The following is a 57,671-nucleotide window of genomic DNA, read 5'->3' as shown; positions in this document are numbered from 1 at the left end:
ATTCCAGCTTCTACAATTCGATTACGAATTTCCTCACCCTTTAATCCTGGTGCAGATCCATATGGTGGACGGACTAGTTTAGGAGTTGTACCCGTAATATTATGGATAAGATCTAACGTTTCTTTCATCTCTGGTACAAATTGTCCTTTTTTGTATAACTTATCACTATTATGTGTCATACTATGTGCACCAATATAATGCCCTTCTTTTACTGCTCGTTTTACATTTTCCTGAAAACCTGTATTTTGTAAATTGCTACCTTGCATAAAAAATGTCGAAGCAACATTTTGCTCTTTTAGTACATCTAAAAATTTCCCAGTTAATTCGCTAGGACCGTCATCAAATGTTAAATAAACAACTTTTCCTACTGGCTTTCCATCAGGTCTTTTTTGTTTTGCCGGTGATGTTTCCTTTTTCTTTTCTTGTTGTTGCGTATTAACATATTTCATACTTTCCTTAGCCACTCCCTTCGCTGGGGTAGAGTTCCATTCCCCAATTAAAAAGAATGTGAAAAAGGTCGTTGCTAATACAACTCCTAGAGATATTATTGCCTTAGTTAATACACTTGTTTTTTTCTTTTTTTGTGATTCTTTCATTATTTTTCAATCCTTTCCCTATTAATTTTCATATTCATTATTTATAAGGCTGAGCCTTTACTCGACTGAATCATTAGTTTCAACCGGTATTTACAATAAATAGATTAATAGAGACGGATAAAGATAAGATGCAGATAATGTCGATTTTGTTTAAAAATGATAAAAACGTGTAGAATTTTCGTTCTACACGTCTTTATTTAAATAGAAGAAAAATAACACTCCATCTTTTGTATTCAATACACCATATTCCACGCCATGCAGGTCTAGTATATTCTTTGAAATCGCAAGGCCTAATCCTGTTCCACCTTTAGAACGTTGACGAGACGTATCTCCTCGATAAAAACGATCCCATATTTTTTCTAAGTGTTCTGGCGCGATATGAGCCCCTTTATTTTCTATACATACTTTTACACGTTCGTTCTCTTCTATTGTAGAAATAATAATATTCTCATGTTCTGGTGTGTAACGAATCGCATTCGTAATAAAGTTAGTTATAACCTGTTCTATTCGATGAGGATTTGCAACTACCCCAATTTTAGAAAGTTGTTTATGGACATGTAATTGCTTAGCTGTTATATCCGAGGTGTTACTTTAGGAGGTAATTTACGCTTATTTTAAGCGCTATTTTGCACTATAAGTAAACATAAAAAAGCCCCCTTTAATGGAATAACTAAGATATTTATCAAATCCTATACTCATTAGTCATACTCTAATGAAAGTTCCTTGTTCTTTTCTTCAATACTCGTTTACAAAAGGCGTTAAATGCACAGCGAACTTGCCATTCGATACGATCGTTCTAACATGCATTTCCTCTCCCTTCGCAACTGCAAATGTGGGTGATGATTTCCCCTTTCATAACCTCCAACAAGATTTTTTATAAAATGCTAAATATCGGAGATTATTAAAAAAATAAAAACCCAACTGAATAGCAAGGCAGTTGAGTTTAGAAATTACTTTTTAATTCATTAAAGTCAATGGTGCTTCATAACTTTTTTATTTAGGTAGAAAGAATATCTGATAAAAATAAGTGCAAGTATAACGAATAATCCACCAATCCAGCTTAAATTTTCTATATTAGTATATTGAATAATGATTCCTCCTAATGCAGAGCCAAGCATCATTCCCACATTCATTAAGGCGGTATTAAAACTGAGTACTGTTTCAGAGGATTGTGGTTTTAGAGAAATCAGATAAAACTGCTTTGCTGGTGTCGTTGTCCAAGTTGCTACTCCCCAAAAAGCTAGTGTGACAAATACACCAACTGCCCTATACTGTGTAAATGCTAGTACAAATAAAGAGATGATATGAACACATAAACTTAATGATATTGTTCTATTAGGTCCCCATCTGTCTACCGCATATCCTCCAAAGTGTGAACCAATAAAAGCAAAAGTGCCTAAAACAAATAAAGCGATACTTGTCATTTCAATAGAAAAGCCAGCAGTATGACTTAATAATGGAGCAATGTAGGCAAATACCATCGTATAACCTAAAATCCAAAAAATCGTTGTCATTAAACCCGTAAGGATTCGTTTATCTTTTATAATTTGTAGCTGTTGTGTAAATGGCATCGGTTGATTTCCTTTTGTATCTGGTAATAATTTGTAAAGTCCTATCATTAAAAAAACTGTGCCAAGCGCAATGATTAAGAAAATATAGTGCCAATCAAAATATCCAGCTAAAAATGTTCCGATAGGCACTCCAAGTACTAATGAAACAGTGAAACCTGTAATGACTGTTGCCATAGCACTACCTCTTTTTTCTGGAACTGCAATTTGCGCAGCATAATTGGTGGCAACAACAATGTATAGCCCTCCACTCATCGCCATAATGACTCTGGATAACATAAGAAGGACAAAACTATAGCTGAAAAATGCAACTAGATTTCCTAAAATAAATATAGAGATAGCATATAAAAGCACTTTTTTACGGTTCAATTTAGACGTTAGCATGACAAAGATCAAAGCTCCAATGGCATAAGATAAAGAATAAATCGTAATCAACTGACCAGCTATTGAAATTGAAACATCTAATTCAAAAGAAATCAGTTCTAAAATTCCAGAAACAACAAACTCTGCTGTTCCTGTTACAAAAGCTCCTAAAGCTAAAAGTATGATGATTAGTTGATTTTTATTATTTTTCAATTTGTACATCTCCTTATATTTGAACTACTGTTTTTATTTTAATTCCTATGTTAACATAAGTGAAATTGATATTTTTAATAAAGGAGATGAGTAATTACTCATGACTATTGTACGCTACGAAATCATTGCAAAAGTAGTCGAGCTAGGAAGTTTTACAGAAACTGCTGAAATATTAAATATGACTCAATCAGCCGTGAGTCATGCAGTTGCGAGTTTAGAATCTGAATGGGGGGTTTCTTTATTAATTCGTGATCGAAAAAAAGGAATAACACTTACAGAAATAGGGCAAAAAATTCTGCCGCATATTAGAGAAATATTGAAAAGACTGGAAGTCATTAATCAAGAAATTGCGCTTATGACAAGCTTGGAAACAGGTATTATTCGTATAGGCACTTTTGCAAGTGCTTCTTCTTGCTTATTGCCTAAGTTACTTACAAAATTCCGAAAAAAACATCCTAAAATAGAATTTAAATTTTACGAAGGAACCTATGAAGAGATTACGGAATGGTTGGGTTCAAGCATTATTGACATTGGATTTGTAGTAAAAGGAAAATCAAACCCAAATTTCGATTTAGTTCCTTTGATTAAAGACAAGATGGTAGTCGCTTATCACACTGATCATCAATTCCATTTTAAAGAAACAGTAGAAATGAATGATTTAATGGATGAATCCTTTATTATGCCAACAGGGATATACCAATCACATGTTGAGGAATTATTTGCAGAAGCGCAAATTAAACCATCTATTCTTTTTGAAGTACACGACTGTACAACCATCGCTAATATGGTACAGGAAGGACTTGGCGTTACGATAGGTCCAGAATTATATTTAAAGACACAGCAAAACATAAAAATCAGCAAACTAAATATTGAAAACAGCCGTGAAGTAGCACTTGCCTGTCATTCTATTGCAAATGCTTCTCCTGCAGTTAAGGAATTTCTTCATGTGGCAAAAAATGTTTTTAAGTGAACATTTGCAGCGATTGCGTTTCAAAATAGGACTTTCCTTTATTCATGTAGCTCATGATAAAAGAGAAGAAAAAAAGAATTTTTTTATGTATAGCCTTTTAGATTTATTAAAAACACCTAACAAGTGTAGTGGAACGTTGCCAAGCGTCGTTTTGGAGCCTTTCGTTAAAAATATTTTTCAATAATATGGCCTGATTGTTGAAGAAAGTTAAAAAAGCACACATATTATTATTTGTTCCAAAACTCGTATAGTTCTGTACACGATAATATTGAACAAAAGGAGATAAAAAAAGGATAATAATAAATAGAGTTACATCATTTAACGCAAAAAGAACCTGGTTCAATGGTCAAAATATTAGCTAATAAAAATGAGGAATTTACTAAAGCACTGCATTGTTATGTGGAATCAGGGGAAAGTTTTAGAAATAACAAAGATATATATAAACAGTATAATAATTTTAGAAATAACTATTGTAAAATGAGGGCGCAAGAACCTTTAGAAAGAAAATAAAAAGATGAAAAAAGTGAAGCAAGTAAGTTGCATCACTTTTTTAGATAACTACGGGAAGTAGCTCTTAAGATTCAATGAGTCTTTTTTCCCGCCTTTGAACAGTTCGTTTAGGCTTCAATGCCTTTATTCAATGATATTTCAGCAGTACCTTTATTTTTCACATTTAATATTTTTGTTCCTTAGCCATGAATATACTTAGAAAACCTCTAAAAACTATTTGATAATCTTTTAGAATCTAACTTTCTTATAATACTCTTTGCTATTTCTTCAATATTTTCATTTAAAAAGAAATGATTACCTTCAAAAGAATGGAGAGTACACGTTTTACTTGTATATTGCTCCCATTTTATTACTTGATCATATGTAGTAAATTCATCATTTTCCCCATTAAATATAAGAAAATCAATATCACATGGTTGTATATTATTGTCATGAATATATGTCTCGACAATTTTAAAATCTGCTCTTAGAATTGGGAGAAAAATCTCCATTAATTCTTCTGATTGAAGTACCCCGGATGGTGTACCTCCCATTGCAATAACTTCTCTTTTAAATTGCTCATTAGAAAGATTATGTCGGATATTTTTTATTTTACTATTTGGATGGTTTCTACCGGACAAAACAAGAAATTCAGGCGATACGTTTTTAGAGTCCTTTATTTTTCTGGCTACTTCATAGGCGATCAAACTTCCCATGCTATGCCCGAATAGAATGTAGGGCGAATCATCTATCTGCATAACTATATTATTGTAGACATCATTTACGGCCTCTTCCATACTTTGGTACAAGTTTTCTTCAATTCTATATCCTCTACCAGCTAACTCTATCGGGACTACCTCAATATATGGATTAAAGTGATTTTTCCATTTTGCGTAACTAAACGCAGATCCCCCAGCATGTGGAAAGCAAAAAAGCTTAGTCTTCTGCATTGATTTTCTCCTTACTTTCAAATTTGTATATATTTTGGCAAATTGAATAAATGTCTTTAATTATTATCTCTTGCGGAAATTCATCCCTTGTTGCACAAGCAGATATCTTATAATTTGGCTCAATGTTATATTGTCTAAAGTAAAAGTTTTGAGGTATATACTTATATGAAATTAAAGTTCGTGACTCTTTTTTTATAGAGAATGAATTTAACGGGATATAAAGCCCTTTTCCAATCGTTTTTATATAACTTTCTTTTAATGTCCATAAATCATAAAAATAATTAATTTGTTCATCAGAATTCATATTAGATATATCATAAAATTCTTCCTCTGAAAAAAATTCATTTGCTAATTTAAGAGCCTCTATTTCTGAAACCTTTTCTATATCAATACCCACATTAAAATTAGCAGTAGTACAAACCACCCATTCTCCTGAATGTGACAGATTAAAATGAAAGTCAGAAAAATTTTCAACAAAAGGTTTTCCATACTCATTATATATAAATCTAATTTCTTCATTATTAATTTTATACTTTTGGCAGATTAGAGATCGGATTAGTAAATCCCCTATCAGGGTCCTATTAATGTCGCATGAGTTTAATAAACGCTTCATTCGTTCTTTCTTCTCATTTGAAACCAAGTTACTAAGTTGCTTAAACAAATGACTTTCAATATTCTTTGGTATTTTCACAGCTTGAATGTGTATGATAAATCACTTCCTTTTTTAAAGGATGGCTTCGTATATGTGCGTTACATAAATTCAAATTAACTTTATTAAATTGCAAATACAATAGAAAAGGTGCATATTTACATATCAATGAAAATATACACCTTTCCTCAGTAATATCATCAAAGCATTAGCTTCTATTACAAAAAATGGAGAGCATTTACATCATTCTATGAGCAACTCATATAGGTTTCTATGTCTCTATCAAGTAATTTTTGCATTATCCTCTTAAAAAGTAATACTCTTGATATATTCATTATTGCCTACACTTTATTTGCAGTTATTGGGTTGCCCTTTTCGTTCATAGCGTTGCATCTTTTGCACTCTCTACTTTTCAGTTAATGAAAGGGATGTTTCTTTTATTCCTTCGAATTCATTTAATAGATACTTAGCTATCTTTTCAACTGCGGGGAAGTCTACTATTTCCTCATGTGATCCAGGGACAGAATACTTATTTACTCTTCCTTTTAATAAAGGTCCCCAATCTGTAAACAACTCTTTTCCTTCCTCAGCACTAAAGTAGATAACTTCTCCAAAGTATGGTATCAAATCATTATCTGCCATTAAGTTCAGGCATTTCCTATGAGCATTGATAACTTGCTTCAAATTCATAAGATTTGCATCAGGCGGGAGTACTCCTTCCATAATTAATCGCTCCACAAGCATATCTTGCTTATGGACGAGGCCTTCTTCCTGCTCAGTAAGATCTCTAGGAATGAAATGTTCAGATATATATGAGAGCATATCCTCCCTTGTTTTATGATCCTGCTCTGAAGGTACTTTAGTATCCATAAGTACCAACAATTCAACTTCCTCTCCTTGATTTCTTAGTACAGTTGCGATTTTATAAGCAATTGCACCGCCTAAAGACCATCCTCCAAGACGATATGGGCCTTCTGGCTGAACACTTTTTATTTCTTTAATGTAAAGTTGAATTAGTTCCGGCAAGGTCGAGTCGTCAATCTCTCTCTTTTCTATGAGAGGATTCTGTAAACCATAAAATGAACAGTGATTCTTAAGCAATCTTGCTAGTTGAATGTAACAAAATACATTCCCCATAAACGGATGAACGCAGAAGAAAGGTCTTTTCTCTGATTCTTGTAGTGGTACCAGCGCTGATACAGATTTTGTCATATCATGCTTATCACGAATAAGGCATGCGATTCCTTCCAATGTTGGATTCTTAATCAATGTAGACACCTTAATCTCTTTTCCAAACTTCTCCCTAATTTTTGAAACTAATTTGATTACAAGGAGAGAGTGTCCCCCTCTATTAAAGAAATCATCATTTACATAGACATCTTCTATCTGTAACACATCCTGCCAGATTTTAACCAACTGATATTCAATTTCATCCCTTGGAATGATTGGTGTAGAGAAGTTATTTTCTCTTTGAATAGTTAAACTGTTCAATGCCTTTCGATCAACTTTTCCATTCATTGTAAGAGGAATCTCGTCTACCTCAATAAAGTGTGCGGGAACCATATAATTCGGTACTTGTGTCTTGAGATATTCACGCCATTCATGCATACTTCCAGCTCCAACTACATAAGCAACCAATCTCTGCTCTCCTAATTTATCCTCTGTTACCAAAACTACTGCTTCTTTTACCAATGGATGACTCTCTAGATTCGCTTCAATCTCTTCAAGTTCAATACGGAAGCCCCGAATTTTCACTTGATTATCAATTCTTCTCAAGTAATCTAAATTACCATCAGGTAAATAACGAACCAAATCTCCTGTACGATATAAACGCTCTTCTTCATTAAATGGATGACGAATGAATCGCTCTGCTGTTAATTCTGGACGATTCAAGTATCCTCTCGCTATACCTGCACCACCAATATATAGCTCACCTGTTACACCAACTGGAACAGGCAACAGATTTTTATCCAATACATAAGTTTGAACGTTCGGCAATGGACGTCCAATTGTAACTCGCTTACTATCTGTTTGGATATGATAACACGTTGTATCAACCGTACATTCTGTAGGACCGTATACGTTATAAAAATCAATTTTTTCAGTCTCTACTAGCCGTTCCCATAATGACGGCATGATTGCTTCACCACCGACCAATATCTTACTTGGTACATGAACATCAGCACTTGTTTCTAGCAATCCTCCATCTATAAGTAATTGAAGTAATGAAGGTGTCATATCAAACATTTCCAATTTATTCTCCCTAATATAGGACACAAATTGTTCCGGATTAGTGCGAACTTCACTTGGGATAATATATATACTTGAACCATGAAGCAGCATTTGTAATTGCTGAATAGATACATCAAAGGCAATTGACGCATTTAAACCGACGCGCATATTACTAGGTATCTCATGTGAGAAAACTTCTTTTTGTAAACCATATGATAGGCTTATTACAGAATGGTGCTGTACTAAAGCACCCTTTGGTTTCCCTGTCGAACCAGAAGTGTAGATAACATACGCTAAGTTTTCCCCTGTTACCTCACATATCGGCGAAAGTTTGCTTTCTCGAGAAATTATTGCTTGGTCCCTATCTAAGCAAACTGTCTTGATTTCTTTAGGTATCCAGCCTACTAATACCTCATTTGTAACCAATGCTTGAATTCCTGTGTCTTCTAAAATATATCGCAGGCGGCTTTCCGGATTCGATGGATCCAATGGAACATAGGCTGCTCCAGCCTTCCAAATTCCCATGAGACCAACAACCATCTCAACTGAACGATCAAAGCAGAGGCCAACCAATGACTCTGTCCCAATTCCACATTTCTGTAGATGATGGGCCAATTGATTAGCTCTTTCATTCAGCTCACGATATGTTAGTTGCTGTTTTTCATCTACCACTGCCACCGCGTCAGGCGTACGATTTACTTGCTCTTCGAATAGTTGATGAATCACATTCTCACGTGGATAAGATATAGCATTATCATTCCATTCTTCTAATAGTTGTCTTTGTTCAGCTTCCGTAATATATACCAGCTCCGATAGAGTTTGATCAATGTTTTTGAGCATTTGCATCAACACTTGTTGTAAATGACCCAACACTCGTTCAATAGTTATTCTATTAAACTTACTACAGTCATACATTAACTTTAACGATAACTGGGTTCCTGGAACTACAGCCAGCCCTAATGGGTAGTGGGTTTGCTCTACTCCTTCCAATTCACCAATTTCTAGATTTTCTGAAGACTCCTCTTTCACTGGATAATTTTCAAACACATATAAACTATTAAACAGCGGTGTTCCTCTAGGAACTTCACTCCATCCCTGAATTTCTGTTAAAGAAGCATACTCATATTGTCTTCTTTCTATCTCTTCCTCTTGTATCTTCTGCAACCAATCCATTACTTTTATATCATCAATCAATTGAATTCGCGTCGGTGACGTTGTAATGAAAGGACCTACGATGTTTTCAACATCAATAATCTCCGTAGAACGCCCTGAGCTTGTTACACCAAAGACAATGTCATTTTCTCCACTATACCGGCTCATGAGATATGCCCATGCACCTTGAATTACTGTACTCAAAGTAAGTTTATTGTGTTTCGCCCATCCTTGTAACGCTTGAGTCTGCTCTTCTGATAAATAGGTAACCTTTTCTGTATAACCTTTTTCTTCCTCTTTACTTTCTAAGCCCAGCAAAGTTGGTGCAGTAAAACCTTTAAGCTTTTCTCTCCAAAATTGTTCCGCCTGCTCCTTATCTTGTTCTCTGAGCCATTGGATATATTTCTTATATGGTGAGGGTTTAGGTAACTTTACAGCTTCTCCATTCATTCTCTTCTGATAGACTGTAAGTAATTCATTAAAGACCAATGGTAAACTCCATCCATCCAGTAAAATATGGTGATGTGTCCAAACAATTCGATATTCTTCCTCACCTTCTTGAATGACCGTTACTCGCATCAATGGCGCTTCATCAAATTGGAAGGCTTGTTTTCGATCTAATGCCAAAAAGACTTTTCTTTTTTCCTCTATCTCTTTAGTTGTCATTGTACGCCAGTCTTCTTTGTTCACTTTAAATGGGATATTTTCATACACCACTTGTAATGGTTCTTCAATTTCGTCCCAAACAAATGCTGTACGAAAAATTTCATGCCGCTGAATTACAGATTTCCACGCCTGCTCAAAAGTAGGAATATCCATTTTCCCTTTAATCATAAAACTTAATTGCACTATATACGGTGCAACATGTTCATTCCCTTGGTCATGCAATGTGTGGAAAATCATACCTTCTTGCAAAGGTGATAGTGGATATAAATCAGTAATCTGATTGTTCTTTCCACGATTCATTTTGTTTAGTACATTTGTCAAACCTACTTGGCTAAGATTAGCCATTGCAAAATCCGAAATGGTCAGTGCAGATTCTCTATCTGAAGGTTGAATCAATCTGCTCAGTTGATATAGCATATTCTGTGCAATATTTTGAATCGTTGATTTGGCGAATTGTCCAACATTGTATACCCAAGTGAACTGAAGTTTTCCATTCGTTACAACCCCAATTACATCAATTACATGCGATCGCTTGGAACCGGCAGCATGATCTAAACGCTTAAATTCGTTCTCCGGCATAAACATTGCATCTCTAGAAAACATTTGATCAAATTGTCCAAGATAGTTAAAACTAATAGACGGTGTATGTTGAGAGCTCAATTGCTCACACATTGTTGCGTTCATGTAACGCAACACTCCATAATCAACACCCTTATTAGGAATTTTGCGAACTTGTTCTTTAACTGCTTTTAATGCTGCAATTGGCGTATTAGCACTAGTAATATTTAAGTGAACAGGGTAAATACTTGTAAACCATCCCACGGTTCTCGATAAGTCAACATCTTCAATAATTTCTTCTCTACCATGCCCCTCTAAATCCACGCTCAATATCTTCTGCCCTGTACATGCTGCTGTAGCTTGTACCAATGCTGCTAATAATACTTCATTGATTTGGACACGGTGAGTGCTTAAAGTCTTTTGCAATAACATACGGGTCTCATTCTCATTTAACACCACAGTAATTTCCTCAGTTACTGCGCTTACTGAATTACTTATAGTACCATCTATCGGCAGTTTAACTACGTCTTGTTCAGACTGCTGCTCCCAGTAATGCAGCACTTCTTGTGATATTCCAGTTTCAGCGTAATGATGTAATTTTTCCGACCACTCTTTAAAGGATGTACTCTTCATAGGTAATTGAATTTTCTGCCCTTGAATCGCTTGAGTATACGCTGTTTGCAAATCTTCCAATAAAATTCGCCAAGAAACACCATCCACGGCTAAGTGATGAATTGTCCAAAATAATCGGCCAGTCTTCTCACCTTCATCAAAATAAACCATTCTCATTAACGGACCATCATGTAAATTCAAACTTTCTTGTGCAATATTAATCTCTTTTTGAATAACTTCATGCCAATCGGCTTCCGGCACTTCGGCTAATGAAATGACAGTAAGTATCAATTGTTCTTCTATTCCTTCATTCCACTGTTTCCAAGCCCCATCAGGTAAACGTTCATATCTTAAACGTAGGGCATCATGATGAAGTAGAAGATTACACACTGACTTCTCCAGTGATACTATATCCAGTTTCTCTTTCGTTCTAAAGAACATGGATTGATTCCAATGATGTGGGTTAGGATGATTTTGTGCAAAAAAACCTTGCTGAATAGGTGTAAGTATCGTATCTCCAGTTATAATTCCTTGTTCGGCTTGTACACCTTGTTCTTCTTTGACTACCTGTGCCAACTCAGCAATCGTTTGGTGTTCAAATATTTGTTTTGGTGTCAATTGTAAACCAGTTTGCTTCGCACGAGAGACAATCTGAATGCTAAGAATTGAATCTCCACCAATTTCAAAAAAGTTATCATAAATACCAATACGTTTTGAACCCAGCACACGTTCCCAAATGATAGAAAGCTTGTGTTCACGTTCATTTCTTGGGGCTACGTAGCCTTCTTGTGTTCCTTGATAATCTGGTATAGGCAATGATTTCCGATCAATCTTTCCATTTATGGTTAGCGGTAACTCTTCCATTTCGACAAAGTAGGAAGGTATCATATGGATTGGCAGTTTTATTTTAAGATACTCGCGCCATTCTTCTAAACTGCCTTCGCCCACTATATAAGCTACCAACCTCTTATCTCCCGACTGATTTTCCCTAACTATTACAACTGCCTCTTTTATCAAGTCATGCTCCTGTAAAGTCGATTCAATCTCCCCAAGTTCGATTCGGAATCCTCTAATCTTCACTTGATTATCCATTCTTCCTAAATAGTCTATATTACCATCAGGAAGATATCTCACGAGATCGCCTGTTCTATATAATCTCTCGCCTTCTTTGAATGGATGAGAAATAAATCGTTCGGATGTTAACTCTGGACGATTTAAGTATCCCCTCGCTAGACCCGCTCCTCCGATATAAAGTTCACCCATCACACCAACTGGAACTGGCAACCCATTTCTATCCAATACATAAGTTTGAACGTTAGGCAAAGGACGCCCAATCGTTACTCTCACACTATCTTTTTTGATATGATAGCATGTTGCATCAACCGTACATTCTGTAGGACCATATACATTATAAAACTCAATTTTATCAGTCTCTACTAGCTGTTCCCATAATGACGGCATAATCGCTTCGCCGCCAACCAATACCTTACTTGGAACATGAACGCCATCGTACGTTTCTAACAATCCGGCATCTATAAGTAATTGAAGCAATGAAGGTGTTATATCAAAGATTGCTAACTTGTTCTCCCTAATATAAGCTACAAACTGTTCCGGATCACTTCGTACTTCATTCGGAATAATATACAAACTTGAACCATACAACAGCATTTGTAATTGTTGAATAGATGCATCAAAGGCAATTGACGCATTTAAACCGACATGCATGTTAGATGGTATCTCATGTTCGAAAACCTCTTTTTGTAAACCATGCGACAAGTTTATTACAGAATGATGCTGTATCAAGACACCCTTTGGATTCCCCGTCGATCCCGAAGTATAGATAACATACGCTAGGTTTTCTCCTGTTACTTCACATTTTGGTGAAAGAATGCTTTCTTTTGAAATCATTGCTTGATCCCTATCTAGACAAACTGCCTTGACTTCTTTGGGTATCCAATCTTCTAATGACTCATTCGTAACTAATACTTGAATTCCAGTGTCCTCCAAAATATATCGTAGACGACTTTCTGGATAGGATGGGTCCAATGGAACATATGCTGCTCCAGCCTTCCAGATCCCCATAATACCAACAATCATCTCAACTGAACGCTCAAAGCAAAGTCCAACTAATGATTCAGTCCCAATCCCACATTGCTGAAGATAGTGGGCCAATTGATTAGCTTTTTCATTAAGCTCTCGATATGTTAACTGCTGTTTTTCATCTACCACTGCCACCGCGTCAGGTGTACGATTTACCTGCTCTTCAAACAGCTGATGAATCGCACTTTCCCGTGGATATACTACAGCATTATTATTCCACTCTTCCAACTCTTTTTGCTGTAATCCTGATAATATAGGCAACTTAGCTAATGATTTATCAGGATTCTCCACGATTACATTCAACCAGTTTCCAAAATGTTCAGCCATGGATTCAATAGTTAAGCTGTCAAATAAATCCGTCCTATAAACAAAAGTAAGCAATAAACCCTCTTCCACTTCTGCAGCAGTTAAACTTAAATCAAACTTAGCGATTGGAGCATTACTTTCCATTACTTCTATATTTCTTCCATGTAGTTCTGGTAGCTCCTGTCCCGTATTTTGCAAAGTAAACATGGTTTGGAAAATCGGGGAATGGCTTGTATTTCGTTCAGGTTGGATAACCTCTACAATTTTCTCAAACGGAACATCTTGATACTCATACGCCTTCAATGCTTTTATCCGCACTTGAGACAACAACTCTTGAAATACCGGTGCATTACTTAAATCAGCCCGATAAACCAATGTGTTGACAAAGAAACCAATCAGCCCCTCAATTTCTCGATAATTTCGATTTGCAATTGGGCTGCCAACAATAATATCCGATTGTCCCGTATAACGGGCAAGGAAACTTTGATACGATGCCAATAAGGTCATGAAAAGCGTGGCCCCTTCTTGACGACTTATTACGTTTAATTTATCCAGTAATGAACGTGACAACAGCACATTATGAGTTAATCCATGGTGGGTTTGCACTGGCGGACGCGGACGATCCATTGGCAACATTAAGACTGGTAACTCACCAGATAAGTCTTCCTTCCAATATGCAAGTTGTTGATTTAGTACCTCATCTTTCAACCATCCTCTTTGCCACTGAGCAAAATCGGCATATTGAACTGGTAGTGGTTCCAGCTCTGCTTGTTTTTCACCAATCGCATTCTCATAAAATGTCATCCATTCTTGAAGCAAGATTTCCATCGACCATCCATCTGAGATAATGTGATGCATATTACACAGAAGAACCCATTCTTCTTCTGAAATTCTTATGATTTGTCCACGGAACAATGGTCCTTGTTCTAAATCAAATGGAGATTCAACTTCAGTTTGAATCCATTGCTGCAACTTTCTTTCTCTCTCCTCTAATGAAAGCTTAGTTAGGTCCATTTGCGGAAGAGGACGGAAAATATAAGGTTGAATCTGTTGCACAGGATGACCTTCCTCTTCATGAAATACCGTCCGCAAAGATTCATGACGCTCTATTAACTGATTCCATCCCAACTCCAATGCTTCTGGTAACCAATTCCCTGTAAGGCGGCATACCATTGGCATATTATAAAGTGCACTATTAGGTTCAAACTGATCAATAAACCATAAGCGCTGTTGGGCATATGACAGCGGAATATTATTTCCTCGTTCCATCGGCATCAATGGTGGAATTTCTCGTTTTTCACTCCCCTTACGCAACTGATCTATTCGTTTCGATAGTGCCTCGACCGTTGGATATTCGAACAGTTCACGTACCGGCAATTTGATTTGAAAGACTTCTTGTAAGCGCGAGACCACTTGTGTAGCAAGTAGAGAGTGACCACCAAGCTCAAAGAAAGAATCCTGAACACCAATTTCTTTTATTCCTAGCACTTGACTCCACACTGAAGCGATAAGTTCTTCCAGCGGAGTTCGTGGGTATACAGTATTTTCGGCGGATTGTTCACTAAGTATAGGCAATGCCTTCAAATCAAGTTTTCCATTCGGTGTAAGTGGTAAAAATTCCATCTCAATAAAGTTTGTTGGAACCATGTAATTTGGTAAATGTGTTTGTAGATGTTCTCGCCATTCATGTACACTTCCTTCACCAACTACATAAGCTACTAATCTCTTGTCATCTTGATTATCCTCTCGTACCAATACAACTGCTTCTTTCACAGAAGAATGCGCCTGCAAAACAGCTTCTATTTCTCCCAATTCAATCCGGAAACCACGAATTTTTACTTGGTCATCTATACGACCATGGAACTGGAGATTACCATCCGAAAGATAACTTGCTTTGTCTCCTGTGTAATAGAGACGTTCTCCTGACTTGAAAGGATGTGGAATAAATTTTTCCTTTGTGAGATCCGGGCGATTAGCATATCCACGTGCAAGACTCTTCCCTCCAATATAGAGATCTCCAATTATACCAATTGGTACTAGCTGAAGATGAGAATCTAATACATAAACTTCTGTATTCGCAATCGGCCGACCAATCGATGGCGTACCGGTTGTCACTCCTACAGGCACATAACAATCTGTGGTAACAACGGTATTTTCCGATGGACCATACTGATTAATTACCGCAAAAGGAATATCTTTAGATGGATACTGCGTTAATTGATCCCCACCTGTAAGGATAAAGCGAAGATCCGTTTTATCTGGCCAAGATAATTTCAAGAGTCTTTCCAGAATAGGTGTAGGTGCAAAACTAGCTGTTATTCGTGAATCAATGAGCCAGTCCCTTAGTGCTTCTGGATTAATTCTCAGTTCCTCTGTCGACAAGTAGAGTGCTGCACCAGCAGTTAGATACGGCCAAATTTCCTGGACAGCCGAATCAAAAGCAATCCCTGCAATCTGGGTCGCACGATCCTCTGCTGTAATACGATAAACTTCTTGATGCCAAGAAACCATATTCATTAATGAGCGATATTCAACCATGACACCCTTTGGCTTTCCTGTAGAACCAGAGGTATAGACAATATAAGCTAAGTTCTCTGGATTTAACTGACGTGTAGGTGCGATTACGCTTTCCACTGTTAATTCTGCTAACCTCACCGTTTCGACGTGTGCGAAATGGCCTTCTTGTCCTTCCGCCGTCACTACAAATTGAATTCCTGCATCTTCAATCATGTATTCTAACCTTGATTTTGGATACAACGGATCTAAAACAACATAAGCTCCACCAGCTTTTAAAATGCCTAGTAAACTTGCCATGAGCTCAGCTGACCTCGGAAGATAAACTCCCACCACTGACTCTGGGGCGACTCCTTTTCGCTGTAAAACATTTGCCAACTGATTTGCTTGTGCATCCAGTTCACCATAAGTCCACTTTTTTGTTTGATCAACAACGGCAATCGCATCAGGGCGCCTTGCTACTTGTTCCTCAAATCTGTCACAAATAAGAGCCTGATGGGACATTTCCATTACAGTGTCATTCCATGTTTCTAATAACAAAGTACGCTCGGGTTCCGATAGCATGCTCAGGTCATGCAATGGATTTTGTGGGTGATGAGAAACTTCGTGTAGCCATTTCTCAAAGTGTCCTGCCATCCGTTCAATAGTAGATGCATTGAATAAATCCTTATTGTATTCAAAAGTAAAAAGCAATCCCTCTTCTGTCTCAGCTACCATTACACTTAAATCAAACTTTGCAATTGGACTATGGCTTTCTATCATTTCAATACTTCTACCAGATAACACCGGGAACTCTTGTTTCATATTTTGCAAGATGAACATGGTCTGGAAGATTGGCGAATGACTTGTACTCCGCTCTGGTTGCACAACTTCTACAATTTTTTCAAAAGGGATATCCTGATATTCATACGCCTTCAATGCCTTTTGACGAACCTGAGACAGAACATCTTGAAATGTCGGTCTACCACTCAGATTAGCTCGATAAACCAGCGTGTTGACGAAGAAACCAATTAGTCCTTCTATTTCTCTATAATTTCGATTCGCAATTGGACTTCCGACCAGAATATCTTCTTGTCCCGTATAACGGGATAGAAAACTTTGATATGCAGCCAACAGCGTCATGAAGAGTGTAGCCCCTTCTTTGCGACTAAGTTTGTTCAAGTTATCATGTAGCGTGCTTGGCAGAACCAGAGTGTATGTCGACCCGTGATGAGTTTGTATTGCAGGACGCGGACGATCCATAGGAAGTTGGAGTACAGGAAGCTCTCCAGACAATTCTTCCCTCCAATATTGGAGTTGTTGATCAAGCACCTCCTCCTTCAGCCAACCTTTTTGCCACTGAGCGAAGTCGGCATATTGAACCGGTAATGGTTGAAGTTCTGCTATCTTTCCATCCGTTTCTTTCTCATAGAATGCCATCCATTCTTCAAGTAGGACTCCCATTGACCATCCATCTGAAATGATATGATGTAAAGTACAAAGGAGAATCCATTCTTCCTCTCCCACTTGCAAAATACTTGTCCTGATTAGTGGGCCCTCTGCTAAATCAAATGGCACTTCTGTTTCTTGTTGAATCAAACGTTTAACTTCTTCTTCTCGGTCTTCTGGATAAAGCATAGTTAAATCCGTTTTCGGAATTGATTGAAAAGCATACGGTTCAATTTGCTGTACGGGTTGACCGTTCACTTCATGAAAGACCGTCCGCAATGATTCATGACGTTCTATTAGTTGGTTCCATCCTGTTTCCAGTGCCTCAAGTAGCCAACTCCCTGTAAGGCGGCATACCATTGGCATATTATAAAGGGCACTATTAGGTGTAAATTGATCAATAAACCATAAGCGCTGTTGCGCATAAGATAGTGGAATAGTTTCTCCTCGTTCCATCGGCATTAGTGGTGGAATCTCTCGTTTTCTATCTCCTTTACGTAACTGATCTAATCGCTTTGCCAGTGACTCCACCGTTGCATACTCAAATAGTTCACGTACTGGTAATTCGATTTGAAAGATTTCCTGTAAACGTGACACTACTTGAGTAGCTAGTAGTGAGTGACCACCGATTTCAAAAAAGGAATCCTGAACACTAATATTTTTTACACCTAACACTTGGCTCCATACGGAAACGATGAGCTCCTCCACTGGTGTTCGTGATGAAGTAATATCTTCACTTATGAACTGTGCTTCCAATTCCAGTAAGGCTTTCCGATTCACCTTACCATTTGGAGTGAGTGGCATCCCTTCAATTTGGAAAAAGTATGCCGGAACCATATAATGTGGCAGTTGCTTCTTGAGATATTCACGCCACTCTCCAGTATCCCCTTCACCCACTACATAAGCTACTAACTGCTTATCTCCTGGCCGATCTTCCTTCACCAACACAACAGCCTCTTTTACAGATGAGTGATCATGTAAAGCTGCTTCAATTTCTCCCAATTCAATTCTGAATCCTCTAATTTTGACTTGGTTATCTATCCTTCCAATATATTCTAAATTACGATTATTCATATATCTCACCAGGTCACCTGTTCGATATAATCGTTCCCCTTCCTTAAAGGGATGCGGAATAAAACGTTCAGTAGTTAAATCTGGTCGATTGAAGTAGCCACGTGCCAATCCTACTCCTCCAAGGTAAAGTTCCCCCGACACACCAATTGGGACCACCTGTTGATATTGATCTAACACATACAACTCTGTATTATCAATTGGACGACCAATTGGAATAAGCATTGATTCTTTTTCTAAATCACAATCATAATAAGTCACATCCACAGTCGCTTCAGTAGGACCATACAAATTAATTAACTGTGTTTGCTGAACATTGTAAAAGATCCACTTAAACCGGCGAACCTGCTCAGAGTTTAATGCTTCTCCACTAGTAAAAACATGAATTAAAGACGATACATCCCTTTTCGAATTATATTGTTCCATATAATCCAAGAAAGTAGATAACATCGACGGAACAAAGTGCATGGTGGTCACACGATATCGTTCAACATACTCCTCAATCACTGCAGGATCTTTCTCTCCTCCTGGTGGAAGCAAACAAACACGTGCTCCTACAAATGACCACCAAAATAATTCCCAAACGGAAACATCAAACGAAAACGGTGTCTTTTGTAGGATTGTATCTTCCTCGGACAATGGATATTTTTTCTGCATCCACTGTAGGCGGTTGATAACCGAATGATGTTCAATCATTACCCCCTTTGGATTTCCCGTTGAACCCGAAGTGTATATGATATAGGCTAAGTTATTTGCTGTTACTCCACTCACCGGAGCTAAATTACTCTCTTTAGAAATCATTACTTGATCCCTGTCTAAACAAATTGCTTGAATATCTTTAGGTAACCAGTCCTGTAGTGCCTCTTTTGTTAACAGCACTTGAATTTGTGAATTCTCTAAAATGTATCTCAGACGGTTTTCGGGATAACTTGGGTCCAGTGGGACATAAGCCCCACCTGCTTTCAAAATCCCAAAGAGACCAATAATCATATCAGGAGAACGTTCAATACATATACCAACCAATGATTCAGGTCCAATACCTCGTTTTTGTAGAAAATGTGCCAATTGATTCGATTTTTCATTGAGTTCTTGATACGTTAGCTTTCCACCCTCATAAACTACCGCCACTGCATCAGGTGTACGTGCAACTTGCTGCTCAAATAGCTCATGAATCATACAATCATGACCATAAACTACTTCTGTATCATTCCATTCTTCTAGGAGTTGTTTCTGCTCAGTGTCCGATAACATTGACAGCTTTGTATATGATTCATCTGGATGATGCACGATTTCATTTAGCCAGTTCTCAAAATGGCCTGCCATACGTGCAATGGTACTACTATCAAATAAATCCGTGTTGTATTCAAATGAGACAAATAGACCTTCTTCCACTTCATAGGCAGTTAAGCTCAAATCAAATTTTGCAATAGACATATTACTTTCTACCATTTCAATACTCCTACCAGGCAAATCTAGTCGTTCTTGTTTTATATTCTGTAGCGTAAACATGGTCTGAAAGATAGGAGAATGGCTCATGCTTCGTTCAGGTTGCACAGCTTCTACCACTTTTTCAAATGGTATATCTTGATATTCGTAAGCTTTTAACGCCTTTTTCTTTGTTTGGTTCAAAATCTCCCGAAAAGTAGGGGTGCCACTCAAATCTGATCGGTAAACCAACGTATTAACAAAGAAACCAATTAATCCTTCTACTCCCTTATGATTCCGATTTGCAATCGGACTTCCGACTAGAATATCTTTTTGTCCTGTATAACGTGCAAGAAAGCTCTGATATGCAGCCATTAAAGTCATAAATAAGGTAGATCCTTCTTGTCGACTTAAATCTTTTAATTGACTGAGTAATCTAGAAGGAAAAATCACGTGATGCGTATCCCCAGAATAAGTTTGCGTAACCGGTCGAGGTCGGTCCACTGGCAGTTGTAATATAGGGAGCTCACCAGACAATTCTTCCTGCCAATACGTAAGCTGACGATTTAGCACATCACCTTGCAACCACTCCTTTTGCCACTTCGCAAAGTCTGCATACTGAATGGATAATGAACTTAATTTAGCAGGATTTCCGCCCGTTTCCTCTTCATAGAAAGCAAGTAATTCATTCATGAATATACCAATGGACCAAGCATCAGAAATAATATGATGCATCGTACACAGTAATAACCATTCATCCTTTTCTAATTGAACAAGCTGATTACGAATTAAAGGACCATTCATTAAATCAAATGGTTCTTGCGCTTCTCTCGCAATTAAACTATCTACCTCTTTTTCTTTTACTTCTAGAGGAAGTTGAGAGTAATCTCTTACAGGTAATGCTCTAGGAAGGAATTCGACAATTTGTTGTACAGGTTGTTCTTCTACTTCTTTAAAAACAGTTCGTAATGATTCATGACGTTCAATAAGTCGATTGAATCCCTTTTCTAATGCTTCAGGTATCCAATTTCCTTTTAGATTCCATACCGTTGGAATATTATATAAAGAACTGTTTGGATTAAATCTGTCCATAAACCACAAACGTTGTTGTGCATAAGACAACGGAAGCGCTTCTTTATTCTCCTTTTTTTGCATTTGCTTCTGAAGCCAAGCTCTCTTCTCAGGAGAAAGTGAACTCAGCTTTGCAAGTAAATCACTTCTCATTTTTTTACCCCTTCCTCAACTAAATTACTCTCAAATATTCCTTGTGCTTCTTCCTCTGATAGCTCTTCTAATTGCTTAAGCAGTTCAAGTAATTCTTCATCATTACTCACTTCTGCTTCTTTTTGAATATAGTCTTGAAGACTTACATTCTCCTTACTATCATTCTGCATTTCTTGATTTTTGTTATGGAGCAATTGATCAATCTGTTCTGCCAATTGCTGCACTGTATGAAACATAAATAAATCATGCAATGGTATCTCAATTCCAAAAGCCTCTTTAAGACTGGAAACAGCTTGCGTAGCAAGTAATGAGTGACCACCTATTTCAAAAAACGAATCCTGAATTCCGATGTTTTCCATACCTAAAACTTCATTCCATATTGAAACGATTGTTTTTTCCGTAGGCGTACGAGGAGCAATATAACCACTTGCTATCTCCTGTTTCTCTGGTGCTGGTAAGGCCTTCCTATCAATTTTTCCATTTGGAGTGAGTGGAAATGCATTCAATCCGACAAAATAGGCTGGAATCATATAATTTGGTAGCTGGTCCTTGAGATAATCACGCCACTTTTGAGCATCCCCATCTCCTACAACATAAGCAATCAAACGTAGATCTCCAGGATAATCTTCCCTCACTGTCACAATAGCTTCGTTAACTAATGTATGCTTTTGTAATGTCGCTTCAATTTCTCCTAGTTCAATCCGGAACCCACGAATTTTTACCTGATGATCGATTCGGCCAAGATACTCCAAATTTCCATCCGGCAGATACCTTACTAGATCTCCAGTCCGGTATACTCGCTCCCCTTCTTTAAATGGATGCGGTATAAAACGATCTTCCGTTAAGTCAGGACGGTTTAAGTATCCACGTGCTAATCCTGATCCACCAATGTACAGCTCACCAACTACACCAATTGGAACCATTTTTTGTTCAATACTTAGTACATATACTTCTGTATTGAATATTGGTTTACCAATTGGTGGTACCCTATGGACGACACCCTTTTCTAATTCCATATAAGTGGAATACGTAGTATCTTCGGACGGTCCATATAGGTTGTACACCTTCTCAACCGTACTTCTCTCATATAAATCTTGAACAAGTGAATATGGCAATGGTTCTCCAGCCAAATTCACCACCTTTACCGAAGAAGGGAGTGTTTTTGCTCGAACCAGTTCCTTCGCTGCCGATGGCACAGTATTGACTAAAGTCACATCCTTGGTAGACAACTTGTCTAGATGTAGAGCATTTTCAGCGACAATCACCTTACCACCCATCGTTAGGGGAACAAACACTTCAAAAACAGATAGATCAAAGGATAGCGAAGTGGAGGCCAACACTCCCGCTAAATCCTTTCGGGAATATGTGTGATGCGCCCAACGAATCATTGTTACTGTATTCCTATGCTCAATCATTACTCCCTTTGGATTTCCAGTGGAACCTGAAGTATAGATAATATAGGCTAAGTTATCACCCGTCACTTCACTCGTACACACCGTAGTTACTTCTTGTTCTATTTCTGCTCGATCACGATCAATACAAATCACGTCAACGGATTTAGGTATAACCATTTTTTGTTGTAATTTTTCTTGTGTTACTAGTGCCTTTATTTGAGCATCCGCTAAAATGTATTGCAGTCGACTTTCCGGATACGCTGGATCTATTGGGACATATGCTCCTCCTGCCTTCATAATTCCTAAGAGGCCTACAATCATCTCAGATGAACGTGTAACACAAATCCCAACCAATGATTCGCAACCTACACCATTTTTTTGTAAATAATGTGCCAGCTGATTCGAGCGTTCGTCCAACTCTCGATATGTTAGTTCTTCATCTTCGCATACTACTGCAATTGCTTCTGGTGTTTTTTCCACTTGTTCTTCAAACAATGTATGAATCGCGCATTCTCCTATATCTATAACAGCTGATTCATTCCATTCTTCTAGTAATTGCTTATATTCTACTTTGGATAACATATTCAATTCTGATAATAAACATTTTGGATGAGAGACAATTTGATTTAACCAATGCTCAAAATGACTTGCCATACGTTCAATGGTTGTATCATCAAACAAATCAGTATTGTATTCAAAGGTTAGTGATAATCCTTCTTCCGTCTCAGTAACAAATAAACTCAAATCAAATTTCGCTACAGAAGCATGGCTTTCCATGAGTTCCATTTGTCTTTCAGATAGCTGAGGAAATTCTTGCTTCGTATTCTGTAAAATAAACATGGTTTGGAATATTGGTGAATGACTTGTATTTCGTTCCGGCTTTACGGATTCTACCACTTTCTCAAATGGGATGTCCTGATACTCGTATGCTTTTAGTGCTTTTTTTCTTACCTGCGACAAAAGTTCTTGGAACGTCGGATTTTCACTGAAATCAGCTCGATAAACCAACGTATTTGCAAAGAAACCTATTAATCCCTCAATCTCTTTAACATTTCGATTAGCGATTGGGCTTCCAACCAAGATGTCGTCCTGTCCTGTATAACGAGAAAGGAAGCTTTGATACGCTGCCATCAATGTCATAAATAAAGTGCATCCTTCTTGCAGACTTAAATCTTTGAGCTTTTCCTGTAGGGAGTTCGCCACCATTAAGGACTGACTTGCACCACGGTGAGTTTGAACCGCAGGCCGAGGACGATCCATCGGTAATTGTAAAATCGGTAGCTCCCCAGCCAATTCTTCCTTCCAATATTGAAGGTGCTGATCCAAATTCTCTTCTTTTTGCCATTCCTTCTGCCACATGACAAAGTCTGCATATTGGATAGATAACTCCTTCAATTCCGCCGGTTTTCCGCTTATTACTCCTTCATAAAAAGCCATCCATTCTTCAAGTAAAATCCCCATTGACCATCCATCTGAAATAATATGATGCATCGTACAAATGAGAACCCATTCTTCCCTGTCCACTTTCAATATTCGTGTTCGAATCAGAGGACCTTGTCCAAAATGAAATGGTTCCTCCGCTTCGTTTTGAATGAGCCGTTGCATTTCTCTTTCCCTATCTTCCAAAGAGAGATCTGTTAGATTCAATTGAGGGATATGTCTGAATACATGAGATTGAACCTGTTGGAAAGGTTCACCCTCTTGTTCTAGAATTATCGTCCGTAATGATTCATGACGCTCCAACAACTGATTCCATCCAACCTCCAACGCTTCAATTGACCATTTACCTGTTAAGCGACACGCTGCATGAATATTGTACATAGCACTATTTGACATTAATTGATCAATAAACCATAGACGTTTCTGCGCATAGGAAAGCGGAATAGCTTCTTCTCGTTTCATAGGTACAAGGGGGGGAGCCTCTCGTTTTTTATCTTCTTTTCGTAACTGATCTACTCGTTTCGCCAATGCCTCCACTGTATCGTGCTTGAAAAGTTCACGTAATGGGATTTTGATTTGGAACAATTCTTGTAATCGAGAAACAATTTGAGTAGCGAGTAGTGAGTGCCCACCCCGTTCAAAGAAGGAATCCTGAATACCGATATTTTCAGTTCCTAACACTTGACTCCAAACCGAGGCAATAAGCTCTTCCGATGGCGTCCGAGGTAGAACATTTAAACCTCCAATAGTTTGCTCATCAGGTGCTGGCAAGGCCTTTCGGTCAATTTTCCCATTCGGAGTAAGCGGGAAGTGTTCTAACTCTACAAGGTGCGCTGGAATCATATGATTCGGTAATTGGTTTTGTAAATACTCTCTCCACTCTTGGGTATTTCCATCACTCATTACATATGCAACCAATCGTTGATCACCTGGACGATCTTCTCTAACTAATACGACAGCCTCTTTAATAAACGAACATTTTTCTAAAGTTGCTTCAATTTCTCCTAATTCAATCCTAAAACCACGCATTTTGACTTGATGGTCCATTCTACCTATAAATTCTAAATTTCCATCAGTTAGATATCTTACTGAATCTCCTGTTCGATATAGTCGTTCCCCGAATCGATATGGATGCGAAACGAATTTTTCAGCAGTAAGATTCGGACGATTTAAGTATCCACGTGCTAAACCAGCACCACCAATATATAACTCACCCTCAATTCCTATTGATTGCAAGCGTTGATTTTGGTCTAATACATATAATTGCGTGTTCTGTATCGGCTGCCCAATAGAAACAAATTCTTGATTTGGCTGAATATCAAATGCATTCACATAAATAGTGGCTTCAGTTGGTCCATAAAAGTTGGTTAATTTCACTTGTCCACTATGATTCCATTTCTGTTGAAATCGTCTAACCAACCCTGAACTTAGTTCTTCCCCACCAGAAAATACATGGCGTATGGACGAACAATTCATGTTCAATTCAATATGATTGAAGTGATCTAAGAAAACAGATAACATCGAAGGTACAAATTGAACTATAGTAACCTGATGTTTTTTAATCATTTCAGCTATAATAGAAGGATCTTTTTCTCCACCTGGAGGTAGGAAAGATACACTTGCACCAACGTGAATACCCCAAAACAACTCCCAAACAGAGACATCAAATGAGAATGGCGTTTTCTGCAAGACCACATCCTTTTCAGAAAGTGGATATTTATGTTGCATCCATTCTAGATAATTGATTACTGAATGATGCTCAATCATTACTCCCTTTGGATTCCCTGTAGATCCTGAAGTATACATAACATACGCTAAACTTCTTCCTGTTACATCACTTATACATGGGGTTGTTTCTTCTTTTTCAATTGCAGTATAATCTTTATTCATACAAATCGTTTCAACATTTTCAGATAAAAACAAATTTTTAGAATCCTCTTCCGTCACTAGTACTTCGATTCCAGCATCCTCTAATATATATTGAAGCCGACTCTCTGGATAAGTAGGATCAAGTGGAACATACGCTGCTCCTGATTTTAGAATACCTAATAACGCTATCATCATTTGTAATGAACGTTCTATATATACCCCAACCAGAGACTCTGAGCCTACACCACGCTTTTGTAAATAATGAGCTAGCTGATTCGCACGCTCCTCCAACTCTTTATAGGTAATTTGTTCATTTTCGTAAATAGCCGCGATTGCTTCCGGCGTTTTTTTAACTTGCTCCTCAAACATCGTATGAATCATGCCTTCAGCCGAATAATTTACTTGAGTATGATTCCATTCCTCTAATAACTGTATCTGTTCTTCAGCTGTTAAATGAGTAATTTCAAAGAGTTTTGAATCTAGGCACTTCGTCATCTGGATTAATATTTGCAATAAGTGATTCTGAATCCGATTTATTGTTTCTTCATTAAAATAGCTTCGATCATACATCAACTTTAAAGTAATTTTCTTACCAGGCATTACAATGAGTGTTAAAGGATAATTTGTTTGTTCCGCGCTTTTAACATCTAGTAATCTTAAATCATCATTTCTCTCACCTTGAATTGGATAATTTTCAAACACATACAAGGTATGAAATAAGGAGCTATTTCGCGGAACCTCACTCCACCCTTGAATATCTATCAATGAATTATACTCATATTGTCTTCGTTCCATTTCTTTCATCTGTATTTTACGAAGCCAATCTACTACAGATGTATTATCCGTTAATCGAATTCTAGTAGGTAATGTGTTAATAAATAGGCCTACCATATTCTCTGCTCCTATCAAATCAGTAGGACGTCCAGAGCTAGTTACGCCAAATACGATGTCACTTTCACCGCTATACCTACCCATCAAATAGGCCCATGCTCCTTGTACTAATGTATTCAATGTTAATCGACTATTTCGTACCCACTCTTGTAAATTCTCAGTGAGTTCCTCAGATACCTGATAAACACACTCTCCATAGCCCTTCTCCTGCCCTTGATCCTTTCTTTCCATCGCTAATGGCGTAGGTGCATAGAACCCTTTTAATTCTTCTTTCCAAAATTCCTCTGCTTGACTTTGATCTTGTTTATTTATCCACTGGATATATTTTTTATAAGGAAGAGATTTAGGAAGATTCAACAATTCTCCCTTTATCATCTTGAGATAAACTTCCATCACTTCACTAAACACCAATGAAACACTCCAACCATCTAGCAAAATATGATGATGTGTCCAAATAATTCTCGTTTCCCCTTCTGCTTCTTTAATCGCAGTGACTCTCATCAATGGTGCTTCATCCAATAAAAATCCTTTCCTACGATCTGCAGTCAAAAACTGGTGTAATTTCTTCTCCTTCACCTCATGCGAATGGGTACTCCAATCCTCTTGATGAATAGTAAAAGGAAGACGTTCGTAAACTGCTTGTAGAGGTTTTTCTACTTCCTCCCAAACAAATACTGAGCGCAGAACCTCATGTCGTTGAATAACATATTCCCAAGCTTTTTCAAAAGTAGCAACATCCAATTGCCCCCCAAGCAAGAAACCTACTTGTACAATATAGGAAAAAGAATATTCATCATCTTGATCGTATAAAGTATGAAACAGTATTCCTTTTTGCAAAGGTGATAAACCATATATATCAATAATGTCTCCCATTTTTACACCCTCTTCTTTGTTAATTTAAGTAATACTTTGCTCAAGCTTTCTTCCGTAAGATCCTCTGCATCAGCAAAATCTGATACCGTAAAAGCTGACTCTGTTGTTGGTTTATTTATAAGTTGGCGAAGATGCCTCAACATACCATCTGCTATTACTTGAATTTTTAATTTGGAAAACTGTTCTCTACTATACATCCAAATAAAATGTAACTTTTCATCTTTCACCATTCCGATAACATCAATTAGATGAGATGGCTTGGAATCTGGAGCATGATCTAAAAATGTAAACCCTGCCTCTTGCATAAACAAAGATTCCTTTGAAAACACCTGATCAAATTGGCCCAAATAGTTAAAGCTTATTGAAGGCTTTTGCTGATAAAACGGAAGTATTTCTTTATTCAAGTAACGTAAAATACCATAGTCTACTCCGTGATTCGGAATTCGACGCAATTGTTCTTTGACAGCCTTTAAGCCTTCAATTGGTGTTTTAGTTCCTTGAAAATTTAGATGAACAGGATAAATACTCGTAAACCAGCCCACTGTCCGCGATAAATCAATACCTTCAATCATCTCTTCTCTCCCGTGTCCTTCTAGATGAATAGAAACCGTTTGCTGATTTGTACAATCGACGATAGCTTGTCCTAATGCCGCCAATAGTACCTCATTAACCCTTGTCTTATGAGTGACTGGAACTTCGTGTAACAATGCTTGTGTTTCTTCTACTCCTAAAGTCCTCGTCACTTGATCAATCGATTCTTCTGTTGTTTCTTGTATTGGATAGTCCATTGGAATTGTCATCGTTTCTTTTTCCACTTGTTCATTCCAATAATCCTGTACTTCTTTTGAAATACCCGAATCACTGTATGTCTGGAGTCGTTCAGACCATTCTTTAAAAGATGTACTTTTCGCAGGTAAGCGAATTCCTTGACCTTGTTTCATCTGGTTATATACCACCTGTAAATCTTCCAATAGAATTCTCCACGATACTCCATCTACTACTAAATGATGAATCACCCAGAATATTCGATCATTTCCAGTCAAGTTATCCTCAAAGTAAACTACTCTCATTAACGGACCAGTAACTAAATTGAAACTAGCTTGATTAATGTTCATCTCTTCTTGTATTATTTTATTCCACTCTTTTTCATTAACTTTGTTCCGTTTTACAACATGGAGTACTGACAGCTCATCAGTTCCTTCATTTCTCTGCCTCCATGTTCCGTTTGGTAACTGCTCGTACCGAAAACGTAAAGCATCATGATGTTTGATTAAATTTAATATTGCTCCCTCTAGTAACTTCACATCCAATCTCTCTTTTACTCTTAAAAGCATTGATTGATTCCAATGCTCTGGATGTGGATGTTCTTGCTCGAAGAACCAGTACTGAATTGGAGTAAGAGGCACATCTCCTGTTACAATCCCCTGCTCCGCTTGTACTCCCTGCGTTTCTATAGCCAATTGTGCCAGCTCGGCAATAGTTGGGCATTCAAACATTTGCTTTGGAGTAAGTTTTAACCCTACTTGACTTGCTTGAGATATGATTTGAATACTGAGAATCGAGTCGCCACCAATTTCAAAGAAATTATCATAGATTCCCACCTTTTTAATACCTAATACTTGCTTCCAAATAGTAGCCAGTATCTGTTCATTACTATTCCGAGGGCCAACACATTCACTATTAATCTGCTTTTCCTCTGGCATAGGTAAGGCCTCACGATCAACTTTGCCGTTAGCTGTAAGTGGAATGGCTTCCATCGTCACATATCCCGAAGGTACCATATAGCTCGGTAGTTTCGCTTTAAGATACTCTCTCCACGCACCTACATTTCCATCTCCTACAACATAAGCTACTAATCGTTTATCACCCGGTTGATCCTCTCTTACAATTACAACTGCCTCTTTTATAGATGCATATGCATTTAAAGTAGACTCAATCTCCCCAATCTCAATTCGGAAACCACGTATTTTAACCTGATGATCAATTCTTCCACGATAATCCAGATTCCCATCTGGCAAATACCTCGCTAAGTCTCCTGTCCGGTATAATCTTGCTTTCGGATCACTACTAAATGGATGAGATATAAAGCGCTCTGCTGTTAATTCAGGTCTATTTAAATACCCACGTGCAAGCCCTGCCCCGCCAATATAAAGCTCACCATCTACACCTATAGGAACAGGTTGTTGATAAGCATCTAATATATACACTTCTAAATCTGGAATCCGTTTTCCGATATTACTTCTCGAAGCATGATGCACATCATCTAGAGTAATTGGATAATACGTAACATGAACTGTAGTTTCTGTAATTCCATACATGTTAATTAGCTGTGGTTCTTTATCCCCATATCTTTGAAACCACGGTAACAAGCTAATGGGTTCTAACGCTTCTCCGCCAAATATCACATAACGCAGCTGCAAGTTTTTATTCTTATCTTCGTGTTCACACACTCGTATTAATTGTCGAAATGCGGAAGGTGTCTGATTTAGAACTGTGACTTCTTCCTCCACCAATAATTGATAAAAATCTTTTGGCGATCGACTAATCCAGTACGGAACAACAACTAATTTTCCACCATATAATAATGCTCCCCAAATTTCCCATACTGAGAAATCAAATGCATAAGAATGAAAAAGCGTCCAAGTATCTTTTTCATTAAACTGATACCAACAATCCGTCGATTTAAATAACCGAATGACATTGTGATGCTCTATCATAACGCCCTTTGGATTCCCTGTTGATCCCGAAGTATAGATTACGTAAGCTAGATTTTGGGAATTTACATCAGAAACCGGCAAGGTCTTACTTTCTTTCCCAATCTCTTCTTGATCACGATCCAGGCAAATCGATTCAACATTTTCTGGTAACCATTTCAATTCTTTTAAACTTTCTTGCGTTACGAATAACTGAATGCTTGCATCCTCTAAAATATATTGAAGTCGCTGCTCTGGATATGTTGGATCAAGTGGAACATAAGCCCCACCAGCCTTCAAAATCCCTAAAATACCTACAATCATTTCGAGAGAACGTTCAACACACAGTCCAACTAAAGTATCAGGTCCTATTCCCTTTTTCTGCAGATAATGAGCTAACTGATTTGCACGTTCATTAAGCTCCTTATAAGTAACTTTTTCTTTTTCATACGTAACTGCAATATCGTTTGGATAACTCATTGCTTGTCGTTCGAACAATTCATGAAGAGTTTCCCGAGGTGGGAAATCCAGCTTAGGATTGTTGAACTCAACTAAACTTTTTCTTTTATCTTCATCAGAAATAATTTCGATTTCAGCTACCTTCTGCTTTGGGTTTTCAAAAGTGTTTTCCATTATCGCTAACATAACGTTAAAAAAGCGTTTTATCTCTTCCTTAGAAAATAGCTCCTCACGATAATCAATATGTACATGTAAAGAGTCTATATCAATTAGATTTTCAATATGCACTGCAAAATCTTGTACCTCTTCACGGTTTGCGATCCATAGTGAGTCACCACTTTCATCACGATCCCTATAATCAATCGTAGTTCCGAAAAGTCTCACATTGCTGTTATTCTCTTTATTAATCTGCTTTAATAATAAATCAAATGGATATTTCTGATGTCTTAATGATTTACTTTGTTTTCTGGACACCCTACCAATAAATGAAAGCACTTCTTCTTCTGGGTCAATATCCATTCTTAAAGGAACTGTACTCACCATCATTCCAATCAATTTTCGTTCCATTTTAGTCATACGGTTGCCGTAAGCCATTCCTAATGCAATATCAAGCGATGAAGTCCACCGATACATGGACAACGAGAAAGTAGCGACAAAAAGAGTATATAAACTAAATTTGTAATTTTCGGAAAACAATTCTATTTTTCTCTTCAAATGCTCCGATAATATAAACGTTTCGCGTGATGCTTTGGTACTAACTTGGTACGTATTATAGGGCTTCAATCCGGTCACAGATGGAAGTGTTTTAAATTCCTCTAACCAGAATTTTTGATCTTTTTGAAAGCGACTACTATTCAAGTATGTTTGTTCATTAGCCAGAAATTGAACATATGAATTTTTAATTTCGCCTTCCTCAGTCTCGTTATGCATTTCATAATAATGTTTTGCAATCTGCTCAGTAAATATTTGAATTGATAAACCATCCATGATAATATGATGAACATTTCCAAAGACTGCACATTCATTATCGTTTAATTTTATTAAGGCGAAATAGTATAAATTCGAATTAAATAATGTAAACGTTTCTTTTGTTTTCTGCTCAATCCATTCCTCAAGTAAATCTGAATTCTCCACATTACTGAAATCGAAAAACTCAAATTCTTGTTCTTCATGTTTAATAAAATATTGTTTAGGTTCCTGATGCCCATTTTCTTTTAATCTAATGCACAGACCGTCATTTTCACTGATAACACGATTCACAACTTGGTTTAATTTTGAATAATTCATTTTTCGATGAAGTTTAAATAAAAATCTTAAATTACATATCCCTTTATCAGAATGAATAACTTCTGTATACCATATTCTTCGCTGCGGGTGACTTAATGGAAAACATTCCTCATTGGTCATAAAAAATCTTCCCTTCAAAAATTATTTGCTCTTATAGGTTCGTGTTTATGTTTAGCCCATAAATATTTCTGCAGTGAAACTCCAATTACTCCAATGACAACAAGCCCAATCCCGCCATAAACATAGAGTTGAGTTACTCCAAACAAATGCACTAATGGGCCACTCATAGCAGGAGAAATAATTAGAACTGCGTTTGTTAAACTGCTTTGAATACCAAATACTCTTCCTACTTGATCTTGATCAGATTCTATTTGTAAAATGACTTGATTAGATACAAGCATCAGCCCACTTCCAATACCAGCGATAAAACTAATCAGATAGGCCAAAACGAAGACCGTACCGGGCGTTATCAAACCAATCCCCCCAAAACCAATTCCCATTAAAATCATGCCTCCACATACTACCCAACCATATTGAAATTGTTTTAATTTCTGAGTTAGTAATGCACCAAGTATTCCGCCAAGACCAATAATAGAAATGATATATCCCATTTTACTTTTATCATGTGGGAATAAGCTCTTAAATAAAGTCGGGAATTGTGAGTCTACTAATTGTAATACTGCCATGGCTATTGTAACGAAAATCATAGTTGATAATATTATCCGATTAGATAACACATAGCCCCACCCTTGTACCCAAGCGGCCCAAGTGCTTTGCTTTTGCTTTTCAACAAGTTCTTTCGATATAGTTTCTTTGAATTTTATTGTGGGTATCAGAACTAACGTAGCTAATAAACAACTTATAGCTCTTATAATGAGGCAGAACTCTGGCTGAAACCAACTCAGCAACATGCCCCCTATAAGTGGGCCTACTATCTTGGTACCCTGCTCTACTATTCCGTTGATACTTACTGCTTTAGTAAGCAAATCTGGGGATACAATCTGTCTTGTTAGTGTTTGTTGTGCAGGATAATAGAAAACAATAAAAATGGAACGAATCATTAATGCCACTAAGAGCCAGTGGATATTTTGTACAAATAAAAGAGCAATTGTTATTAAACCAACCATCAAATTACAGAACATCATAATTGGAATTTTTCTAAAACGATCTGCAATAACACCTGCCCATGAGCCAAAAATAATTCCAGGAAGTGCATATGCAACAGGAATCAATCCAATCATAGTAGGATCTACTTCCCATTCAAACCCAACTATAGTCATAATCGCTAACATATCAATAAAAACACCAAGCATAAGCAATGAATAGGCAGAGAAAACTTGTAAATAAACCCTATTTCCTAATAGGCCTTTTGAATCGGTAGTTTTCATAAAATGTGCTCCTTAAATTTACTAAAACGGATGTTTTGGTGTACACAATACCTCTTTTTTGCACATAATTTATAACTCTACATATATCCATCCGAAATTTAATAGTATTCAAACTTCAATAACTATAAAATTCAATATCTTTGATATTATTTATTCATTCAAATATATTTATTTTTAGTTTTTATACGTTCACTTCTGACTCTAAATAATCTTTTTCACCTATAAACGTGGATAAATTAAATGATTTCTAGTTATATCGTCATTACAACCACAGTAAAAAACGATAATATTTCATTAATTTATCTGAACAACTTTCTTTGATTTTCATATGCTACAAGCTAAAACTCTACTCAATGAAAATAATCCATTAATAGCTATCTAACCCTAAAATTTATAATAGTTAAACCATCCAAATTACACCCTCTTTTCAGAATTGTCTTTTTTTTCTATTTAAAATACTATCACACAAATTTTCTAGCTACTATCTTCATAAAGTTGAAATAATCAAATTAGAAAATTCAGATAAAAAACGAGGTAAATTTGCAATTATCTTACTCAATATTATTTTCACAAACGCTATTGAATCCTAACAAATAGTAAATCCCTCTTTTACTCTTCTCTATATTTGTATCCTATACAATAAAAATTTCTTTTTTCTTATCCTTTTCTTACAATTTCCTTACGTTCAAATCACTTCTATAATTAGATAGGTTTTATTTTAAAATCTCCAAGATAATAAATGTTTATATAATCCCACGATTTCATAGAAGATAGATTAATAACCCTGCGCCAAATCATCATGCACATCTCTGATATTTCCTTGGATTCCCCCCTCAACCTTTACCACTGTTCCAACCGGCATCAACACTTCTTCACGTTCTTATAAATAGTAATAACTAATCAACTTTTTACCTGAAAATAAATTAATATAGAAAAAGAGAGATAAGGTTAAAATACCTTTATCTCTCCTTTTCTCTCACATATTATGCGAAGGATTTTTTTGTTTTGGGGTTAATCTGTTTTCTTAGCTTGATGGCGATGGGGTCCCACCACATCGTTATCAACTTAAGAAATTAAATGTACCTCGAATCTCCCTATACGTCGCTCAAAAAGTCAGATGTAGTGTAACTGGGGAGAAACTTCTACCCTGTGGGACATCCATTGTTGTCACAAGCAATTATGGAATGAAACAAAGGATGATAGCTACAAAAACCTTACAATTGTTAAATCGAGTATTTACAGACTAATTCAGGCAACCAAAGTTGAAATCATTAACCAACTATTCTTTGAGCTACAACTTAACGAGGAACAGTTAAACAAACTCAACAAATTGCGAAAACTAGTTAAAAACGAGGAAATCTGTATAAAATCACAAACTGAAGTGGAAACAAATAACGAAAAACTAGCGTTGTTTACTTAGAACTTATCATTATTGGGTGAGAAGAAAACTACAATATAGATGGAGCGCGGTATGCCGTATGCCATGAAAGTGGCACGTACTGTGCGGATCGGGGGAAAAGTTAGAAATAACCTCAAAGACTTACCTATCGACAATCATGCAGTTATGCAAGAGCAAAATTACTGGAAAGGTCAAAAACATAAGCTTCGAAAAGAAAATAAAAAGTTATTTATTTCATTAGAACCACATTTGTTTGAAGACTGGAAGAGTTCGCATTGTATAACGAAAATCTAAATCAAACCGCATCGGAGTTAGTAATAGAGGGCTTAGACTATATCTATAAAGAGGGTATACCTGTAATGTAATCTCATGCTTTTCAGCATTTTGTAAAAATTGAAATATCACCATTTCAATAAAAACTCTTACAACAATTAGCGCTCAAACGAGGATGTTCAACAAGAAAAATGGCATATCCAGTATTAAAATTCATGTTACAGACAAAGTAAAAGAATCCAACGTTTAACGAAGGATTCTTTTACCTGGTGTTCGTTGACAAATAGCTTCACCAAAGGAATTGATTCTAGCCACTCAATTCCTTTTTTATGTTATAAAAAAGTGTTTAATTTGTAAAAAAGCATTTGCTATAGAATAACAAATGCTTTTTGTTGAACTTGAATTGATTACTTTCAGAAAGTATTTATATTGTTTGCCTTTTTCTCTTGAAAAATTGTACCCTCAATCACTAATCTTACTATAAAATATAAAAAATGTAGCGTTTTAATATAGAAAAACTTATTGGTTGTATATGGATTTTTTCTTTATAATAATGAAAGGTAGTTCCCGATTATAGATAGGCTCGCATGCTTTTCTTGTATGAGAGCCTATCTATATAAAAAGATTGGATATTTATGAGTTTTGCAACACCCTCAGTAGTAATATCGTAAAAAATTATTGTAAAATATTTTTAGAGTAGATTAATTTATGTAGCAACACTCAATAATCAATGGAGGTATTAAATGAGAGATTTTTTTGAGGAGAAATACTTAGATATAGAGCTACAAAGAGACCTGGTAAGTTTAATAAGTGAAATTAGTGAATACAAAGGAAAAATATCCGCTTATCAAGACAGAAACCCTGATATATTCAATAATTTGGAGAAAACTATCCCCCTTCATTACATAAAAAACTTTAATACTGTTTTTATGGATATAAACGTTCCGAATAAAAGGTTAAAAGAACTGATTTTGAACGAAATGTTACCCAAAACAATAGAAGAAGATGCCGTATATTGTTATTATCAAGCAATGTCTCTTGTGCAAAAAAAGTTCCATAATCTACCCGTTAACTCAGAGACAATACAAGAATTACATTTTCAATTAATCCATTATATTACTTCTGACTGTGCAATGTGGCGTAAAAAACAATTTATTGTCCCAGGTGTTCCTGAATATGGGATGCATTCCAGTAGCTATCGTCCAGTAGCTCGGGAACTTATTCCCCAATCTGTAAAACTATTATGTGAGCAATATAATACATTAGTGAAGAATAAGGAGTTTCATTCACTTATATTAATAGCTCAATTTATATTGAATTTTTATTGTATTCTCCCTTTTGACCAGGGAAATCGAAGACTCGCATTCATATTGATACAATTACTATTAATGAAGAGTGAACATACATTTATAAGGTATGTATGTTTAGATAAATATATAAAGAAACATGAATCAAAATACTATGATTCAATCTTTAAATCTTCAGTTAATTGGTACTGTCGTGGGCATAATATTAGTTTTTGGATAAAAATATTCTTAACAATTATATTAGAAGCATATCAGGATTTGCATCTAACAGTTCAGGATTCTATATGTAGGGATACTAAAATTGAGCGAATTAAAAATTATATAATTAGGCAAAAAAAACCTTTTACTAAAGAAAATATTCGTGACGTTTATCCAGATATTGCCGAAAGTACAATCAGTAAAGCATTAGCTTCCTTCCAGTCTCTTGGTCTTATAAAGCTAGCTTCACGAGGAAGAAATGCTCAATGGACACGGGTTTAATTCCTTTTTTTACGATTATCAAAAATTTATCGGCCAAAGAAAAATGTAATTCATTTATGACCATATAGTTCAAAGGAGGCTTAAATCCTGAGTAATAGATCACTTTCAGAAAAGAAAATGAGAAAAATCATAGATAGGATATTTGAAAGGTAATACAATTCAAGAAAGATAGTTTTGTGATAGCCGTTGGCTATTACTTTTGTTTTTTTAGTTATCGAGGTGTATCTGAGGTCCTCAAAGAATCTGAAGATTTCATATTCATCCAAAAACGATTATGCGTTGGGTCCATGAATATGGTAATTTGATCTATCAAATCTGGAAGAAGAAAAATAGAAAGATTCAATCATTCTAGAAATTAGATGCAATTTATATAAAAGTGAAAGGAAAATGTTGTTATTTATATCATAAAATCTTTAATAATGGATGTATATTGGATATTCAACTTCAAAAAACTAGAGATCATCAGACAGCCTATGCCTTTATGAAAAGATTGGTGAAGGCTTTTGGAGAGCCAACGGTTCTCAAAACAGACAAGGCCCCAGTACTACTTTGCGCATTTAACAAATTAAAAGTACAAGGTTTTTATAAACAACTCATTGCACAGTCAAACATTTGAACAATCTCGTCGAACAAGACTATAGACATGTAAAAAGACGTTGAAACAGTTCATGCTCTAGATACACGAAAACGAAGTTTGCAACAACCAAACTTCGTTTTTTTCGACGTATAATGAACTATATCAATTACTAACGATTGTTTGAACTACTCACCACTTAACGTCCTTACGGACTTTTTGAAGTGGGAGATTCCTGCTAAGATAACCGATGTATCCACCGGTTATCTTAGCAGGCTCTATCCGTAGTCCCTACGGTGAGAACACAAGTATCTTGTACATTGACGCACCACACTCCCTACTTTAGCTTGGTTTTCGCAACTTCGGCAAGCATGGGGCGATAGAACGTTGAAGATTTTACGGTTGGAGCGTTTTTCTGCAACCAACCTCATATCTTCAGTTTTCGAAGAGCAATCTGTACAAGTAAATGATAGCAAACATGTTGGCATATGCCAACCGACGTTCTTCTTCCATACAAAAGCAGACAATTTACTGAATATTGACTATTCCCCCCCATCTTTCGTTTCCTGGATTGCTTCAATTACATTGTATGGTTCTGGTGCAAAAATTTTAATAGATGTGTAAGTAATCTCTAAAACTTCAACATACTGACCCTATTACTCAAAAAAAGATATTTGATTGGTCTGGAAAAGAAACGCGCATTCAAATATATGCATTACCAGCTGATAATATTTTGTTAACGATACAATCCCAATTCTCACAATTTGGTAAAGATGATGAAGAAACGTTTTTATCCATTTCTAATGCAACAATTCCATTAGAATTATATACGCCTTATTCTCTTTTATTTTTGTTGTTTATTTACAAATTGATAAAAATTTCTGCATATTGTTTTTTTAGCTTCTTAAATTATTTTCATTCTCGATATCAATATTGGATAGTATCAAATTGGTATCATCTTTTGACAATTTTATTTTGCTTTTAGACCTCACCATACTATTTCGGAAAAATTGTACGTTAAGGATTACAAACCTTTATCATTACAGTGTTTTTTTAGATGAGTATATGTTCATAAAGATAAAATACTAAGTTTAATTGAACACTGATTTATATACACACTTTATGAACACGATTATAGCTAAAAAACGTTGATATTATTGAGTTTTATCGCCTGTCCATAAACATAGATTTTCTGGACAGATGTCTCTTAATGTACAGAAAACGCTTAAAATGTGTCCGATTGTATAATTTTCCCAATACGGCACGGGGTACAAGCTTAGATACGTGTAAAAATTGGTCACAGGTTAAATTTTATTCCCCAACATAATTTAAGAGTATTTATTTTTACATTTTGGAAAGATAAGCACATTCAAAAATATTGTAGAATTTATGACAATTAACGTTGGATTTCTTAATTCATATATATCTTTTTATTATAAATATGACATTACCAAAAAAAATATATATATTTCAAATGGTATATATATAACAAAACATAAAAAAACTAGTCACTATTGTCTTATAGTGGGTAATTAATCATAAAATTGCGTATTTTCTGACGTTTATATATTCTAATAGGGGGTATCTTTTTCCATCCCCCGAAAAAGGAGAATAAGAAAGAATCTAGTTAATATCTATTGCTATTCCCTTTATAAAAATAGTAATTGTAACAGACTTAATCTAGAATCTCTCTTTAAAAAATAAGAAAAGGAGGAGTTCAAGTGAAAAAAACTTTAGTTACAGGATTAATGGTTACAGCAATATTAGCAAGTCCTTCCAACTATGTAAGTGCTTATGCGGAGAGGGTGCAGTCTAAATCAGAGCCCACATATGTACAAAATGTCAAAAATGCGAATACATTATCACATTCAATTAGAACGTTAGGTTCACAATCACCTTTAGCGCAAGCATATGGATTAATTATTTTACAGCAACCAACCATTAAAGGGACTGGTATGAGCAGTTTAACGAATCACCAAGAATTTGTAAAAAATCATGTTCGCGAATGGTTAGATGAATATAATCCTAAGTTAGTTGATTTAAATCAAGATATGCAGCGTTTTAGTACAAGATTCAATGGTTATTATGGTACACTATATGATTTAGCGGAAACGGTAAATACAGATGCGGAAACAAAAGTGAGTTTTGTAAATGCTTTTAATAGACTACAAAAGGACGTACAAACTATCCAAGATAGTATGAACCAAACCTTATTGCAGCTAAATCGTTTTAATGATTTATTGCTTCAAGATAACAAAGGGTTTTCTGAAAAAGCAAAAATAGCAATTCAATCCTTAGAGGGGTCAGATGGAACTGTTACACAGCTAAGAGCTGATATTAAAAGACTTCAAGAAGAGATACTGGTAGAACTCGCAAAAATTTTAAATAGACCAAATGAAGTTCGTAACGGCGTTATAAATATTGGGAAGCAAGTCTTTACGATTGCGGGCGGAGCAGCTCAGACTCAAACTATAGATTTTATCTCTATTTCATCTCTTGGTGGTGGAATTTTAGATCTTTTCGACAGCCAAACAGCTGCTTCTGCTAGGATCATTGAGCAGAAACAAAAAGAATTACTACCACTAATTCAGCAGTTAGCAGAAACCCAAATTCAAGTGACTGAAATGACTTTTATTGAGGATCAAATGAATGGGTTTACTGAGATGATTAAGAGGCAAATTACTACTTTTGAATATTTGATGAATGATTGGAAAGCGCTAAATGATACAATGATCCAAATCCAACTCAATCTGAGTGCAGGGGCACACATGGATAGTGTTGGATTGCAAAATCAATTAATTCAGCTCAAAGAATTCAGTGATGAACTGTATTTGCAAACAAAAAAGTTTGAAAATTTCATTTCAAATGTAACAATAAATTAAGTTTAAGTAAAGAGTGAAATATGACTATACTGAAAGTTAAAGGAGAAGACAAAAATGAAAAAAAAGCCTTATAAAGTAATGGCTTTATCCGCATTAATAACGGTAATGGCAGCAGGTAGTATCATGCCAACATATGCTTCTGCAGCGGAAAGCACGGCAAAATCAACTCCTATTCACGCTAAAACAGGTACAACGGATGAGTACCCGGATTATTCATTAGGACCAGAGGGTCTTAAAGAGGCAATAACAAATACAGGGTCAAATGCTTTAGTAATGGACCTTTATGCTCTAACAATCCTTAAACAAGCAAATGCTAATTTCAATGGGCTCAATTCAATTGATGTATCTTTACGAACGAAAATAATTAATGATCAAAATATTGCCAGAATAAATGCAGGGCAATGGTTAGATAAACTTAAACCGCAAATGATTTCAACGAATCAAAACATTATTAATTATAATACTAAATTTCAAAATTACTATAATACGTTAATCGAAGCTGTAAAAAATAAGGACAAGGAAACATTATCAAATGGACTTACAAGGCTAAATAATGATGTTGTAGCAAATAAGGCGGAAGTGGACGAATTATTAGGAGAACTGCGAGAATTCCGAAAGAAAATGGCAACAGATACGCAAAACTTTAAACAAGATGCAAATCAAATAACGTCTATTTTAGCAAGTCAAGATGCTGGAATTCCGCTGTTGCAAAATCAACTCACAACGTATCATGCTACAATTGCTGAATATAATAAACTGCTTATTGCCTCAGCAGTTGCAACGGCTCTAGGCCCACTTGCTATTATAGGCGGAGCAGTTCTAATTGGTACTGGTTTAGGAGCTAAACTAGGAGTGGTGTTCATTGTAGGTGGTTTAGGAGCAACAGCAGGAGGTATAGCGGGAATTGTTATAGCAAAGCAAGAGATGGATAAGGCTCAGGAAGAGATTAAGAATATAACAGGACAAATAACCCAGGCTCAATTAGAAGTAGCTGGTTTAACCAATCTAAAAGAGCAAACTGAATCCTTAACAGAGACTATTGATATAGCAATTACTGCACTACAAAATCTTTCAACCAAATGGGATGTAGTTGGATCAAAATATAAATCTTTACTTAAAAATATTGCAGTTATGGACCCTAACGATCTATTTTTCATAAAAGAGGATCTCGATGTGGCTAAAGATAGTTGGAAAGAAGTTAGAGATACTGCTGCAAATCTTTATGAAACTGATATTAAATTAGTAGATACAAAATAATCAATTGATTTTATGTGATAAGGGTTCCCTGTTCCAACTTGAGCAGGGAACTTCCTCAATGCTCACAAAAAGAAACGAATTCTTAAAAAGCGTAGGTGGGATAATATGAATAAGAAATTGTACAAGAAATTCTTATTATCAATGATGATTGCTGGAATGGTAACAAGTAATATAGTACCACTTCATACTTTCGCGGCAGAACAAAAAGTCCATACAACAATATCGCAAGAAACCATTCATAATTATTCACTGGGTCCTGAGGGCTTTCAAGATGTACTGGCACCAGCAATGTCTAATGTACTTGTTATGGATTCATATGCCAAAACAATACGTAATCAACAAGAGACAGACCTTAGTGGTATAAGTTCTCTTAATAGTTATTTACGAGCAAACATGTTGAAGCACCAGGACGATGCAAAAAAAAACGCGACCTATTGGTTAGATAATCTTAAACCACGTATTATGAATACGAATCAAAACATTGTAAATTATAATGATACATTTCAAAAGCACTATAGTATTTTACTAGCTGCAATAGATCAAAAAGATACTGAAAAATTGAAAACTGAGCTCGAAAAATTGTATCAAAGTATATTGACTAATAAAAGTGAAGTTAACGAGCTATTAGAACAGCTGAAAACATTCCGAAATAAAATGACAACAGATACGCAAAACTTTAAACAAGATACAAATCAATTAACGACTATTTTAGCTAGTACAACTGCAGGTATTCCATATTTAGAACAGCGAATTAATGGGTATAATGAGTCTATCAAAAAAAGCAATGATCAAATTATTGCAGGTTCAGTACTTTGCGCGACGTTAATAACGTGTATCATTGGTGGACCGCTGATTGCAACAGCAAAAAGTAATATTGCATCTGCTGAGCGAGAAATAGAAATTTTAAAGGCACAAATTTCTGGGGCACAAGCAGAAATAGCTATTATAACTGATGCAAAAAATAAGACTACGAATATGGCGGAAACAATTGACACAGCTATTACTTCTATACAGAAAATGTCTAATAGTTGGGATACTGTAGCAGCAAAATATAATAATTTAGTAAAAAATATCTCATTCATTAGCCCAGAAGAATTTGCTTTTATAAAAGCAGATCTTAATACAGCAAAAGATAGCTGGCAAGATCTTAAGAATTATGCTGATAAATTATATGAATCGGTGAAAATTGCGGAGAAAGAAGAGCAGGATCTGATAGATCGACTTCGTCCGTCAAGTGTTCAATATTTCTACAAACCGATACACAATGCCTATACATTTGAAATAAGAACGGGAGCAAATGCACCAAATGCGTCCTATAAAGTTATGAATTTAACAAAACGGACTACTCATAATATGTGGAGCGGAGGACCAAATGCAAGCATGTGGATTGACCAGCTTCCATTAAACTTAAAAGACCAATATGCGGTAATAGCAACGGTCAATGGAATGGATTATGTCATATATAAAGAAGTAGGAGAAAACATTCCTGGAGCTAATTTGAATGGTACCTATCAACTATTTTCTGCGTTAAATAATAGTAGCGTTATAGATATGGATCGATCAACGAATAATGTTACCTTATGGAGCAATAACGGCGGTAATCATCAAAAATGGAAGTTAGTATATGATTCAAATAAAAAGGCCTATCAAATTAAAAGTGTAACAAATCAAAATTTAATATTAGCTTGGAATGACTATCAAGGTTCTAACAATGTTTTTGCTACACCTAACCAATACTATGAAGAGCATTATTGGATAGTTGAAGATGCAGGAAATGGATATTTTTATTTAAAAAATAAGAAAAACTCTAGGTATTTAGATGTAACTGGTTCTGGTACTAAGGATGGAACAAATGTTATAGTATATCCATTTACAGCTAGTAATAATCAAAAATTTAAATTACAGAGACTAAATTAAATTATAGGATTCTGGTAGAAAAAAATTTCATCTTGAATTTCAATTGTTGTAAAATAGGGCATCTCTCCTACTTCGGAAAGATGCCTCTTTTCTATTCTAACGAATTTTGGGATACAGCTGCATGCCCATCAACTTAAGAATTTTTAAAAAAGGCGTTATTCTTTCTTAATAATATAAATGAGAAAGGGTGCCGTTTTTTAGATTCTGTTGCAAAAATAGTGGAATATGAAAGAAGGGTAAAAGATTCCTAACGGTATTGAACGTTATGCTGTTAAACCAAAGAGTTCATTGATAAGATATATCTGCCTTTGGACAGGCTTCCCCCCTTGGAGAGTTTGTCCTTTTTTGACCATATTTGTGAAATTACCAATGTTTCAAGAGCTGCTTTATATAGAATACTACAAAACAAAACATAATAAAAAATACCCGCCCAAATTGGAAACTTTCAGGTGTGGCGGGTTATTCCTTGAATCGTTTCTATACCCCAGTTTAACATTTTGTATGTTTTGTAAAACTATTTTTCTTTCGGAAGTACAATTCTTTTATACAATTGAACTGTAATCAAGTAGTAAATTAAGTAAATCACTACGAAAATGACAAGTGGCAACCAAATTCGGAAATACGGATCAATCAAAAGCGGACCGAACATGTTCATACCAACTAATATATGAGCAATACCCACAATTGCCGGTACTAAGAATATGAAGAATAACTCTTTATAAATCGATTGTGTTAATAACCCCTGGCGGACACCGATTTTACGAAGCATTTGATAACGCGTGCTGTCTTTCGATGCACCAGATAGAATTTTAAACATTAGGCAACTTGCCATCATTGCTAAGAACGCAATTCCAACGAAGAAGCCCATGAACATGAATCCACTGGCCATACTATGACTCAGATTATACATTTGATACGTACTACCTAATTCTTCCGCTTTCACATTTTTATATTTCGCTAACTGTAATTCATCAAGTTTTTTCCATTCTTTCAAATGTGCTCCAAAATCATCTGTTTTTCCAATAAAAACAGTATTTTCTTTATACTTCATACTATCGTATATGCTTTGGTCTATAATTTTTATTTCATGATCAGGATACATATAAGTTGGCTGGATTGTGAAGAAAGCTTCTTTCCATTGTTTTGTTTTCGTATCATCGTTATACAGTTTATACAGTTGTTTTGGCAATGTAAATGCATCCTTGGGAAATTCTTCTGAAACTTTCGTCATCTTCCTATTGTCACTATCTTGTGCTAAAGGACGATTTTTCTCTACATCTTCTTTTATATAATACACATACTGATTATCTACTTTGTAGCGATATTCAAACTTCTCCTGAAATAAGATGCCACTCAAAATTTTCTTTTCTTCCGCTGTTGGATTATGAACGACTGAATCGTAAACTTTTTCTTTATCAGTCGTCTTTAGAACGTTATTTTTAAATGCCATACCACACGCAATTCCACCAGCGCCAAGAGCCACTAGGATTGCTACCGTTGCAAGCACCCGTGTTAAGCTATTAATTCGGAAATTCAATTGTGCAAAAGTAAAAGCATTTAGCCCTTTTTCACGACGTTTTTTATTACTCTTTATCTTGTTGAGCATAACTGGGAGAAGTGATCCAAATAACATGTAAGTACCGACTGTTGCTGTGATTAATCCAATACCCATGAATTTAGGTACGGTTAATAGCTCTTTTTCCTGTAAATATGCTATATGGATCAGTGATGCATACCCAATACCTAGCAAAATCAGACCAAGAAATGCAACTACACCTGTCATTTTTCCTTTTACAGCGATACGCTCTGTTTTTGCATCTGCATGTACAAGTTGTAATACAGAAATGCGAGATAATTTCATACTATTCATAATTGCTGATACTATAAATAGTGCAAAGAAAAAGAGGCAAGTAACAGTCATAGATGGAATATAAAATGCTTTATAATCTTCACCAGAAAATTCCAACTGCTTCATTAATAACTGACCAATACCTTCTGCAAGCCCTACACTAACTGCGATTCCGATTGCAAGAGATGCGGCACCTATTACAATTGTTTCGATAAACATAAGTAAGGCAACTTTATGCTTTTTTGCCCCTAACATCATGTACATACCAAATTCTTTTTGTCGAAGAGATAATAAGAAATAATTTGCATATAAAATATAGAAAAACGTTACAATCGCTAATAAAAAGGAACCGATTTGGAATGCAATTGCAACCATATCAGCATGTGGATTGGATTCAAGGAACGCTTTATTTAGTGATAACGTTTGAAACATATAAAAAGTAGAAATAGATACGATAAGACCAACAAGTAAGACAATATAGTCTTGCAACTTACTTTTTAGACCAGACATGGAAAGCTTAAATAACATGATTGAACTTCCTTCCTTACGCTTTTTGTGTACCTAAGTTTGCAAGCACGTCTAAAATTTCTTTATAGAACTCTTCACGTGTACCACCGCGATAAATTTCTTTATATAGCTCACCATCTTGAATGAATAAAATACGCTGACAGTAACTTGCACTATATGGATCATGAGTAACCATCATAATAGATACGCCTTGCTCTTTATTTAAGTTTGTCATTGCATCCAGTAAACTCGTTGCATTTTTAGAATCAAGAGCTCCTGTTGGCTCGTCCCCTAAAATAATTGCTGGTTCATGGACTAAAGCGCGCGCTGCTGCTGAACGTTGTTTTTGTCCACCAGATACTTCAGATGGATACTTTTGAAGTATTGCTGAAATGCCTAACATATCAGCTACTTTTTCTACTTTTGGTCCAATATTTCGTGATGGGACACCTTGAAGTGAAAGCGGAAGTGCGATGTTTTCGTAAATAGATAAGTTCTCTAATAAATTAAAGTCTTGGAAAATGAATCCTAACTTTTGCGAACGGAAATCAGAAAGCTCACCTTGCTTCATTTTCGTAATATCCGTTCCGGCAATTTCAACAACGCCGCCTGTCGCCTTATCAAGCGTTGAAATTACATTTAACAATGTTGTTTTACCAGAACCAGAAGGTCCCATAATACCAACGAACTCACCTTCTTGAATTGAGAATGAAACACCTTTTAATGCGTGTGATTGGTTCTCACCTTTTTTACCATATACTTTTTGAACGTTTTTCACGTCCACAACTGGTTTCGTCATATATATCCTCCTACATTTGTTTTTCCATTACCTATTTTGCGTTTTTGGGAGATGAACTGCAATTGATTTATATAACAGTAACCTTACATTTTCGTAAGAATCCATTCATTCGGTAATGAGTTCTGTGGTATATAAGATAGAAAGAAAAAAACTTTATCTAAAGTTTTTTTAGAGGGTATTCCAATTTATTGAAACGCATAAATATATTTATTTTAAATGTTAAAGTCTGTGTTTGTTCACAGCATTTTTGTTGTAACAATGAAGAAAAAATACCTTGTAAAAACAAAAAAGCCTTTGTATTTAAGCGTTTGTTTAAGCGCTCAGGGCTGAGTACAGTACCAGTGCTGTATGGAGTTGGAGCGCTTGCTATTCGTTGCCTGATCCAAAATCCTATAAAACATCGATAAAATAAATAACCCGTTCCTTAACGTACAGGGAACGGGTTAAATGTGTCAAAATTATGTCTAAACGTACGATTTTTCCGAAATGATATAGTGCCGCATGCCCATCAACTTAAGAATCCTCCCTACTTCGTCATAAAGTTTTTATGTCTAAAGATAAAATAAAAAAGCCTTACCACTCAAATGTTTTAAAGTTAATGATATCGGCTTAATTTATAAATTATAAACTACTATTGATGAACCGTCACAATTACTCCGTCCATATTGTTCCCTGAAATTTCATAATGCTGATTTATCGGGACACTAATGGTCGTATTGTTTGAAAATTTATAATAAGAAACTTTATACTCTTTCCCCTCAACATTAGTTGAAATCTCCTTTTTTTCCTTCAAGAAATCTAAGTATTCTTCTAAAGTAAATTTCTTTTCTTGCATGATTGCGCTATGAGGCAAACCGACGTAACGTATATGCCATGGCTCATATTGAATGCCTGTAATGTTACTTTTATTTTTGGGGTAGCGTAACACAAAACCGTGCTTCCACATATTTTCTTCAATCCATTTTCCTTCAGGAGCTTTCTCCATTTTATCTTGAGTTGATCCAACGTCCAGTGATAACCCTAAATTATGTTCACTATATCCTGGTTGGAGTGCATAATCAGAGCCCATTTCTTCATATAGCTGTCTTTGCTCTTGAAAATCCCGATAGCCACTACTAATCAAAAAATAATTAACACCTTCTTTTCCTGCCGCATCTATAACGTTCAAAAACTTTTTCACAATATCCTTTGATAAGCGAATATTTCTATCCAATACACCATAGCCTCTTACTAATTCACTATTTTGAGCTACATTTATAATATCAGACCTAACACTATCTTTTTTAACTGAATAATCTTTGTTAACTAATAATAAATCCCCTTTATAAATTTGTTCTTCTGTAACCTCTATCTTTTTAGTATTTGCAGCTTTTTCCTTATCATCTTTTTCTGCAATTTTAACAACGATCTCCTTTTGAAATAATGGTGATATATAAAAGCCTACGCAGACTATACATAATATAAAAAAAGAAATAAATACCCACTTTTTCATTTCTAGTTCCTCCTTAACGCAACTTACGTATAGAATACAAAAAACTATTAAAATAAAAAGTGGGGTAAAGTTTAAATTTTTATTAAATTGCTTTGCTCTCCTCTTTTGGCAATCTCACTTCAAATGTTGTTCTAATTACATTGCTTTCAGCAGAAATCGTACCATTATGCTGCTCGACAATATTTTTTGCAATAAATAACCCAAGACCTGTACCACCTTTCTGCTCCGTTCTAGCTTTATCACCTGTATAAAACACATCAAAAAGATATGGTAAATCCTCTTCTGGAATGCTACCTCCGTAATTTATAATTTGTACAACTACCTGATCACTCTCAATATATCCGTTCACATCAACAAACTTTCCATCATACCCATAGCGAATCGCATTCGTTAAAAGATTTTCAAATACTCGGGCTAATAAATTCCCGTCACCGTTAATAGGTAAATGAGGATCCATATTCAATCTCGCCTCTAATTTCTTTTTTTCTAATAACGGATACAATTCTTCATCTAACTGTATAATCAATTCACTTATATCAATCGGCCATTTTTCAAGCTGCAACATCCCATAATTCATTCTCGTAATTTCAAATAATTCATCAATCAAATTTTCCAGTCTTTCGGATTTCGTAAAAGCAATTGTGGAAAAATGTTTAATTTGTTCCTTCGTCAAATTCTCATCTTTAAGAATTAAATCTAAATAACCTAAAACGGATGTTAACGGCGTTCTTAAATCGTGAGCTAAGTTAACAATAAGCTGATCCTTACTATTTTCCGCAAAATCTCCTCGTTCAACTGCTTCTTTTAATTTCTCACTCGCTACATTAATTTCGCGGGCGATATAACCAAACTCATCATTGGATGAAACACGAACTTGATTTGTAAAATCACCGTTTGCAAGATGATGAATCCCATTAGAAATCTCATCAAAATATTTTAAATACGGTCTAGTAAGGAAGAAGAAAAACATAATGGATAGAGGGATAAGTATAATTAAAAAGAAATTAATATCCCCAATTTTCCTTATCATTGAACGAACTTGAGCTAAGGGATCCTCATAACGAACTGCTAATTTATAATAGAGCCGTAATCCCTCATACATCATATACGTTACGCCAGCAGCTAATATCATGCTTAACGCAAATAGCATAACCATCTCTGAACGAAAACCTCTCATCTTTTTAGCCATTGAAAGTATACCCTACCCCCCAAACTGTTTTTATTAACTTATTCTTTCTTTTATCTTCCCCAAGCTTCTTCCGCAACGTACGAATGTGTACCATAACTGTATTCCCACCTTCATAATAATCATCTGCCCATACTTGCTGAAATATATTTTCCACACTGCACACTTTCTTCGGATGACTCGCTAATAAGTATAAAATATCAAATTCCTTTGGCGTTAACCCAATTTGTTCTCCGTACACATTTACTGATCTTTGCTCACGGTCAATAACAACTCCGCCTACTTCTAAAGCGGATTTATTCTCCACTACTTTCGGCTGATTTAACGTAAGAAATCGGCGTAGTTGTGCATTTACACGCGCAACTAATTCAATTGGGGTGAAAGGTTTCGTCATATAATCGTCCGCGCCTAGTACAAGACCTGTCACTTTGTCAAAATCAGACGTTTTCGCACTTAAGAAAATGATTGGCATATGATGTTTCGCACGAATCTGCCTTGTCACTTCATATCCATCCATTTTTGGCATCATAATATCTAACACAACTAAGTCGATTGACTGAGACTGAATAACTCGAATCGCCTCTTCCCCATCAGCCGCTTTCACAACATGATACCCTTCTTTTTCTAAATGTATCGCAATTAAATCAGCAATTTCCGCTTCGTCATCAGTTATTAAAATTGAAATTCGATTCATTTTACCCTGCTCCTATATCATTTCGTTTCTATTCTATTGGCGTTCTAAAAAATTTGCTCATTATATATTTTCATACACCTGATTTTATAATAGTCCACTCTGCTTGTATAATAGGGAGATTCAGTTGAGATACGTGTAAAACTAGATCATAGTACTAGGGAATCTAACTTCCAGTTAGTGATTTCATCATAAATGCCCTTTAGCTTAAGCTATTTTAATACCCAAAATCACTTGAAAATCTTTATTTTTTCTATACAAGCTAAATTAGAAAGGATGGCATTTTTTTATCTGTCTGTTTCTATATCTAACGAGATTTTGCTAAAAATATTAGTTTTGTGTAACGGACCAGTAAGTATCAAGTAAAAGATTTAGTCGCCTTATGTTTATGAGTGAACTGAAATGTCGCTACAACTTCTATAACCCCATTATTTAACTGTTTATGCAAAAAAGAATCCACATGTAGTATGTAAGGAGATTAACTTATGGGTTATTTACAAATAGTAGATGGGGAATATTTGACGCTTCCATAAATAAAAAAGAATCTAGTTTAAATTAGATTCTCAATGTATCTAGTACATTATCTTTTTCTTCTTTATTAATACCAATGTATCTTAGTGTAATTTGTGGTGTACTATGATTCAATATCTCTTGTAACATATCAATATCTTTTGTTTGCTTGCAAAACCAATATCCAAATGTTTTACGCATGGTATAAGTTCCTAAAGATTCAACTCTTTGCTTAATATATTTTAGTTAGATTACTACCGTAACCTAACTAAAATATATAAATTATAGAAAAAATAGGTATTGAGAAAATGTAATTTCTTAGGAATCTGAAATTTGTTTATTCGTGAATTATGGCATAAACTTGCATTTTAATTTTAGATGGTGTAATTGTTACAATAATACATTTTAAAAAAGCACCGATTCATTAAATACTCTAAATTGGGTCACCATACATGTCCATCAATTTATTTTGTCTCCGTTCTTAAGTTTTGTGGAATGCCATCAGCCCCCTATTTCAGTGGATTCCATAATGCCAAAGCGAATATCCAATTTGGGTCACCATTTCCTTGATGATTTTGAATAGCTTCATACACTTTCCCTTGATGTTCTACTTTGTCTCCCTTTGTATACGCCTTCTTTGGATCCCATTTCTCATAAGATGTATTTTGATCTTTTGTTTTTACCGGAAGAATGTTACTTTGAAATGATGTATTTCCAGCTGCATCTACGGCCTTCACTGCATATTTATATTCCTTATTAACTGTTAAGTTTTGATCAGTAAACGTCGTTCCTTGTACCGTTTGAATCAATTGTCCATCACGTAATACCTGATATTCTTTTACACCTACATTATCTGTAGAAGGATTCCATTTTAGCTCTACACTGTTAGAAGTAAGGTTGCTTGCATATAATCCTTGTGGCTGTGTGGGAGCTTCCGTATCTGGTTTCGGATTAACAATTTGATTTACTTTCTTTAAGCCTTCCTTTGTAACTTCATAAATTGCTTTTTTATCAAAGTTTTCACGTTTATTATTCTCTAAATTTATTAATGTTGCCCTCTCTCTGCCTTCTAGATGTGTAAGTTCAATAAAATCGCCGATCTTTACTGCAACTTTTTGTGTTTCAGCATTTTGCTGTTTATTCCCATAAACCTCTTTGTTATATACCACTTTACCTGATGTGTTTTGCACTTTAATACTTGCATATGTACTATCAAAGTAGTTATGTGGTACACCTGCTTTTAGATCAATTTGCATTTCTTCTGTTGATTTATTTAAATTTACTTTCGCAAATTCAAAATCGCCAATTCCTTTCAGTGACCATGCAAATTGGTCTCCTTCTAAGATACCATCTCTAATTGGTACATGGTCTTTTATTTGAGTAATAAGATCCATCATCGGTCGCGGTTCATTCGCAAAGACGGAAATGATACTGTTATTTAATTCTTTCCACTCAGCATCTGTTACATTTGGATTTTGTAACATAAGGGAAACGTAATCATTCCATACTAAAAAATTGATTGGTAAAATATTGGTGGATATTTTATAAATTGCAATTTTATTATCTGTTGAAGTCATCGCTTTCGCTAACCAGCGTAATCGCTCTGATTGATCTAGTTTTACTGGGTCACGTTCAGCATTTTCAAATAGTAGCATATACGGCACTTGATTTGTCGGGCTATTATCTGACCAAGGAATAACAGTTGCATCATGACGGCTCGACTGACCCCATCCAGATATATCATATCCTAAATTCCAAGAAGATGGCTTGTTATTCCATATAAGTGCACAATGTCCAGGTTGTCCAACAGGCATAGCTGCCACTCCAAATGCTTGGCTTACTTGCGTACCAAACTTCGAAATATTACCGCATACCCCGCCAAATCTATAAATGGAAGAAAGATTCCAACCTAAACCGTAGAATGCATCATTTCCAGCTTGAATGCTAACTCCATCTTTGTTATGGGTTACATAATCAATCAAATATGCACTTTCCCCTACCTTATCTTGGTTTTTAAGTTCTGGATGTTCCGTATTAATCATATTTCTTGCCCAAGTTAAATCTTCTTCTGGTGACCAAGTATTCACTACTAATCTTAAATGCCAAACATCATATGTTCTAAAGCAAGGAAGTAACTCATTATTTTGATCTGCTGATTTATAATGTTGGTACCTTGTTAATGGATTAATAGGCTGATTGTTTGTCCAATATTTTATAGGTTCAGCATGAGCTAACGATGTAGCTACCGCTAATTTCAAATACAACCCTTCGTGAGAATCTGCATCCGCATTCCAGATTGTATTCCATATCTCAAGTGCATTTACAGGATTTTTTCCCGTTGGACTACCACCTTCAAGATAGGTATTCAACACGCTTGTATTTTTCATAGCCCAGCTAAGAAATTTCTGATGGTCAGCATCTTTTTTTGCAAATGCATCCATTGTTGTAGCACCTGATTGTGATATAAATTGCCACTGAGCCAAAGCTGCTGCAAATACTGGGTCTGCAAGCTTCTTTTTCAAGTTTCCTTCAGTCATACCCCCAACATTTCCATTTAAATATGCTGTGAGATTTTTCAAATGGGCTTCAAAATTACCATTTGCAATGGCTTGATCTGTCTGTTGATTCAATGTTTCTAAAGTGAATGTTTCTTGATTGAATGACATTGTTTCAGCTGAAACCTTTGTATGCGGAATCGTAGCAATACTTCCTAAAATAATAGGCATAGTTAATAATAAAGATGAAATCCTTCTCAAAATAATTTCTCCTTTTTTGTTTTTGACTTTTGACTGTTGCATGATTCTCATTTATATAAAATAATTCCCATGCCATCAACTTAAAAATTTAAAATAAGCGGGCTCCATAACGATAAAACAAATAGCCAATTCGGGTCACCCTTTCCTTGATGATTTTGAACAGCTTCATACACTTTCCCTTGATGTTCTACTTTATCTCCCTTTGTATATGCCTTCTTCGGATCCCATTTTTCATAAGATACATTTTGATCTTTTGTTTTTACCGGAAGAATGTTACTTTGAATTGATGTATTTCCAGCTGCATCTACAGCCTTCACTGTATATTTATATTCCTTACTAGCTGTTAAGTTCTGATCAGTAAATGTTGCTCCTTGTACCGTTTGAATCCATTTTCCATCACGTAATACCTGATATTCTTTTATACCTACATTATCTGTAGAAGGATTCCATTTTAGCTCTACACTGTTAGCGGTTACCATCACTAAATTTTGTGTTTTTCGTTTCTATCACCTTTTCATAATATCCCTCCGCTATATTTCTAGATACTTAAAATATGAATATGTAAGTAATAGATATTACTTACATATTCATATTATCTATTTACACATATTTACACAATTTAACATAAATATACTCATTTATATAAGAAAATGGATACATTTCAATTCAATTAAAAAGAAGAATAATCAAATGAATGTATGAGAAAAAACAGATTTTAATACATTTATTTTAAAAAACACATAAAATATATAAAAATGTCGAAATATTAACACACTATGTTCTCATAAAAAAACTTCTAGACAGTTATAACTAATCACCTAAACTCAGATATAACAGTACTTTAAAAAGAACGTCATCCTAATTGGAATCACCATATCATTTTTATGAATTTGTACGCTAAGAAATTTATAAATGAAGAAATCATTTATGTAAAAATAAACAAATGTTTGTTTATTTATTTTAGTTATGAATCAATTTGTGAGATATGAGTATGGGTTTAAGTTGCGGGGTTCAATTGTCTGCTTAGTTAATTTCTTATTTATTATATAAATTTTATATAACAAAGAAAAAAGCATCCGCTACGGATGCTTCCTCTAAAAATTTATAATATGTGATTTTATATATTCTATTCTTTTTTGGTCATAGATTGTCCCATCTTTTTCTAGAATATCCGCATCAACAAATCAAGAAAATTTAGGTTGGACTGTGGGTACCATCTTACCGTTAATAAGATAATAGTAGGTTGATTGTACTTCCATATGAAAATCTTTCCTTTTTCATACCGATCACACACTTTTTTAGAGTAATAGCATCAGTATGTCCAAGATGTAGAGGTTTTTTGCAATTCCCCTAAAATTTTTCGCACCAGAACTTTTAATTATACATCAATATTTAATTTCCTTTTATAGATAAAATAAATCCCTAATAACCCCAAAAACAGATAAACATTTCTATATACACATAATATTATATTCTTAAATAATCTCATTATACTACTAAAAAATACAAAAAATTATCTATATTTAGTCAAAATGTATCTAGTCTTCTATTTAAGATATAAGTTTTTTAGCCAAACTAGATTATTAGAATCGACACTTTTGTGTACATTTATATTACTTATGATTTACTATTAATTCCCAACTTACAAAAATGGTATATATTTATTCATTTTAACTCGTTTTTACGTAGTTTATGAGAAGAAATATATTATTTTTGAAGGTACAATTAATAGTTAATTTGGTGAAATATAACATATATTATCTTTAATTAATACCCAATTGAAAAAACAATGGATCAATTGTGACATAATTGTTAGATTTAGGAATACCAAAAGGCATTCTATATATAAATAGAAAGGTGATCGTGTACGGATAAAATGTAAGGGGGATTTATATTATGTTTTCAAAAAACAAAAATTAGTAACAGTGGTAACCACTTTAACACTAGGATGTGGATTAGCTTTTGGATTAACTCCTATTTCGGCAGATTCTATAAGTAACCCTACTCCTATTAACGAAGAACAAATACGAATACAGATACCTTTCACTGGATATTTTATTTCAGCAGATGATAATTATTTAGTTGTAGCTGACACTAACACAAAAGTGGAGGCACTCTCTTATCAAAATAATTGGTGGGAATTAGCCTCTCAAAATATAATCTTACGTGTCCCTATTACTAGCAAAGATAACTACAGTATAGGTGAAAAACTAAATATATTTTCCGTGGGATGGACTCACTCTATTCCACCAATTGCTTCTATGCCTGTTATCGAAAAAATAATTGAATAAATTATATATTTTTTATAAAGGAAGATATCCATTATTTGTAATACTGAAACTAAGATAATTAAATAAATATTATTATTACTACACGACGACACATGTTGTTTAACAAGGTAGTTTTAAGGCGTATCAACACTTTGCATGATACGCCTATTTTTCATGGTTTTTCCTTCGTTTTATCACTACGTTTTGTAGATTTATTGAAACTTTTATCGCTACATTTGATTTTTTTTTCATCACTTTTAAATAACCAGTTTAAGAGAAGCAATTGATTGCTTAGTTGAAATTCATGTTTGTATTTGTGTAAAAATAAAGCTCCTTCAATACTTTCCTTTTAATAGATGCGTTTAATACACCTAATTTTAAAAAGATTTTATATACCATGCATTCATAGTGGAGTGTTCAGAACCTGGTAGGGGTTCATGTAAAATTATAAATCCAAATTTTTCATATAATAGACATGCAGTTTTTAATTCATGCATTGTTTCTAAATAGCACTTTTCATAATGTTTAGAGGCAAATGACAAAGCTGTTTCCATTAATTTCTTGGAAAACCCTAGACCTTGTGCTTTTGGACTTAAGTATAGCTTTTGTAATTCGCAAACTTTATCATGTTCGTTAAACGGTGCTATACCAATTCCACCAACAACTTCTCCTTCCATTTCTACTACCCAATAGTTCGCATGTTTTAGATTATTATAATATTGATGTAGGTCATTAAGTTGAGGGTCAAAATAAGCTGTTCCAGGAAGCGCTAATCCAAGTGATTTTAATGAACCTTGTATAATTTCTTTTACTTTTGCATTGTCTTCTTTTTTCATTTTTCGAATAATCATATACGATCTCCTTCAATTAGGTTTTAATAAAGATTGCGACAGATTTTTGAAAATGGCATCTTTAAAACATTGACTAAGTCCACATTTTAAGGGTACAGTTATATTAATATTAAATGTGGACTTAGTCAACTAAAGGAGGATCTATGGATAAAAAAATTATTTATGACATCAGACAATTCAACCGTTTTTATACAAAGGTACTTGGTTTATTTAATAACCAGATTCTAGATACAGATTATTCATTAACCGAAACACGAATACTATTTGAAATAAGCGAAAGAACAGAGTGTATTGCGAATAATCTTGTGCAAGAACTTAATATTGATAGAAGCTATATGAGCAGAATTTTACGTAGATTTGAGAAGGAAGGATTAATAGAGAAAAGAAGCTCAATAAAAGACAGCAGAAAAAACTTTCTCTTTTTGACAAAAAAAGGAGAGGAACTACTAGATATAATTCATATTCAGTCAGATGAACAAATAAATCAATTGTTTAACGGACTAAGTGATAGTGAGATTAATGAAATTCGTATTTCCATGATGATAATAAAAGAAAAATTAGATAAAAATATTAAACAAAAATAGATGTGTCAATCCTTAGAACATTAGCTATAACTTGTTTTTTTGAATAGGTATAAATATATAAAAGATCTAATGTGCCTATAGAATTCATCATACATCATTATCAATAGTTAACTCTTTTTTTATAATAAAAAAGATGTCCAAAAAAAATTATATTTTTTAGACATCTTTTTAATCTATTTTATTAATAATCCCGTAGAAGTAACTTGATATGTTCTTTTCTTACCCATAAATTCCTGTTTACTATTCTCAAGATTAATTAGTAAAGCTCTTGTCTTTTCCTTTTGTGCTTCTCCTTCTATATGGTTAAATTCAATATAGTCTCCTATTTTTACTGGAACAGTTTGAATTTCAGCGGCTTGTTGTCTATTTCCTACAATTTCTTTATTGTACAAAATATTGCCCGATGAGTTTTGAACTTTAATGCTAGCATACGTACTAGTAAAATAGGAGTGTGGTATACCGGCTTCTAATTTGATCTGCATTTTTTCTGTTGCTTTGTTATACTCTACTTTTGTGATCTCTCGATCATTATATCCCTTTAAAGACCAGCTAAATTGATTTCCATCTAAAACTGTTGTTTCCGGCATTTTCTCTACTTTCTTCAGACCTTCTTTTGTAACTTCGTACATTGCTTTTTTTCCAAAGCTCTCTTGTTTACTATTATCGACATTTGTGAAAGTAGCTCTATGCACACCTTCTAAATGTGT

General features: G+C 35.2%; 26 protein-coding genes and 9 pseudogenes (1 of these 35 running past the window's edge). 14 read left to right on the top strand and 21 right to left on the bottom strand.

Going from position 1 to position 57,671, the window contains the following annotated elements:
• The 3 genes and pseudogenes from JDS92_RS12585 to JDS92_RS12575 form a co-directional block, all read right to left on the bottom strand.
• Positions 1-596, bottom strand: partial view of a polysaccharide deacetylase family protein gene (locus JDS92_RS12585; protein WP_098711005.1) — the 5' portion only. The gene continues 247 nt to the left of window position 1, outside the view; the window shows 596 of its 843 coding nt (coding positions 1-596); it begins with the start codon at positions 594-596; its stop codon lies off the left edge, out of view.
• Positions 597-779: 183 nt separating this feature from the next.
• Positions 780-1,181: pseudogene (locus JDS92_RS12580) on the bottom strand (sensor histidine kinase); the annotation flags it as partial.
• Between the two features lie 386 nt (positions 1,182-1,567).
• The gene (locus JDS92_RS12575; protein ID WP_199631985.1) at positions 1,568-2,749 is read right to left on the bottom strand and encodes an MFS transporter; all 1,182 of its coding nucleotides are present in this window, start codon (positions 2,747-2,749) and stop codon (positions 1,568-1,570) included.
• A 91-nt stretch (positions 2,750-2,840) separates the two neighbouring features.
• Here JDS92_RS12575 and JDS92_RS12570 point away from each other — a divergent pair, with 91 nt between their 5' ends.
• The 3 genes from JDS92_RS12570 to JDS92_RS12560 all read left to right on the top strand — a co-directional run bounded on the left by JDS92_RS12570 (position 2,841) and on the right by JDS92_RS12560 (position 4,220).
• Entirely contained in the window at positions 2,841-3,710 is an 870-nt protein-coding gene (locus JDS92_RS12570) for a LysR family transcriptional regulator (protein ID WP_199631984.1), read from the top strand.
• A complete protein-coding gene (locus tag JDS92_RS12565; RefSeq protein ID WP_098711008.1) occupies positions 3,685-3,894 on the top strand; it encodes a hypothetical protein in 210 nt (69 codons plus the stop codon). Before JDS92_RS12570 ends, JDS92_RS12565 begins: the two co-directional genes overlap by 26 nt.
• A gap of 119 nt (positions 3,895-4,013) precedes the next feature.
• The gene (locus JDS92_RS12560; RefSeq protein WP_223268711.1) at positions 4,014-4,220 is read left to right on the top strand and encodes an HNH/ENDO VII family nuclease; all 207 of its coding nucleotides are present in this window, start codon (positions 4,014-4,016) and stop codon (positions 4,218-4,220) included.
• A gap of 206 nt (positions 4,221-4,426) precedes the next feature.
• Here the strand turns inward: JDS92_RS12560 and JDS92_RS12555 are convergent, their stop codons facing one another.
• From JDS92_RS12555 to JDS92_RS12530, 6 genes are all read right to left on the bottom strand, one after another.
• The gene (locus JDS92_RS12555; RefSeq protein ID WP_106081049.1) at positions 4,427-5,149 is read right to left on the bottom strand and encodes a thioesterase II family protein; all 723 of its coding nucleotides are present in this window, start codon (positions 5,147-5,149) and stop codon (positions 4,427-4,429) included.
• Positions 5,136-5,840 carry a 4'-phosphopantetheinyl transferase family protein gene (locus tag JDS92_RS12550; RefSeq protein ID WP_098711700.1) on the bottom strand — a complete coding sequence of 235 codons (705 nt, stop codon included), beginning with the start codon at positions 5,838-5,840 and terminating at the stop codon, positions 5,136-5,138. The genes JDS92_RS12555 and JDS92_RS12550 overlap by 14 nt, the downstream gene beginning before the upstream one ends.
• Positions 5,841-6,203: 363 nt before the next feature.
• Positions 6,204-21,086, bottom strand: coding sequence for a non-ribosomal peptide synthetase (locus JDS92_RS12545; protein ID WP_199631983.1), 14,883 nt, complete (start codon positions 21,084-21,086; stop codon positions 6,204-6,206).
• Positions 21,083-27,553 (bottom strand): non-ribosomal peptide synthetase, encoded by a 6,471-nt coding sequence (locus tag JDS92_RS12540; protein ID WP_199631982.1) that lies wholly within the window; start codon positions 27,551-27,553, stop codon positions 21,083-21,085. The genes JDS92_RS12545 and JDS92_RS12540 overlap by 4 nt, the downstream gene beginning before the upstream one ends.
• Before the next feature lie 2 nt (positions 27,554-27,555).
• Complete coding sequence (locus JDS92_RS12535) at positions 27,556-32,112, bottom strand: non-ribosomal peptide synthetase (RefSeq protein ID WP_199631981.1); 4,557 nt, start codon at positions 32,110-32,112, stop codon at positions 27,556-27,558.
• Positions 32,113-32,126: 14 nt separating this feature from the next.
• A complete protein-coding gene (locus JDS92_RS12530) occupies positions 32,127-33,380 on the bottom strand; it encodes an MFS transporter (protein ID WP_097958897.1) in 1,254 nt (417 codons plus the stop codon).
• Between the two features lie 1,076 nt (positions 33,381-34,456).
• Between JDS92_RS12530 and JDS92_RS30855 the strand changes: the two are divergent.
• From JDS92_RS30855 to JDS92_RS31395, 9 genes and pseudogenes are all read left to right on the top strand, one after another.
• Positions 34,457-34,800, top strand: a pseudogene (locus JDS92_RS30855) (group II intron reverse transcriptase/maturase); the annotation flags it as partial.
• A 144-nt stretch (positions 34,801-34,944) separates the two neighbouring features.
• Positions 34,945-35,285, top strand: a pseudogene (locus JDS92_RS12525) (hypothetical protein).
• A gap of 510 nt (positions 35,286-35,795) precedes the next feature.
• Positions 35,796-36,839, top strand: coding sequence for a Fic family protein (locus JDS92_RS12520; protein ID WP_097958898.1), 1,044 nt, complete (start codon positions 35,796-35,798; stop codon positions 36,837-36,839).
• Positions 36,840-36,972: 133 nt separating this feature from the next.
• A pseudogene (locus JDS92_RS12515) lies at positions 36,973-37,600 on the top strand (IS6 family transposase).
• A 200-nt stretch (positions 37,601-37,800) separates the two neighbouring features.
• Complete coding sequence (locus tag JDS92_RS12510; RefSeq protein WP_179861539.1) at positions 37,801-38,037, top strand: hypothetical protein; 237 nt, start codon at positions 37,801-37,803, stop codon at positions 38,035-38,037.
• A gap of 1,097 nt (positions 38,038-39,134) precedes the next feature.
• Positions 39,135-40,295 carry a non-hemolytic enterotoxin subunit A gene (gene nheA, locus JDS92_RS12505; protein WP_098912092.1) on the top strand — a complete coding sequence of 387 codons (1,161 nt, stop codon included), beginning with the start codon at positions 39,135-39,137 and terminating at the stop codon, positions 40,293-40,295.
• 54 nt (positions 40,296-40,349) lie between these two features.
• Positions 40,350-41,552, top strand: coding sequence for a non-hemolytic enterotoxin subunit B (gene nheB / locus JDS92_RS12500; RefSeq protein WP_097958901.1), 1,203 nt, complete (start codon positions 40,350-40,352; stop codon positions 41,550-41,552).
• A 105-nt stretch (positions 41,553-41,657) separates the two neighbouring features.
• Positions 41,658-42,734 (top strand): annotated as a pseudogene (gene nheC, locus JDS92_RS30850) (non-hemolytic enterotoxin subunit C); the annotation flags it as partial.
• A gap of 141 nt (positions 42,735-42,875) precedes the next feature.
• Entirely contained in the window at positions 42,876-43,469 is a 594-nt protein-coding gene (locus tag JDS92_RS31395) for an RICIN domain-containing protein (protein ID WP_307838330.1), read from the top strand.
• A 263-nt stretch (positions 43,470-43,732) separates the two neighbouring features.
• On the opposite strand, the pseudogene JDS92_RS30840 reads toward JDS92_RS31395, so the two are convergent.
• The 10 genes and pseudogenes from JDS92_RS30840 to JDS92_RS12455 form a co-directional block, all read right to left on the bottom strand.
• A pseudogene (locus tag JDS92_RS30840) lies at positions 43,733-43,822 on the bottom strand (IS6 family transposase); the annotation flags it as partial.
• A 161-nt stretch (positions 43,823-43,983) separates the two neighbouring features.
• Positions 43,984-45,846 carry an FtsX-like permease family protein gene (locus JDS92_RS12490; RefSeq protein WP_199631980.1) on the bottom strand — a complete coding sequence of 621 codons (1,863 nt, stop codon included), beginning with the start codon at positions 45,844-45,846 and terminating at the stop codon, positions 43,984-43,986.
• Between the two features lie 16 nt (positions 45,847-45,862).
• Positions 45,863-46,624, bottom strand: a complete 762-nt coding sequence (locus JDS92_RS12485; protein ID WP_199631979.1) for an ABC transporter ATP-binding protein — start codon at positions 46,622-46,624, stop codon at positions 45,863-45,865.
• Positions 46,625-46,853: 229 nt separating this feature from the next.
• Positions 46,854-47,018: pseudogene (locus tag JDS92_RS31525) on the bottom strand (IS4 family transposase); the annotation flags it as partial.
• A 237-nt stretch (positions 47,019-47,255) separates the two neighbouring features.
• The gene (locus JDS92_RS12480; protein ID WP_199631978.1) at positions 47,256-48,116 is read right to left on the bottom strand and encodes a M15 family metallopeptidase; all 861 of its coding nucleotides are present in this window, start codon (positions 48,114-48,116) and stop codon (positions 47,256-47,258) included.
• A gap of 82 nt (positions 48,117-48,198) precedes the next feature.
• On the bottom strand, positions 48,199-49,305 hold the full coding sequence (locus tag JDS92_RS12475) for a sensor histidine kinase (RefSeq protein WP_097958909.1): 1,107 nt from the start codon (positions 49,303-49,305) through the stop codon (positions 48,199-48,201).
• Entirely contained in the window at positions 49,298-49,996 is a 699-nt protein-coding gene (locus tag JDS92_RS12470; RefSeq protein ID WP_097958911.1) for a response regulator transcription factor, read from the bottom strand. Before JDS92_RS12470 ends, JDS92_RS12475 begins: the two co-directional genes overlap by 8 nt.
• A gap of 552 nt (positions 49,997-50,548) precedes the next feature.
• Positions 50,549-50,728, bottom strand: a pseudogene (locus JDS92_RS12465) (tyrosine-type recombinase/integrase); the annotation flags it as partial.
• Positions 50,729-51,012: 284 nt separating this feature from the next.
• Positions 51,013-53,259: a putative mucin/carbohydrate-binding domain-containing protein gene (locus tag JDS92_RS12460; RefSeq protein WP_199631977.1), complete on the bottom strand. Its 2,247-nt coding sequence runs from the start codon at positions 53,257-53,259 to the stop codon at positions 51,013-51,015.
• A gap of 80 nt (positions 53,260-53,339) precedes the next feature.
• A pseudogene (locus JDS92_RS12455) lies at positions 53,340-53,735 on the bottom strand (carbohydrate-binding protein); the annotation flags it as partial.
• Between the two features lie 1,449 nt (positions 53,736-55,184).
• On the opposite strand from JDS92_RS12455, the gene JDS92_RS12450 reads away from it, so the two are divergent.
• Positions 55,185-55,550, top strand: coding sequence for a DUF3221 domain-containing protein (locus JDS92_RS12450; RefSeq protein ID WP_223268709.1), 366 nt, complete (start codon positions 55,185-55,187; stop codon positions 55,548-55,550).
• Between the two features lie 356 nt (positions 55,551-55,906).
• On the opposite strand, the gene JDS92_RS12445 is transcribed toward JDS92_RS12450, so the two are convergent.
• Positions 55,907-56,380 (bottom strand): GNAT family N-acetyltransferase, encoded by a 474-nt coding sequence (locus tag JDS92_RS12445; protein WP_097959819.1) that lies wholly within the window; start codon positions 56,378-56,380, stop codon positions 55,907-55,909.
• A gap of 143 nt (positions 56,381-56,523) precedes the next feature.
• Between JDS92_RS12445 and JDS92_RS12440 the strand changes: the two genes are divergently transcribed.
• Positions 56,524-56,964 carry a MarR family winged helix-turn-helix transcriptional regulator gene (locus JDS92_RS12440; RefSeq protein ID WP_097959820.1) on the top strand — a complete coding sequence of 147 codons (441 nt, stop codon included), beginning with the start codon at positions 56,524-56,526 and terminating at the stop codon, positions 56,962-56,964.
• A gap of 173 nt (positions 56,965-57,137) precedes the next feature.
• Here JDS92_RS12440 and JDS92_RS12435 read toward each other — a convergent pair.
• Positions 57,138-57,671 (bottom strand): putative mucin/carbohydrate-binding domain-containing protein (locus tag JDS92_RS12435; RefSeq protein ID WP_274606201.1); only part of this gene is annotated, 534 nt, incomplete at its 5' end.

It is taken from the genome of Bacillus cereus group sp. N12 (genome assembly GCF_016483575.1).
In the GTDB taxonomy this organism is placed as follows: domain Bacteria; phylum Bacillota; class Bacilli; order Bacillales; family Bacillaceae_G; genus Bacillus_A; species Bacillus_A toyonensis.
This window is presented reverse-complemented; position numbering and strand designations above follow the sequence as displayed.

What these genes read in the sequence shown, in the direction of transcription:
- JDS92_RS12575 (WP_199631985.1), bottom strand. Translation starts at nt 2,749, where the DNA reads ATGTACAAATTGAAAAATAATAAAAATCAACTAATCATCATACTTTTA.
- JDS92_RS12570 (WP_199631984.1), top strand. Translation starts at nt 2,841, where the DNA reads ATGACTATTGTACGCTACGAAATCATTGCAAAAGTAGTCGAGCTAGGA.
- JDS92_RS12565 (WP_098711008.1), top strand. Translation starts at nt 3,685, where the DNA reads ATGTGGCAAAAAATGTTTTTAAGTGAACATTTGCAGCGATTGCGTTTC.
- JDS92_RS12555 (WP_106081049.1), bottom strand. Translation starts at nt 5,149, where the DNA reads ATGCAGAAGACTAAGCTTTTTTGCTTTCCACATGCTGGGGGATCTGCG.
- JDS92_RS12545 (WP_199631983.1), bottom strand. Translation starts at nt 21,086, where the DNA reads ATGAGAAGTGATTTACTTGCAAAGCTGAGTTCACTTTCTCCTGAGAAG.
- JDS92_RS12540 (WP_199631982.1), bottom strand. Translation starts at nt 27,553, where the DNA reads ATGGGAGACATTATTGATATATATGGTTTATCACCTTTGCAAAAAGGA.
- JDS92_RS12535 (WP_199631981.1), bottom strand. Translation starts at nt 32,112, where the DNA reads ATGACCAATGAGGAATGTTTTCCATTAAGTCACCCGCAGCGAAGAATA.
- JDS92_RS12530 (WP_097958897.1), bottom strand. Translation starts at nt 33,380, where the DNA reads ATGAAAACTACCGATTCAAAAGGCCTATTAGGAAATAGGGTTTATTTA.
- JDS92_RS12520 (WP_097958898.1), top strand. Translation starts at nt 35,796, where the DNA reads ATGAGAGATTTTTTTGAGGAGAAATACTTAGATATAGAGCTACAAAGA.
- nheB (WP_097958901.1), top strand. Translation starts at nt 40,350, where the DNA reads ATGAAAAAAAAGCCTTATAAAGTAATGGCTTTATCCGCATTAATAACG.
- JDS92_RS31395 (WP_307838330.1), top strand. Translation starts at nt 42,876, where the DNA reads ATGAATTTAACAAAACGGACTACTCATAATATGTGGAGCGGAGGACCA.
- JDS92_RS12490 (WP_199631980.1), bottom strand. Translation starts at nt 45,846, where the DNA reads ATGTTATTTAAGCTTTCCATGTCTGGTCTAAAAAGTAAGTTGCAAGAC.
- JDS92_RS12485 (WP_199631979.1), bottom strand. Translation starts at nt 46,624, where the DNA reads ATGACGAAACCAGTTGTGGACGTGAAAAACGTTCAAAAAGTATATGGT.
- JDS92_RS12480 (WP_199631978.1), bottom strand. Translation starts at nt 48,116, where the DNA reads ATGAAAAAGTGGGTATTTATTTCTTTTTTTATATTATGTATAGTCTGC.
- JDS92_RS12475 (WP_097958909.1), bottom strand. Translation starts at nt 49,305, where the DNA reads ATGGCTAAAAAGATGAGAGGTTTTCGTTCAGAGATGGTTATGCTATTT.
- JDS92_RS12470 (WP_097958911.1), bottom strand. Translation starts at nt 49,996, where the DNA reads ATGAATCGAATTTCAATTTTAATAACTGATGACGAAGCGGAAATTGCT.
- JDS92_RS12445 (WP_097959819.1), bottom strand. Translation starts at nt 56,380, where the DNA reads ATGATTATTCGAAAAATGAAAAAAGAAGACAATGCAAAAGTAAAAGAA.
- JDS92_RS12440 (WP_097959820.1), top strand. Translation starts at nt 56,524, where the DNA reads ATGGATAAAAAAATTATTTATGACATCAGACAATTCAACCGTTTTTAT.